Genomic DNA, 56,364 nt, shown 5'->3' on the forward strand with positions numbered 1-56,364 from the left:
GCCGAGCAGTTCGCGGCGGACGTAGGCGATGTGGTCGTCGTCGGCGCCGGTGGGCCGGAACAGGACCGTGCTGATGACGGGCCGGTCGTGCAGCTCGAAGCCGGGGTGGGCGGCGATGAGTGCGGCGAACTCCTCCGCCTGTGCGCAGACCTGGTCGACGAGGGCGCCGATGCCTTCTCGTCCCAGCGCTTTGAGGGTGACGGCGATCTTGAGTACGTCGGGCCTGCGTGTGGTGCGTACGGAGCGGCCGAGGAGGTCGGGCAGGCCCGCTTCGGTGTCGTCGCCCGCGTTGAGGTAGTCGGCGTGGTGGCCCAGTGCCGTGAGGTCGTGCGGGTCGCGGACCAGGAGGAGACCGGCGGCGACGGGCTGCCAGCCGAGTTTGTGCAGGTCGAACGTGATGGTGTCGGCGCGCTCCATGCCGCGCAGGAGCCCTTTTCGTGCGTCGCTGAAGAGGAGCGGGCCGCCGTATGCCGCGTCGACGTGGAGTCGGGCGCCGTGGCGGGCGCAGAGGTCGGCGATCTGGTCGAGGGGGTCGATGAGTCCGGCGTCGGTGGTGCCCGCGGTGGCGGCGACGAGGAGTGTGCCGGGTGGTCCTGTGAGCCGGGTCAGTGTCTCGTCGAGTGCGGTGGGGTCGAGGACGCCGGCGGGCGCGGGGACGGTGACCGGTTCCGGCATGCCGAGCAGCCAGGCGGCGCGGGCGAGCGAGTGGTGGGCGTTGTCGCCGGTGATGAGCCGGACGGGGCCGTGTGCGGCGGTGCGTTCGCGGGCGAGGAGCAGGGCGAGCTGATTGGACTCGGTGCCGCCGGTGGTGACGAGGGCGTCGCCTCTGCCGGTTCCGTAGGCCCGGGCGGCGAGGGCGCGGGTGACCAGGGTCTCGATCTCGGAGGCCGCGGGTGCCTGGTCCCAGGAGTCCATGGAGGGGTTCAGCGCGGACGCGGCCAGGTCGGCGGCGACGGCGAGCGCGAGCGGCGGGCAGTGCAGATGTGCGGCGCACAGCGCGTCGGCGGGGTCGGCGGCGCCTTCCGCGAGGGCGTGCAGCAGCGTGCGCAGGGCCGCTTCGTCGCCTTCGCCGCGGTCGGGCAGGACCTCGCCCGCGGCCTCGCGCACCCGGGCCGCGACGGCGGTGGGCCCGCCCGCCGGGATCGGCCCGCCGCGGGCGCTCGCCCCGGTGCGCAGGGCGTCCAGGGCGGCGGCGAGCAGCGGCCGCAGCGCGTCGGGTCCGTGGGCGCCTCCGGCGAGGGGCGGCGGAGTGCTCATGGGCGATGTCCTTCGGGTGCGCACGACTGGGACACCAGCCTGTCTGCCGAGCAGGCCGCATGCCCCGAGACCTCGGCGAACCGAACCCGAAAGTGGTACTGCCGTGCGGAGAAAGCGCGTTGGCACGGGTGATGGTGCTAGGCGCTCCGCGCGGGTGAGCGGTGATGGACCTGCGGGCCGGTGGGGGCCGGTCGCGCAGTTCCCCGCGCCCCTAGCGGGGCGCCCCCCGTACCCGCAGGGCCCTTGCCAAGTCGTCCAGTTGGTCTGCCAGCTTGCGGCGCAGGGCCGGGATGGGGGCGGCGTCGCGCAGGCATTCCTCGCCCAGGCGGAGGGTTTCGGCGTCGACCGCGGAGACGGGGAAGGCCCAGCGGCCCGCGACGTCGGCGATGGCGGGGCCGCGCCGGGCCGCGAGGGCGACCGCGTCCTCGTAGTAGCGGGGGATGTACTCCCGTACGAGATCGGCCTGTTCGGGCTGCCAGAAGCCCTGGGCGGTGGCGGTGAGGAGGTAGTTCGAGAGGTCGTCCGAGGCGAACATGGCCTCCCATGCGGCGCGCTTGGCCTCCGGGTCGGGCAGTGCGGCGCGGCAGCGGGCGGCGCCTTCCTGGCCGGTGGCGCTGGGGTCGCGCTCCAGTTCGGCGGCGATCGCGGACTCGTCGGCGGCGCCCAGGACGGCGAGGCGGGTCAGGACGCGCCAGCGCAGCTCGGGGTCGAGCTCGGGGCCGCCGGGGACGGTGCCCTCGGTCAGCCACTCCTGGAGCGGGTCGGGGCGGGCGGCGACGTCGATGAAGCCGCGTACGGCGGTGAGCCGCAGGCCGGGGTGGGAGCCGTCCTCGGTGCGCCGGATCAGGTCGCGGCACAGCTCGGTGAGGGTGGTGAGGGCGGCGGGCCGCTGGTCCGGGGTCAGGTAGCGGCCCGCGACGTGGGCGGTGGCGAAGGCGAGGACGCCCTGGACGAGGGCGAGGTCGGTCTCGTCGGGCAGGTGCGCGCGGGCGGTCTCCAGATAGGCGGTGCCTTCGAGTTCGCCGTCGCGGACCATGTCGCGCAGGCTGTTCCACAGGACGGCGCGGGTGAGCGCGTCGGGGACCCGGGAGAGGCTGCGCAGGGCCGTCTCCATGGAGGCCTCGTCGAGGCGGATCTTGGCGTACGTGAAGTCCTGGTCGTTCGGGACGATCAGGGCGGGGCGTCCGCCGTCGCGGGGCGCCGTGGGCTCCCCGGAGTGCGGGACGTCCGTCTCGTACCGCTCGCGCAGGACCAGGCCGCGGGTGTCGGTGAGGTCGCGGTCGTACACCCCGACGGCGACGCGGTGGGGGCGGCTGCCTTCCCGGTCGACGGCGAGGGTCCACTCCCTGGCGTCGTGCGTGACCGTCGAGGTGAGCGTGTCGACGCCGGTGGTGCGCAGCCAGGCGTCGGCCCAGCCGTGCACGTCGCGGTCGGTGTTGTGCGCGAGGGAGTCGATGAAGTCGGCGAGGGTGGCGTTGGAGAACTTGTGCCGGGCGATGTGGGTGTTGATGCCGGCGAGGAAGTCCTTCTCGCCGAGCCAGGCGACGAGCTGGCGCAGCGCGGAGGCGCCCTTGGCGTACGAGATGCCGTCGAAGTTGAGCATCGCGGACGCGGTGTCGGGCACGGCGTCCGGGTCGGGTGCGACGGGGTGGGTGGAGGGGCGCTGGTCGGCGTCGTACCCCCAGGCCTTGCGGGCGACGCCGAAGTCGGTCCAGGTGTCCGTGAAGCGGGTGGCTTCGGCGGTGGTCTGGAAGCCCATGTACTCGGCGAAGGACTCGTTCAGCCAGATGTCGTCCCACCAGCGGAGGGTGACGAGGTCGCCGAACCACATGTGGGCCATCTCGTGCGCGATGACCATGGCGCGGGTCTGCCGCTCGGTGTCGGTGACGGCCGAGCGGTAGATGAATTCGTCGCGGAAGGTGACGAGTCCGGGGTTCTCCATCGCTCCGGCGTTGAACTCCGGGACGAACGCCTGGTCGTACGAGTCGAAGGGGTAGGGCTCCTCGAACTTCTCGTGGTACCGGTCGTAGCACGCGCGCGTGACGTCGAGGATCTCGTCGGCGTCGGCGTCCAGGAAGGGGGCCAGGGAGCGGCGGCAGTGGATGCCGAAGGGCAGTCCGCGGTGTTCGGTGCGGACCGAGTGCCAGGGGCCGGCGGCGACGGCGACGAGGTACGTGGAGATCAGCGGGGTGGGCGCGGCTCGCCATGTCCCGCCGCCGACGTGCTCGCTGACGCCGTTCGCGAGGACCGTCCAGCCTTCCGGGGCGGTGACGGTCAGCTCGAAGACCGACTTCAGGTCGGGCTGGTCGAAGGCGGCGAAGACGCGCTGCACGTCCTCCATGAACAGCTGGGTGTACGCGTACTCCTCGCCGTCCGTGGGGTCGGTGAAGCGGTGCATGCCCTCGCCGGTGCGGGAGTAGCGCATGGCCGCGTCGACGCGCAGTTCGTGCTCGCCCGCGCCGAGTCCGGTCAGCGGGAGCCGGTTCCCGTCGAGGTCCGCGGGGTCCAGCGGCTGCCCGTCGAGGGTGACGGAGCGCAGCTCGGCGGGCTTGAGCTCGACGAAGGTGTCCACCGTGACCGCGGGCTCGCCGAGCGCCGAGAACCGGATGACGGTGAGGGAGTCGAAGGTCTCGGCTCCCCGGGTCAGATCCAGCTCCACCGTGTACCGGTGGACGTCGATGAGACGGGCTCGGGTCTGCGCTTCGTCGCGCGTCAGTACGGACATGGCTCCATGCTGCCTGATGTCACCGACAACGGTGCGGGGAGCCCGGACATCGGGCTCAGGACGACTTGGCGATCGTCTCGTGGTGGCGGATGACCTCCGCGATGATGAAGTTGAGCAGCTTCTCGGCGAACGCCGGATCCAGCTTCGCGTTCTCCGCGAGCTCGCGCAGGCGGGCGATCTGGCGGGACTCGCGGGCCGGGTCGGCGGGCGGGAGCTGGTGGTTGGCCTTCAGGTGGCCGACCTGCTGGGTGCATTTGAAGCGCTCGGCGAGCATGTGGACGACGGCGGCGTCGATGTTGTCGATGCTGTCGCGCAGGCGGGACAGCTCGGCGCGCACGGCTGCGTCCGCGGCGTCCGCGGCGTCCGTGGCGTCCCGGGCGTCCTTGGCGTCCGTGGCCCCGGCGCCGTTCGCGTCACTTGTGTGGCTGGTGGTCATGGTCCACGAGCCTACGTCGTGGGTCCTTCGCCGCCGACGGCGGAAGAGCGCAAAATCGGCGGATCGTCGGGGTCGGGAATCTGCTGGGACCAGCCGCCCGGCACCGCCCGTCCCTGCTGCTCGCGGAACCGGACGGGCGCCGTCCCCACCCGGCGCGTGAAGAGCCGCGAGAAGTAGGCGGGGTCGTCGTAGCCGACACGGCGTGCGACGGCCGCGACCGGCAGCTCCGTGGCCGCGAGGAGCTCCTTGGCGCGCCCCAGGCGGATGCCGAGGAGGTAGTCCTTGGGGCTGCAGCCCGCGCCCCTGCGCACCGCCGTGCGCAGCTCCGCGGGGGTCATGCCGTGGCGCCCCGCGTGCTCGGCGACGGAAAGTGGCTGGAAGGCGTCGCGGGCCAGGGCCTGGAGCACCGGGTCGCCGTCGGGGGCGATGTCGGCGCGGGCCCTGCGCAGCGCGACGAGGAGTTCGTGGACGGCGGCGCCCGTCTCGACCTCGAGGAGCGGGTTGCCGCGCCGTGCCGCGCGCGCGATGCGCCCGACGGCGGCCCGCGCGCCCGTCGCGTCGGAGAGCGGCACCACGGGCCGGTCGGGCTCTATGTAGCCGAGTTCGGTGTACGTCGTCGTGGCGGGCCCGGTGAAGTCGACGAAGCATTCGTCCCAGCCGCTGTCCGGGTCGGCCCCGTAGTGGTGGCGTACGCCGGGGGTGAGCCAGATCAGCGCGGGCGCGGTGACCTTCGTGCGGCTGCCGTCGGGTGCCAGGAACCAGCCGCCGCCCGCGCTCACGACGACGGCCACGTGGTGGTCGAGGGTGCGCGGGCCCACGGTCGGCAGGAGGCCGTGCTGGAGGCCGACGCCGAGGCAGGCGAGGCCGAGGCGGTGGTGGGCCGGGCTCGGCGTGAAATACCGCATCCAGGTGTGGTACATCCGCTTGTGCCCCTTCCGTCCGGGCCGCGGCCCGTTCGCTGCGTCCAACCGACCTCGATCTTTGTCCATGGACCCCGCCGCCCGCCAGAGGTGATCGTGGCGGACGGTACATGAGCGAGAGGGACACAGGGACGCAATGAACGGCTTCAGGGTGGGCGAGGACGATTTCGAGCTGGACGGGCGGCCCGTGCGGCTGCTCTCCGGAGCGCTGCACTACTTCCGGGTGCATGAGGCCCAGTGGGGCCACCGTCTGGCGATGCTGCGGGCGATGGGGCTCAACTGCGTGGAGACGTACGTCCCGTGGAATCTGCACGAGCCGCATCCCGGAGAGTTCAGCGACGTCGGGGCGCTCGGCCGCTTCCTGGACGTCGCCGCGGACGCGGGCCTGTGGGCGATCGTCCGGCCGGGGCCCTACATCTGCGCCGAGTGGGAGAACGGCGGTCTGCCGCACTGGCTGACGGGCGCCGTGGGGGCACGCGCGCGTACCCGTGACGCCGAGTACCTGGGGCACGTGGACCGCTGGTTCGGCCGCCTCATGACGGAGGTCGTCCCGCGCCAGCACGACCGGGGCGGCCCCGTGATCATGGTGCAGGTGGAGAACGAGTACGGCAGCTACGGCTCGGACCAGGTCTATCTGCGGCACCTTACGGAGCTGCTGCGCACCGAGGGTGTGAGCGTCCCGCTCTTCACGTCCGACGGCCCCGAGGACCACATGCTCACCGGTGGCTCCGTTGCCGGCGTCCTGGCGACCGCCAACTTCGGCTCGCAGGCCGGGGCCGCCTTCGAGACGCTGCGCAGGCACCGCCCGAAGGGGCCGCTGATGTGCATGGAGTTCTGGTGCGGCTGGTTCGACCACTGGGGCGCGGAGCACGTCGTACGGGATGCCGCGGACGCAGCGGACGCGTTGCGCGAGATCCTGGAGTGCGGGGCCTCGGTCAACCTCTACATGGCGCACGGCGGCACGAACTTCGCCGGGTGGGCGGGGGCGAACCGGGGCGGCGGCGCTCTGCATGACGGCGTCCTGGAGCCGGACGTCACCTCGTACGACTACGACGCGCCGGTCGACGAGTTCGGGCGCCCCACGGAGAAGTTCCGGCGCTTCCGCGAGGTGCTCGCCGCGTACGCGCAGGGGCCGCTGCCCGAGCTGCCCGCGCCGCCGCCCTCGCTCGGGGCGCACGTTCCGGTCGGCCTCACGGAGTGGGCGCCGCTGTCCGCCGTCATGGATTCGCTGGGCGGCCCCCGGGCGGAATACGCCGTACCGCCCACCTTCGAAGAGCTCGACGTCGACCGGGGTCTGGTCCGGTACTCGGTGACGGTGCCGGGCCCGCGGCAGCCGTACCCGCTGAGCGTGCGGGGGCTGCGGGACAGGGCCGTGGTGTACGTGGACGGGGAGCGGGCGGGTGTCCTCACCGAGGCGGAACCGGCGCTCCCGGAGCCTGTGGCGGGGCACGCGCGCGTGGAGCTGTGGGTGGAGTCCCTGGGGCGGGTCAACTACGGGCCGCGGACCGGTGAGGCGAAGGGCATCACCGGCGGGGTGCTGCACGAGCGGCAGTATCTGCACGGGGTGGAGGCCAGGGGGCTGCGGCTCGACGCGTTCTCGTCGGGGGACGCGGTGCGGGGGGTTCCGGTGTCCGGAGAGGCAGCGGCGGGCCGCCCCGGTCTCTATCGCGGCACGGCGGAGGTGGGCGCCCCCGGTGACGCCGTCATCGAGCTCCCGTCCTGGACGCGGGGGTTCGTGTGGGTGAACGGCTTCAATGTGGGCCGCTACTGGTCGGCGGGCCCGCAGACCTCGCTGTTCGTCCCCGGTCCCGTGCTGCGGGAGGGCGCCAACGAGGTGTGGGTGCTCGAACTGGAGGGTGTCGACGGGCCGGCCGAGGGGGCGGGAGTCTCGCTCGCCCCGCTCCCGCTCGCTCCGGAAACGGACTAGCCGCCCGCCGATCAAGGCCGTGGTCACCCCGTCGGAGAGGCGTTGAAGGGCCTCTCCGACGGGGGGTTCATCAGATCTCGCGCACCTCGAAGGCGTCGAGAACGAACTCCGCGGTGCCGTCGTCGCCGGTCTTGCGCAGCCCGACCCATGCCTCGCCCTTGGCCGGGGCGGTGAACTCGTAGGTCAGGACGGTCGGCTCGGTCGCCACCGGCAGTTCCTTGCGATCGGTCTCGCGGGCGGCGGGCTCGTCCACGGCGGTGATCCAGGCGTACTGTCCCGCCTTCTCGTTCTCGTACCGGAAGGAGACGCGGTAGCGCTTGCCCGCCTCGAAGCGGGCGGTGTGCGGGACGGTGCGGTATACGAGCCCCTTGTTCTCGCCGCGTGACTTGAGGGACTGGGCGCCGTCGATGACGTCGTCGATCGCCTTGCCGTTCCAGCCGCGCTGCGTGAACGGCGCGTGCCGCTGCGCGATGTGCGTACGCGGGTCGGTGACGTCCCCCGCGTCGCCCTTCACGAAGGGCCCCCAGCCCTGCGGCACCCGCTCGAAGTCCTCGGAGACGAGCCGTCCCCCTCCGGGGGAGCCGCCGCCCGGTGCCGGGACGATACGCACGTTGTCGAAGCGCACGCGCGCGTGCCCCTCGTCGGCCTTGAGCGTCAGCTCCGCCGGTCCGCCGCCCTCGGGGACGGTGAAGGGCACGGACATCCGCTGGAACCGGGTGCCGTGCTTGCGGTCGGCCGCCACGTAGTTGCCCGCCGTGGAGGTCCGCGTCCAGTTGGCGGCGGTGACACCGTCGGCGGTGCGCACCTCCAGGGCGGCCTTCCGCTCGTCGCCGGCCTTCTCCCCCACCTCGACCTGTACGGAGGCGACGTACGACCCTGCCTTCAGGCGGCGCAGCCGCTGGCCGACGGCCGCCTTGCCGCCGGGGGCGACGACCAGTTCATAGTCACCGAGTTTGCTGAGCGCCACGGAGGCGGGGCCGGAGACCTTCCAGCCGTCCAGGGAGCCGGAGTTGAAGCCCGGGTCGCGCAGCGGGGTGCCCTGGCCCCAGCCGGGGTCGGGCACGGCGGCGGTACGCGAGCGGTAGAGGACGTAGGGCTGCTTGGCCTTCGCGTCGAGGGTCACCTTGCCGCCGCGCACCGGGACATCGCCGACCAGGACCCGCCCTTGGTCGGTGAGCCGGTACAGCGCGACTTTGCGGAGCCCCGACCAGCCGCGGGGCAGCTCCCAACTCGCTTTCCCGCCCTTGGGGTTGTAGTGGTAGAGCTTGCCGGGGTCGGTGGCCTTGCGCGGCTCCCAGGGAAGCAGATAGCTCCCGCCGTCGTAGACGACACGGCCGTCGGTCTCGATGCGGCGGGTGCCGCCGGTGTCGGAGACCTTCGTCGCGCCCTCCCCGAAGAAACTGATCTCGTGCTCGCCCCACGACTTGATGGGATGGGCCTGGAGATACTTCGCGGGCAGCGAGTCGGTCCAGATCAGATCGTAGAAATAGGACCAGTCGGTCTTTCCGACCCATCCTTCGAAATTACCCATGCGGGCAATGCCCAGAAGTGTCGGCCATTTGTCGGCGAAGACGTCCTTCTGGTGGTTGCGGATGAAGCGGATCAGCCGCGAATTGATGCCTCGCGAGGTGTCAGGTCCGTAATCCGGCTCCGTCGCCCAGTGCGACCAGACCGACGAGCGCTCGAAGCCGTGCCCCCACTCGCTGGTGACGATCCAGCCCTGCTTCCGCAGGACGCGCTGAAGCCGGTCGGACGTCCACCCGGACTCACGGAAAACATCGATGTAAAGGGCATTGAGCGCACCATCGGCTTCTCCCCGCAGATCGGCGAACCGCTTGCCGATATCGCCGGAAACGAGGTCCCGTCGCTGATCGATCCGGTAGCTCTGATCCAGCCAGTCCCACTGCTCGTTTGCCTTGTCGACGAGCTTTTCGGAGAAGGCGTTCGCGACGGGATAGGACTCCGTGGCATTCACATGCACACTAAAGTCGCTGTTCCACTTCTTGCCTTCCCTGACCAGGGTGTTGAGATCGCCGAGGCCGCCCGCGCGCGCGTTGTAGTTGCCCGCGTAATCGGGGTGGGCGGAGTCGTGCCCCTCGGACTGATAGCCCTTGAGCAGCGTGTACTGCCGCAGGCCGTCCGTGGCCAGGTGGATGCGCTTGACGTTGTCGAGGGTCGCGAGGAACGGATTCGTGGCCTGCGAGGCGAAGTTGAACGGGATGTGCGGGACGACGCGCAGATGCTGCTCGTCCGCGCCGAGCGGCTTCACCATGATGTCGCGGAACGCGATGGCGGCGTCCTGCCAGTCGACCTTGCCGTCGCCGTTGCGGTCGCCGGTGACGACGACGGTGGCGTACGGGAGCGGCTCGGTGTCGCCGACGGCGGCGGTGGCCGCGCGGTGCGTCCACTGGCCGGGGGTCAGGCGGGCCTCGACGTAGCCGTCCCTCCTGACGGTCTCGCGCCAGAGCCTGCCGTTGTCCCAGGTGGTTCCGGCCTCGGTGGTGGGCTTGTCGTAGACGGTGTTGGTCTCGACGGCGCCGCCGAGCGTGTCGTGCGCGACGACCGCGTACGCGCATCCGGTGGCCGCTTCTGCCGGGGTGTCGGGGCCCGGCCTGACCTCGGTGTCGCCGCTCTTGGCCTTGTCCAGCTGGATCTTGGCGGCGAGGAGGGCGGCGCCGGGCTGGTCGCTGCGTACGGAGAGGAGGGCGAGGCCGGGGATGCGGAGGGTGCCGACGCGCAGGGCGTCGGTGTCGTCGATCTCCGTCACGCGCCACTGCACCTGGCGCCCCTTCAGGGCGATCTCGACGGTGAGGGTGGTGCCGCCGCCGAGGGCGAGGACGTACTCGATGCGGCTGCCCCCGCTGCCGGTGACGGTCACCTTCGGGGTGTGCGTCACGTCGTCGACCAGGAGCGTGGTGACGGGTTCGGGCTGCGCGTGCAGTACCGCCTTGGTGGCGCGGTCCGTGTACGAGATGACGCGGGGGAAGTCGGTGGCGACCCGTACGTCGAGGTCGGCGGAGCGGAGCACGGCCTCGCCTGCCGTGGCGGGGCTCGCCGCAGCGGCTGCGGTGCCCCCGAGGCCGACGGCTGCGCCGACCCCGGCGAGCGCGCCCGTGGCGACTACGGCTCTGCGGCTCGGCCCTGACGTGTCTGACGGCTGCATGGCACCCCTCCGTGAAACGGCTCTCGGTGCGGTCACCCTCCGCCGGGAGGCGGTTCTCCGCCCATGGACAAAGGGACCCCAGAACTTGGACTAACGGGGTTCCCTTGCCGGGGGCTTGAGCAGCGGGGCCCCTTGCAGGGGGCGTGAGCAGCGGGGTCCCTTGCAGGGGGGCGTGAGCAGCGGAACCCCTTGCAGCGCGCCGAACAACCTCTCCCACCCACCCACCCGATTGCCCCGCGTCGACAGGGCGGGGGGGGCTTGGCCGGGTGGGGGGAGCTCGGCCGGGTGGGGGGGGCTCGGCAGCCGGAACGCCCCGCACCCGCACCCGCACCCGCACCCGCACCCGCACCCGCACCCGCCCCGCGAACGACCGCGAGGCCGGACCAGAGACCCGGTCCGACCCCGCGTTCAAACCTGGCGTCAGAGCTCCGACGCCGCCTTCTCTATGTCACCGGCGAACGTCGACACCTCGGTGTAGACGCCGGGGAACTTGGGGCGGGCGCAGCCGTTGCCCCAGCTGACGATGCCGACCTGGACGTACTCCCCGGCCTCGTCCTTGCGGAACATGGGGCCGCCGGAGTCACCCTGGCAGGTGTCCGTACCGCCCTCCGCCAGCTTGCCGGCGCAGAGCTCCTCACCGGGAGTGAGGTCGTCGCCGTACGCGGCCTCACAGTCCGCGTCGCTGATGAACGGAACCGTCGCCTTGAGCAGGTAGCGCTGCTGCTCGCCACCCTCCTTGTCGGCACCCCAACCGGCGATGGTGAAGTCGCCCTCGTTGAGCTTGTCGTCCTTGGCTATCTTCAGGGTGGGCTGGTCGATCGGCTTCTCGAGCTTGATGAGCGCCCAGTCCTTGCCCTTGCCGTTGTAGCCCGGCGCCTGGAGGACCTTCGTGGACTTCACGGTGATCGCGTCCGAGGACTCCAGGTCCACGACACCACCGGTCGCGGTGATGCTCGTGTTGTCGCCCGAACCGTCCACACAGTGGGCGGCGGTCAGCACGACGTCCTTGGCGTAAAGCGCACCGCCACAGCCCATCGACAGACGGACCATGAACGGGAATTCGCCCTGCTCGGCGGGGGTACCGCCGACGACACGCTCACCCGGGGTGGGGCCGGGGTGCGGGGCCGCGGAAGCGGCGACGGGCTGGAGACTGACACAGGCGAGGGCGATGGCACCGAGGGTGGCGGCTCTCTTGACTCCACGCAGCTTGGTGTTCAACGGGCTTCCCTTCGTGGGGGGTTTCGTGGGGGGTTGCACGCGTTCACGGCCCCACCCCCTCCCCGCGACAGCACGAGAATGGCATGAGCCCGCCAATGCGTTGTTGCGGATTATGGAGATCAGTGTCCGCATAGAGCAAGGGGCGCTTTTCGGCCACGGCCCTGTCGGCGGGCTGGTTCCGACCGGGGTGAAGGGCTCTACAGTGGAACTGAGTTGAGCCGAACCGTCTTCTGGGGGTGCGCACGTGTCGGACGGCGGCCCGGTGGTGCACGGCTACCCTCACCTGGAGACGGTGCGCTCCGCGATCACCGCGCTCTACAAGCGCCTGTCGTACGACACCGTCCACACCTTCGACACCAGCGTCACCCCCGCCGACGTCGCCTTCTCCGACCAGGACGACCTGCATCTGGGCGTGCAGCGGGTGGCGCGCGAGATGGTGCGCCACTTCCGCCTTCCGGACGCCCGCGCGATCGTCAGCTTCCGCGAGATGGAACACGCGGCGAACGTCGAACTCGCCGCAGGGCCCGAGTACTTCATCGAGCTGAACGACCGTTTCCGCACGCACCGCAGGGACATCGGCGCGGCGCTCGCCCACGAGATCATGCACGTCTACCTGCACCGGCTCGACCTGTCGCTCCCCGGTACGCGTGACAACGAAATCCTCACCGACACCGCCACCACCTACCTGGGGGCGGGCTGGCTCCTCCTGGACGCCTATCGCGAGGACGGCGCCTCGTCGCAGAAGCTCGGGTATCTGACGCCGGAGGAGTTCGGTTACGTGCTGGCCAAACGGGCCATCGCGTTCGGTGAGGCGCCGGAGACGTGGTTCACCAGCGCGCAGGCGTACACCGCCTATACGAAGGGGCTCGCGCAGGCCCGCCGCGACGAGCAGCAGCCACCGCTGACGGCGGCGGGGTGGGCGGGGCGGCGGCGGTACGCGAAGGACCGGCGGTACGCGCTGGAGCACGGCTCCGGCGGAGCGGGAGCGGCGTCCCGTGCCGAGGCGTACTCGTTCTCCCGCGAATCGGGCGGGGCGTCACGCGGCCCGTCCGGCGGTTCCGTGCCGCTGCGGGTCTCGTTCCCGTGCCCGACCTGCCGCCAGCGGATCAGGTTGCCCGTACGGGGGCGGACGCGGGCGCGGTGCACGTTGTGCCGGACGGTGCTCGAATGCGACACGTAGAAGCACGGGGGCACGTTCGCCGGTGAACTAGCTCCAGTGCGCGGGGCGCGCAAGGGCCGGCGGAAGTTTGGTCCCGGCGTCGCCCTTCGCGGCGTTCACCTGCGACTGGGTCAGGAAGATGCTGCCGGTGAGGTCGGCGCCCCGCAGGTCCGCGTCCCGGAAGTCCGCGCCGATCAGGTCGGTCTGGCGGAGGTCGGCGCCGCGCAGGTCGGCGGCGATGAGGTAGGCGCCGCGGAGCGTGACGCCCCGGAGGTCGGCCCCTTGGAGACGGGCGCCGAACAGGTCGGCTCCCCGGCGGTCCTTCTTCTTGCGGTGGATGCCGGCGCGTACGAGCTCACTGGTGCGCAGGAGCAGGACGTTGACGTCCTCCCGGTGCGCGGCCACGTCTGTCTCGGCCACGGCAGCGGGGGCGTTCCGGGTGAGGCCGTCGACTTTGTCCAGCGCGCTGCGGAGCTCGGCCCTGATGGGGCGGGCCTGCGGCAGGGCGATCGCCTCGGTCAAGTACCAGAGCAGTTCGTGGAGTTGGCGCATCACCGGGAACACGTCGAACATCTGGCGGGCGCTGTCCGGGTCCCGCCGCCAGTCGGTTCCGCCGTACGTGATCTGCGAGACCTTCTGGCCGGCGCCGAAGCAGTCGTAGACCGTGCAGCCCGAGAAGCCCTTCTGGCGCAGGTTCTGGTGGATGCCGCAGCGGAAGTCCTGCCGGAGGTTGGTGCAGGGGGTGCCCGCGGCCTTGTCGACGGGGAAGTCCGCAGACTTGGAGAAGGTCAGGGCGACGCAGCAGAGCCCGAAGCAACTACCGCAGTCGGCCCGCAGATCCTGCCGTTCATCACCGACGACGGGCAACAACTGACGCTCACGGGAGGGCTGTCGGGGCTGCTTCTCGGTCATCAGGTCGTTCATCCCGTTCGCTCAGGACTGGACGCGGGGAATCAGGTGGGTGGGCGGGAAAGGCCTGTTCGGTGCCCGGCAGCGAGGCACGCAGCCCCGCCGCCGAGCAGCACAAGCACTACGCCGCCTTACGCCCCGCACCGCCCCCGGAGGGACGCCCCCCACGACGCGCACGCCCCGAACCGTTTCCGCCGCCCGCAGCCGGGCGACCGCCGCCCGCGGCAGAGCGACCGCTGCCCGCAGCCGGGCGACCGCCACCCCCGGCGGACGGCTTACCGCCACCCGAGGAAGAGGCCTGCCCCTGCGGGCGGGACCGGCGCTGCCCCTGACCCCCGCCCTGCCCGGCGGGACGCCCCCGCCGCCCGCGCTGCGGCGAAGCCTGCTGCTGCTGCGGGACCTCGATGACCACCGGCACCCCGGACGGCTCCCGCGCGCCGGTGATGCGCGCGAGTTCCTCGTCCGTGGACTTGACCCGCGCCGTGTTCGGGCTGATCTCCGCGTCGGACATCAGACGCGTCATGTCCCGCTTCTCGTCCGGCAGGACGAGCGTGACGACACTGCCCGACTCCCCCGCCCGCGCGGTACGCCCGCCGCGGTGGAGGTAGTCCTTGTGGTCGGTGGGCGGGTCGACGTTCACGACGAGGTCGAGGTCGTCGACGTGGATGCCGCGAGCCGCCACGTTGGTGGCGATAAGGGCGGTGACCTGGCCGTTCTTGAACTGGTCCAGGGTCCGGTTGCGCTGCGGCTGCGAACGGCCGCCGTGCAGCCCCGAGGCCCGTACCCCGTTGGCGAGCAGCCGCTTGGTGAAGCGGTCCACCGCGCGCTTGGTGTCCAGGAACATGATCACCCGGCCCTCGCGGGCGGCGATGCGCAGGGCGACGGCCTTCTTGTCGGTCTCGTCGGCCACGTACAGGACGTGGTGCTCCATCGTCGTCACGGCGCCCGCGGACGGGTCGACCGAGTGCACGACCGGGTCGTCGAGGAACATCCGGACCAGGCGGTCGATGTTCTTGTCGAGCGTCGCGGAGAAGAGCATCGTCTGGCCGCCCTGCTCCACCTGCTTCAGGAGCGCGGTGACCTGCGGCATGAAGCCCATGTCGGCCATCTGGTCGGCCTCGTCGAGGACCGTCGTGCGCACCTGCGAGAGGTTGGCGTCGCCGCGCTCGATGAGGTCCTTGAGACGTCCGGGCGTGGCCACCATGATCTCGGCGCCGCGGCGCAGCGTGCCCGCCTGCTTGGCGATGGAGAGGCCGCCGACGACCGTCGACATGCGCAGGTTCACGGCCGTGGCGTACGGCGTGAGCGCGTCCGTCACCTGCTGCGCGAGTTCACGCGTGGGGACGAGGACCAGGGCGAGCGGAGAGCGCGGCTCGGCGCGGCGGCCGGCGGTGCGGGCGAGCAGCGCGAGGCCGAAGGCGAGGGTCTTGCCGGAGCCGGTGCGGCCACGGCCGAGGATGTCGCGGCCCGCGAGGGAGTTGGGCAGGGTGGCGGCCTGGATCGGGAAGGGCTCGGTCACGCCCTGCGCGGCCAGCGTCTTGAGGAGGGCCTCGGGCATGTCCAGGTCGGCGAACGCCTCGACCGCGGGCAGTGCGGGCGTGATGCTCTCGGGCAGCGCGAACTCACCCTGTACGGGCCTCGCCTTGGGCCGGCCCGGCTTCTTCGCGGCACCCCTCGCCTGGCCGCCGCCGGCCACCGGGGCCTTTCCGCGTGCGTTCGTGGAGCGCCTGCGGGCAGGACGCGCAGGGCGTTCGGAGCGATTCATACGGAAATGCCTTCCTGGGCCTGGTGACAGCACAAGCCGAGGCCCGCACCACTGACGGTGCGGGCCTCGGCTATGAGGTTCGCGTGCTAAGACGTTCAGGCCTGAACGATGTTCTCGGCCTGCAGGCCCTTCTGGCCCTGCGTGACGTCGAAGGAGACCTTCTGGCCCTCGAGGAGCTCACGGAAGCCCGAGGACGCGATGTTCGAGTAGTGGGCGAAGACGTCGGGGCCGCCGCCGTCCTGCTCGATGAAGCCGAAGCCCTTTTCCGAGTTGAACCACTTAACGGTGCCGGTTGCCATGTCAATCTCCTCAACAGGGGCAGAGTAAGGAAAACCACGGAATTGTGGATTCCAAGCGCTGCAATGACCCCCATCACCGGAGAGACCGGAGAAAAACAATAATGCGCCCTCGGAGTTTCCCGTCAGGCGCACCTAAAGTTCATGGGTACCAAAACTGCGACGCATAAGCCTAACACGGACGAGGGACCCCGTGTTCCCGGGTCCCTCGTGCACCGTACGGGGTGGGGGCGCCGCCTTACTCCACTCGCAGCAGCGCCTTGCGCGGCAGCGCCGGGCACAGGACCGCGCAGAGCACGAAGCCGCCCACCACCCAGGGCATGACCGCGGTGAGCGCCTGCGTCAGGCCCGACGAGGCGTGCTCGAAGAAGACCGTGCCGATCACGGCGGCGCCCAGGGCGCCGCCGAACTGCTGGGCCGTCGAGAAGATCCCGGACACCCCGCCAGCGATGTCGGCGGGCACCGCGGACAGGACCACGTTCACCAGCGGCACGACGAGCAGTCCGAGCCCCGCACCGGCCACGAGCAGCCCCGGCACCAGCGGCCACGCCCCGGTGTGGGCCTGCGCGGACGACGTGACCGCCGACCAGACCCAGCCGAAGCCGCCGGCCATCAGGAGCGACCCGGCGGCCAGGACCAGGCGCCCGAATCGCACCGCGAGCCGGTCCGCCACCGGCGCGGTCAGGAAGCCGCCCGCGGAGAACGCCACGGTCACGACGCCCGCCTGCATCGGCGTGTAGCCCTCGCCGCCCTGCAGCCAGATCGCGAAGACGAGGAAGAAGCCCTGCATGCCGAGCGCGAAGAGCAGTTGTACGACGACGCCCACGGAGAACGCGGGGAGCCGGAAGGCGCGGGAGGGCAGCAGCGGCACGGTCCCGCGCGAAGCGTCCCGCCTGCCCTCCACCAGCGCGAGGCCGACGAGCGCGAGCACTCCCCCGGCAATGCAGAGCCAGCCCCACAGCGGCCAGCCGTTGGCGCGGCCCTGCACCAGCGGCAGCACGATCGCGGCCAGCGAGCCCGCGAGGACGAGGCTGCCGGGCATGTCGGGGCGCCCTGCCGAGCGCTCGCGCGAGTGGCCCGCCACCATGTAACACCCCGTCAGCTACCTGCCGCACGCACCTTCCCTGTGTCGGGGCACCCCGCTACCTTCGTCAACCAAACAATCGCTTGGTTGATGGACGAGTGGCCAGGGCGACCGCTACCGAGGAAGGCGGCCCGATGCGCATCACCCGCACACGTACGGCGGCACGTTCGGCGGTACATTCGGCGGCTCGTACGGCAGCCGGAGTCGCGGTCTGCGCGCTCGCCCTGGGCGCACTGCCCGCCGGGGCGGCCCGCGCCGAATCCGCCGCGTCCGCCGCGTCCACCGCGTCCGAGCGCGGTGCGGCCCGGCACACCGCCCCGCTTCACTCCCGCCCGGCAGCCGACGGCGTACGCCTGGTTCCGCTCCAAGGGGCCGTCAATGTCCGGGACTTGGGCGGCTACCGCACCTACGACGGGGAGCGGGTCCGCTACGGCCAGGTCTTCCGCGCCGACGCCCTGGCGAAGCTCACCGACGCCGACGTCACCACCCTCGCGGGGCTCGGCCTGAAGAAGGTCGTCGACTTCCGGGTGCCGGCCGAGGTCCAGAACGACGGCCCCGACCGGCTGCCCGCCGGGCTCACCGCGACGTCCAGGCCCGTCAACGACAACGGTCTCTTCGTCACGCTGATGACCGTGATCGGCTCCAGGGACCCGGTCAAGCAGGAGGAGATGCTGGGCAACGGCAAGGCGGACGCCTTCATGCGCGAGGTCTACCGCACCTTCGTCACCGACGCCTCGAACCGCGCGCAGTTCGCGACGACGCTGCGCGACATCGCCGGGGGCGGCAAAGGATCAACGGGCTCGCCGCTTCTCTACCACTGCACGGCGGGCAAGGACCGCACCGGCTGGACCAGTTACCTGCTGCTGCGCGCCGTCGGCGTCCCCGAGCACACCGCCGTGGGCGACTTCCTGGCATCCAACACCTACCGCGCCGCGTACGACGCGAAGGTACGCGAGGGTCTGAAGCAGGCCGGCCTGATGCAGAACCCCGACCTGCTGATCCCCCTCCAGGAGGTCCGCACCGGCTATCTGGATGCGGCGCTGGCCGAGGCCGAGCAGAAGTACGGCAGCCTGGGCGGCTATCTGCGCAAGGGCCTGGGGCTCGATACGCGGACGATTCTCGCGTTGCGGGAGCGGATGGTCGGCCGGTGATCTCGTACGGGCTCGACGGCAAGGCCGTCCTGATCACCGGCGCGGGTCGCGGGCAGGGAGCCGCCGAGGCGCGGCTCTTCGCGGAGGCCGGGGCGCGGGTCGTGGTCACGGACGTGCGGGAGGAGGAGGGGCGGGCCGTCGCCGAGTCCCTGGGCGATCAGGGTCTGTTCGTACGTCATGACGTCACGGACGCGGCGAGCTGGGCGTCGGCCGTGGCGGCCGGGGTGAGCGCCTTCGGCCGGCTGGACGCGCTCGTCAACAACGCCGCGCTGTGGCGGACGGCGTCCGTGGAGAACGAGACGTACGAGAACTTCGAGGCTCTGGTGCGGGTCAATCTGCTCGGGCCGTTTCTGGGGATCCAGGCGGTGCTGCCCGCGTTGCGGGAGGCGGGCGGGGGGTCGATCGTCAATGTCTCCTCCACGGCGGGGCTCGTGGGGATACGGGGGCATGCGGCGTACGGCTCCACGAAGTTCGGGTTGCGGGGGCTCACCCGGTCATCGGCGCTGGACCTCGCGGAGTACGGGGTCCGGGTGAACTCCGTGCATCCGGGGGCGATCGACACGCCGATGATCTCCTCGGCCTCCGCGGGGCGGGACTGGTCGCATCTGCCCCTCGGCAGGATGGGCCGCCCCGAGGAGGTCGGGGAGCTGATCCTGTTCCTCGCTTCGGAGGCGTCGTCGTACATCACGGGCGCGGAGTTCGCCGTGGACGGCGGGTCGACGGCGGGGTGATTTTCCCCGACCCCGCCCCTTCCCGAAAACCCGCTCGACGCGGGGGTCTTGGTGGACGTCATCACCGGCTCCGCCGAGTTCGTCCTCAAACGCCGGACGGGCTGAAACCCTTCAGCCCGTCCGGCGTTTGAGGCCATCTTGTCGGGGTCTGGGGCGGAGCCCCAGTTTCGGGAAGGGGCGGGATTGGGGAAAGCCCCGCAGGGACCGCTTTACCCCGCCTGCTCCTGGAACGCCGGCAGCTCGAAGATCCGCTCCTTCGCCGCGTCGTCCATCAGCTCCACCAGCGGCATCACCAGATCCCACAGGTCCCGCTTGTCCACCTCCAGGGCAAGCGCGTCCAGGTCGGCCGAAGGCAGCGCCCCCGCCGCATCGGCAACCACCTGCCGGGACTCCCCCGGCAACGCCCCCACCAGCGGCAGGAACTCCGCCCACAAGCCGGTCGCCACCACCGCCCGCACCACCCCGCCGAGCACCTGCGCGTCCCGCAGGGAAGGAAGCCCCGCGACCGCACGCCGCTCCTCGTCCCCGAGGAGCGCCACCACCGGAAGCAGCGCCTCCCAGAGGTCCTGCTCGCTCACCGTCACGACCAGGGAATCCAGCTCCTGTGGCGGACGCGCCGCGGCGAGCGAGGCGATGCGCCCGCGCTGCTCCCCCGGCACCATCCCGGCCACCGCCAGCGCCTCCGGCCACAGCCCCGCCTCCGAGGCCGAGGCGATGACCGACGCGAGGCGCTCCGCGCCCATCAGCTCGATGATCTGCCCGAGCCGTTCGGGCACGTCGATCAGGAAGCCGGTCCGCAGGACCGCCGCGTCGTCCACCTGCGGCAGGATCCGGCGCAGTGAGGAGTCGTGCAGGTAGCCCACGAAGCGGCCCATCGTGAGGTAGTCGCCCCGCTCGGCGAGCGAGACCGCGATCCGCACCACCAGGCCCTCGTCGAGCCGGTCGACGATGCCCTTGATCCTGCGCGGGTCGAGATGCCCGCACGACTCCGCCGTGAACGGCACCGGCAGCTTCTCGATGATGTCCGCGGCCCGCGTCGGTTCGAGGCGTCCGGCGACCCCGGCGGCGAGCCGCGGGCCGAGCGCCTTCTGCGAGATGGCGGCCGCCACCCCGGCGGGAACCAGCTTCGTCGCGGACGCGATCCGGTCCAGCATCTCGGGCGTACGGTCGAACAGCGCGGCGACGCACTGCTCGCGGAAGCGGCGTACGTCCTCGACGGGGAGCGCCCGCAGGAAGGCGAGCCCGTCCGGGTCGACGTCGAGAAGGCGCGCGATCTTCAGGGTCTCCGCCCTGCTCCGCAGCTTGTCCATGACCCGTGCCCTTCCTATCGGAACAGAATGCGGCGTACGGGGCCGCGGGCGAGGGCCGGGACGAGTTTCAGCGCCTCCTCGGCGGCCTCGTTCAGGCCCGACGCGCGGCTCTCGCGCTCGCGCCTGAGCGCGTCGGCCAGCACTGTCAGCTGTTCGGGCGGCAACTGCCCGACGGACTCAGGTGGTTCGTCGCGCAGCTCTTTGCCCAGCTGCTCCCGCGCTTCGGTGCTCATAGGGCCTCCCATGGCCGGGTACGGCACCCGAGACTGATGCGAAATTGACTAATAGTCAATAGAAGCGGCTCCGGGCAGATCCGGAAGGCGCGCTACCGCGAAACCGCACGTAATCTTGTGCGAATGAAACGTGCAGGCCTCCTCCTTCTCGCCGTCGCCCCGGTCGCCACGGTCGCCGTCTATCTCCTGGGCGGGGACTCGGACAGCGATGCCGCCGGAGCCGATCAGCGGGGGCCCGGCACCCAGCGGCCCTACGACAAGGACAAGTCGGCGGCCGAGATCAAGGCCGACGACGAACTGATCGCGGACCTTCCGCCGGGCCTCGCGGCGCCCGCGAAGAAGGAGCTGGCCCAGCAGCTGATAGCCAGCGCGGAGAACTCCACGCTGAACTGGCGCGGGCAGTACGGCTACATCGAGGACATCGACGACGACCACGGCTACACCGCGGGGATCATCGGCTTCTGCACCGGCACGCACGACCTGCTCACCCTCGTCGAGCGGTACACGAAGGACCACCCGGACAACGGCCTCGCCCGTTATCTGCCCGCCCTGCGCAAGGTCGACGGCACGGACTCGCACGAGGGCCTGGACCCCGGTTTCACCAAGGCCTGGAAGGCGGAGGCCGAGGAGCCCGCGTTCCGCAAGGCCCAGAACAGCGCCCGCGACCGCATCTACTTCGACCCCGCGGTCCGCCTCGCCAAGCTCGACGGGCTCGGCACGCTCGGGCAGTTCATCTACTACGACGCGATGGTCCTGCACGGCCCCGGCACCGGGCCGCGCGGCTTCTACGGCCTGCGCGAGGCGGCGCTCAAGGAGGCGGACACGCCCGCGCAGGGCGGCAAGGAGAAGGCGTACCTCGACATCTTCCTGGACATCCGCCGGGCGGCCATGAAGGAGGAGAAGTCGCACCGCGACACGACGCGCGTGGACACGGCCCAGCGGGAGTTCCTCTATGACGGCAATCTGGGCCTGAAGACGCCGCTGACCTGGAAGGTGTACGGGGAGACGTTCAGGGTTCCGTAGCCCCCGAACGCCTCCCCCCGGGGCTCAGCCCTTGACGGCTCCCGCCGCCAGGCCCGAGCCGAGCTTGCGGTGCACGATCACGAAGAAGATCATCACCGGCACGGTGACCAGCGTGGAGCTGGCCATGACCGGGCCCCAGGCCGTGGAGTTCTCACCGAAGAACTGGTAAATGCCGACGGCGGCCGTGTACTTGTCGTTGCCCTTCATGAAGGTGTAGGCGAAGACGAACTCGTTCCACGCCGTGATGAAGGCGAAGATCGAGGTCGCGACGAGTCCGGGGGCGACCAGCGGAAGCAGCACCGACCGGAACATCCGCCACCAGGAAGCCCCGTCGATGTACGCCGCCTCCTCGACCTCCTTGGGGATGGTCTGGACGAAGCCGCGCAGGGTCCAGATCGCGAAGGGCAGCGAGAGCGCGACGTAGACGATCGTCAGGCCGAGCAGCGAGTTGAGCATGTCGTAGTCCCGCATCTGGATGAAGAGCGGGATGACGAGCGCCTCGAGCGGCACCATCTGCACTATCAGGACCATGATCAGTACGGAGGTGCGGAACCGGAACTTGAAGCGGGCCACCGCGATGGCCGCGAAGAGCGAGAGCAGCGCGGCGGCCAGGATCGTGCCGAAGCCGACGAGCGCCGAGTTCAGCAGATACGTACCGAAGTTGCCCTTCTCGAACACATAGGTGAAGTGCTCGAAGCTGATGCCGCTGGGCAGCACGTCCGAACCGCGGGTGACCGCCTTCGGGTCGAGCGCCGTGGAGATCATCCAGTACACGGGGAAGAGCGTGAAGAGCAGCAGCGCGGCGACCGCGACGGGCAGGCCGATGCGTGCGGCGGGTGTGGTGCGGCGGGTCGTCACAGGTCCTCCTCCCCCTGCCGGAACAGCGTGCGGATGTAGACGATCGTGATGGCCAGAAGCAGCAGGGTCAGCAGGACCGCGGCTGCCGCGCCCGTGCCGTAGTCGTTCTTGGCGAACGCCTGGATGTAGGAGAAGACGCCGAGGTTGTAGACCTCTTCGTTGGCTCCGTCGCCGCCCGGCATCAGATAGATCTGGGTGAAGACCTTGAAGTCCCAGATGGTGGAGAGGATGGTCACCACGAGGAAGACCGGCTTGATCGTCGGCACCGTGATGTTCCAGAACCGCTGCCATGCGTTGGCGCCGTCGAGTTCGCTCGCTTCGTAGAGCTCCTTGGGGATCGTCATCAGGCCCGCGAGGACGGTGATGGCGACGAACGGGAATCCGTGGTGCACGACGTTCAGGGTCGCGATCGCGTAGAACGGGCCGCGCTCGGTGAACCAGTTGGTGGTCTCGGGGTCGATGAGTCCGATCGAGCCCGCGATCTGGCTGACCATGCCGTCCTGCGGCTGGAAGAGCCAGATCCAGACGTACGTTCCGGTGACGGCGGGCATCGCCCAGGCCGCGAGGATCGCGATGGAGCAGATGAGCCGCCAGGTCGTGCCGAGGCGGTTGAGCAGCAGGGCGACGAGCGTGCCGAGCGCGACGGTGAGGCCGACACAGGCGATCGCGAAGAACGCCGTGTTGGGCAGGACCGTCTTCCACAGGAGCCCGCTGCCGAGCAGATCGGTGTAGTGGTCGAATCCGGTGTACGTGCCGACGCCGCCGCCGAACTTGACGGCGTAGTCCTGCAGCGAGAGCTTGCCGACCTGGATCAGCGGCCAGAGCAGCAGGCCGGCGAGGACCACGAGGGACGGCGCGAGGAGCAGCCAGGGCCTGGCGAGGGAGACCAGCTTCTTCTTGCGGAGTGCTGCTTCGTGTTCCGGTCGGGTGGCGGGGCGGCGGCGGACCGTGGTGTCTTCCTCGGGCCCGCCGCCGACAAGCGTGCTTTTCACAGTGCCGACTCGCCCTTGCCTACTTGTCCTTGGCGAAGATGGCGTCCATGTCCTTGGCGGCCTTGTCCGCCGCCTCCTGGACGGAGGACTTGCCGGTCAGGATGGACTGCACCATGCCGGGGATAACCTTGGAGGCCTGGATCTCGCCGTACGCCTTGGTCTTGGGGACGGTCGCGCCGGCCTCCAGCATCTGCTTGGCGAAGGGCTCGACCAGCGGGTCCTTCTTCGCCTCGATCTTCTTCAGCTCGGAGTTCTGACCGGGGAAGTAGTTGGTCTCGCCGGCCCACTTGGCCGCGAAGTCACCCGTGGTCAGCATCTTCACGAACTCCCAGGCGAGGTCCTTCTTGTCCGTGTCGAACGTGGACAGGTAGGAGCCGCCGAGGAAGGACTTGCTCATGCCGCCGTTCTGGCCGGGGATCGGCACCGCGGCGAGCTTGCCCTTCAGGTCGGGGTTGGCGTCGACGATGGCCTTGGGGGTCCAGTTGCCGCCGACGGCCATGGAGACCTGGCCCTTGTTCCAGGCGTCGCCGACCTCCTTCTCCGTCCAGGTGTTGACCTTGGCCGGGGAGACCTTGTCCTTGGTGGCGAGGCCCGTGTAGAACTCGATGCCCTTCACGGCCTCCGGCGAGTTGATGCCGGACTTCCACTTGCCGCCCTGCTCGGTGGCGAGTTCGCCGCCGGCGCCCCAGATGAAGGGGGCGGCGAACATCTCGGCGCCGCCCGCGACCGGGAAGGGGATCATCCCGGGCTCCTTGTCCTTGAGCGTCTTGGCCGCGGACTGGAGCTCCTTCCAGGTGGTCGGCGCCTTCAGCTTGTGCTTCTCGAAGATGTCCTTGCGGTAGACGATGCTGCGTACGCCCGCGTACCAGGGCATGCCGTACTGCTTGCCGTCGAGCGTGCCCGCGTCCTTCAGCCCCTCGACCAGGTCGTCGCCCAGGCCCGACTTCTTCACGTTGTCCGTCACGTCGACGAGCGCGCCGGTCTCGGCGAACTGCGGCACCCAGGTCGTACCGACCTCGGCCACGTCCGGGACCTGGTCCTCGCCGCCCTCGATGGCGGTGGTGAACTTCTTCTGCGCGGTGGCCCACTGCTGGTACTCGACGTGGATCTTGGCGCCGGTCTTCTTCTCGAAGGCCTTGCCGGCCTCGGTGAAGAAGGGCCTGGCGTCGGGGTTGGTCCCCTCCATGATCCACACGGTCAGGGTCTTGCCCTTGCCGTCCGCCTTGTCGCCGCCGTCGCTCCCGTCATCGCCGCCGCATGCCGTCGCGGTCAGTCCGAGCGTCATGGCGATACCTGCCGCGATGACCCGTCGCTTCATACCGGCCCCCTCGTGGGTTCGTGCTGATTACTGCGCCGATCCGTTTGTGGGAGCGATTGTGGTCACAGGGGCTCGGTGCGGTCTAGACCCATTCGGCTAAGCGGGGCCGAAACGTGATTTGCGTTGCAAGCAATGAGCGTTGCACGGGGTGCAGCGAAATTCCGGGCACCGGGTGCCGAAACGCCACGACGCCCGCCCTGGTCCGGTCGGGGACTAGGCGGGCGTCGCATCAGTTCCGTACGCCGTTGTACGGGACGTACTGGGGGCGGTACTAGACCATCAGTGAACGGTCAGTCGGCCGGATCGGGGACGGAAGATCACTCGCACCGGTGAGGAAGCGGTCCACGCCCTTCGCGGCCGAGCGCCCCTCGGCGATCGCCCAGACGATGAGCGACTGGCCGCGACCCGCGTCACCGGCGACGAACACGCCGGGAACGTTGGTCTGGAACTCGCCGTCACGGGCGACGTTCCCGCGCTCGTCGAGGTCCAGGGAGAACTGGTCCACCAGACCGTTCTCGCGGTCCGTACCCGTGAAGCCCATCGCGAGGGTGACCAGCTGGGCGGGGATCTTGCGCTCCGTGCCCGGCTTCGGGGTCAGCTTGCCGTCGATGAACTCGACCTCGGTGAGGTGCAGGAACTGGACGTTCCCGTCCTCGTCGCCCTCGAAGTGGGTGGTCGAGACGGAGTAGACCCGCTCGCCGCCCTCCTCGTGCGCGGAGGTGACCTTGTAGAGCATGGGGAAGGTCGGCCAGGGCTGGCCCGCGTTCCGCTCCTCGCCCGGCCGCGGCATGATCTCCAGCTGCGTGACCGAGGCCGCGCCCTGGCGGTGGGCGGTGCCCACGCAGTCCGCGCCGGTGTCGCCGCCGCCGATGACCACGACGTGCTTGCCCTCGGCGGTGATGGGGGGCGCCACGAAGTCGCCCTCCTGGACCTTGTTGGCGAGCGGCAGGTACTCCATGGCGAAGTGGATGCCGTTCAGCTCACGGCCCGGCACCGGCAGATCGCGGGAGATGGTGGCGCCCGCGGCGATGACCACGGCGTCGTGCCGCTTGCGCAGCTTCCCCGCGTCTATGTCGCGGCCGATCTCCACGCCCGTACGGAACTTGGTGCCCTCCGCGCGCATCTGCTCGATGCGGCGGTTGATGTGGCGCTTCTCCATCTTGAACTCGGGGATGCCGTAGCGCAGGAGGCCGCCGATGCGGTCGGCGCGCTCGTACACGACGACCGTGTGACCGGCCCGCGTCAGCTGCTGGGCGGCGGCCAGACCCGCGGGGCCCGAGCCGATGACGGCGACGGTCTTGCCGGAGAGCCGGTCGGGCGCCTGGGGCAGCACGTCGTTGGCGTCCCACGCCTTGTCGATGATCGACACTTCGACGTTCTTGATCGTGACGGCCGGCTGGTTGATGCCGAGCACGCACGCCGACTCACAGGGCGCCGGGCACAGGCGGCCCGTGAACTCCGGGAAGTTGTTCGTGGCGTGCAGCCGCTCGGAGGCGGCCGACCAGTCCTCGCGGTAGGCGAAGTCGTTCCACTCGGGGATCAGGTTGCCCAGCGGACAGCCCTGGTGGCAGAACGGGATGCCGCAGTCCATGCAGCGCGACGCCTGCTTGGAGATGATCGGGAGGAGGGAGCCGGGAACGTAGACCTCGTTCCAGTCCTGGACGCGCTCGCCCACCGGGCGGGTCTGCGCGACCTCGCGGCCATGGTTCAGAAAGCCCTTGGGATCAGCCATTGGTCGCCGCCTCCATCATCTTCTCGGTGATCTCGGTCTCCGAGAGACCGTCTCGCTCGGCGGCGTCCTTGGCGGCGAGCACTGCCTTGTACGTGCTGGGGATGATCCTGCTGAAGCGCTCCACGGCGGAGTCCCACTCGGCGAGCAGCTTCTCGGCGACGGTCGACCCGGTCTCCTCGTGGTGGCGGCGCACGACGTCGTGCAGCCACTTCTTGTCGGAGTCGTCCAGGGCCTCGACGGCGGCCACGTTGCCGGCGTTGACGTTGTCCCGGTCGAGGTCGATGACGTACGCGATGCCGCCGGACATACCGGCCGCGAAGTTGCGGCCCGTCTCTCCGAGGACCACCGCGTGGCCGCCGGTCATGTACTCGCAGCCGTGGTCGCCCACGCCCTCGGACACGACCGTCGCGCCAGAGTTGCGGACGCAGAACCGCTCGCCCGTGCGACCGCGGAGGAACAGCTCGCCGCCCGTCGCGCCGTACGCGATGGTGTTGCCGGCGATCGTCGAGTACTCGGCGAGGTGGTCGGCGCCGCGGTCCGGGCGGACGACGACACGGCCGCCGGAGAGGCCCTTGCCGACGTAGTCGTTGGCGTCGCCCTCCAGGCGCAGGGTCACGCCGCGCGGCACGAACGCGCCGAACGACTGGCCCGCCGAGCCGGTGAAGGTGATGTCGATGGTGTCGTCGGGCAGGCCCGCGCCACCGAACTTCTTGGTCACCTCGTGGCCGAGCATGGTGCCGACCGTGCGGTTGATGTTGCGGATCGCGACCTGGGCGCGGACCGGCTGGGCGTCGGTCGCGCTGGGGGCGTTGAGCGCGTCGGCGGCGAGCTTGATCAGCTCGTTGTCGAGCGCCTTCTCCAGGGCGTGGTCCTGGGCCGCGATCTGGTGGCGCACGGCGCCCTCGGGCAGCGACGGCACGTGGAAGAGCGGCTCCAGGTCCAGGCCCTGCGCCTTCCAGTGGTTCACGGCCCGCTCGGTGTCGAGGAGCTCGGCGTGGCCGACGGCCTCCTCGATGGAGCGGAAGCCGAGCTCGGCGAGGATCTCGCGGACCTCTTCGGCGATGAACTCGAAGAAGTTGACGATGTACTCGGCCTTGCCGGAGAAGCGCTCGCGCAGCGCCGGGTTCTGCGTGGCGATACCGACCGGGCAGGTGTCCAGGTGGCAGACGCGCATCATGACGCAGCCGGAGACGACGAGCGGCGCGGTCGCGAAACCGAACTCCTCGGCGCCGAGCAGCGCGGCGATGACGACGTCACGGCCGGTCTTGAGCTGGCCGTCCGTCTGGACCACGATGCGGTCGCGCAGGCCGTTGAGGAGCAGCGTCTGCTGGGTCTCGGCGAGGCCGAGCTCCCAGGGACCGCCCGCGTGCTTGAGCGAGGTCAGCGGCGATGCGCCCGTACCGCCGTCGTGGCCTGAGATCAGGACGACGTCCGCGTGCGCCTTGGAGACACCCGCGGCGACCGTGCCGACGCCGACCTCGGAGACCAGCTTCACGTGAATCCGCGCCTGCGGGTTCGCGTTCTTCAGGTCGTGGATCAGCTGGGCCAGGTCCTCGATGGAGTAGATGTCGTGGTGCGGCGGCGGGGAGATCAGGCCCACGCCCGGCGTCGAGTGACGCGTCCTGGCGACCCACGGGTAGACCTTGTGGCCGGGCAGCTGGCCGCCCTCGCCGGGCTTGGCGCCCTGCGCCATCTTGATCTGGATGTCGTCGGCGTTGACCAGGTACTCCGAGGTCACACCGAAGCGGCCGGAGGCGACCTGCTTGATGGACGAGCGGCGCGCCGGGTCGTACAGGCGCTCCGGGTCCTCGCCGCCCTCACCGGTGTTGGACTTGCCGCCCAGCTGGTTCATGGCGATGGCGAGCGTCTCGTGCGCCTCGCGGGAGATCGAGCCGTACGACATGGCGCCGGTCGAGAACCGCTTGACGATGTCGGCGGCCGACTCGACCTCGTCGACGGAGATCGAGGGCCGGTCCGACTTCAGGTTGAACAGGCCGCGCAGCGTCATCAGCCGCTCGGACTGCTCGTTCACGCGGTCCGTGTACTTCTTGAAGATGTCGTAGCGGCGGTTGCGCGTGGAGTGCTGCAGGCGGAAGACCGTCTCCGGGTCGAAGAGGTGCGGCTCGCCCTCGCGGCGCCACTGGTACTCACCGCCTATGTCGAGCGCGCGGTGCGCCGACGCGATGCCGGAGGCGGGGTACGCCTTGGCGTGCCGGGCGGCGACCTCCTTGGCGATGACGTCGAGACCGGCGCCGCCGATCTTCGTCGTCGTACCGCTGAAGTACCGCTCGACGAAGGCCTCGTCGAGGCCGACGGCCTCGAAGACCTGCGCGCCGCGGTAGGAGGCGACGGTCGAGATGCCCATCTTGGACATGACCTTCAGGACGCCCTTGCCGAGCGCGTAGATCAGGTTCCGGATGGCCGTCTCGGCCCCGCCGTCCTCGTCGGCGGGCAGGAACGTACCGGCGCGGACGAGGTCCTCGACGGACTCCATCGCGAGGTACGGGTTGACCGCCGCGGCGCCGAAGCCGATGAGGAGGGCCACGTGGTGGACCTCGCGGACGTCGCCCGCCTCGACGAGCAGGCCCACCTGGGTGCGCTGCTTCGTGCGGATGAGGTGGTGGTGGACGGCCGCGGTGAGCAGCAGCGAGGGGATCGGCGCGTGCTCGGCGTCGGAGTGCCGGTCGGAGAGCACGATCAGGCGGGCGCCGGCCTCGATGGCGGCGTCGGCCTCGGTGCAGATCTCGTCGATGCGGGCGGCCAGCGCGTCGCCGCCGCCGCTGACGCGGTAGAGGCCGGAGAGCGTCGCGGCCGTCATGCCGGGCATGTCGCCGTCGGCGTTGATGTGGATGAGCTTGGCGAGCTCGTCGTTGTCGATCACCGGGAAGGGCAGCGTGACGCTGCGACACGTCGCGGCGGTCGGCTCCAGGATGTTGCCCTGCGGGCCGAGCGAGGAGTGCAGGGACGTGACGAGCTCTTCACGGATGGCGTCCAGCGGCGGGTTCGTGACCTGCGCGAACAGCTGCGTGAAGTAGTCGAAGATCAGCCGCGGGCGCTCGGAGAGCGCGGCGATCGGGGTGTCCGTGCCCATGGAGCCGAGCGGCTCGCCGCCGGTCTTGGCCATCGGCGCGAGGATGACGCGCAGCTCTTCCTCGGTGTAGCCGAAGGTCTGCTGGCGGCGCGTGACGGAGGCGTGCGTGTGCACGATGTGCTCGCGCTCGGGCAGGTCGGAGAGCTCGATCTCACCGGCCTCCAGCCACTCCTCGTACGGGTTCTCGGCGGCGAGGGCGGCCTTGATCTCGTCGTCCTCGACGATGCGGTGCTCGGCGGTGTCGACGAGGAACATGCGGCCGGGCTGGAGGCGGCCCTTCTTGACGACCTTCGCGGGGTCGATGTCCAGGACGCCGACCTCGGAGCCGAGGACGACGAGGCCGTCGTCGGTGACCCAGTAGCGCCCTGGACGCAGACCGTTGCGGTCGAGAACGGCGCCGACCTGGGTGCCGTCGGTGAAGGTGACACAGGCCGGGCCGTCCCAGGGCTCCATCATCGTGGAGTGGTACTGGTAGAAGGCGCGGCGGGCCGGGTCCATCGACGCGTGGTTCTCCCACGCCTCGGGGATCATCATCAGGACCGAGTGCGGAAGCGAACGTCCACCGAGGTGGAGGAGTTCTAGCACCTCGTCGAAGGACGCCGAGTCGGAGGCGTCCGGGGTGCAGATCGGGAAGACCCGGTCCAGCTTGTCGGTGCTGGCCTCGGAGGCGGAGGCGAACAGGCCGGAGGCGAGCTGCGACTCACGCGCCCGCATCCAGTTGCGGTTGCCCTTGACCGTGTTGATCTCGCCGTTGTGCGCGACGAAGCGGTACGGGTGTGCGAGCGGCCAGCTCGGGAACGTGTTCGTGGAGAAGCGCGAGTGGACGAGCGCGACGGCCGTGGCGAAACGGCGGTCGGACAGGTCGGGGAAGAACGGCTCCAGCTGGCCGGTGGTCAGCATGCCCTTGTAGACGATCGTCCGGGCGGAGAGCGAGGGGAAGTAGGTCCCGGCCTCACGCTCGGCACGCTTGCGCAGGACGAAGGCCTTGCGGTCGAGCGCGATGCCGGTGCTCTCGCCGTCGGCCACGAAGATCTGCCGGAAGACGGGCATCGTCGAGCGGGCGGTGGCACCGAGCAGCTCGGGGGCGACGGGCACGTCGCGCCAGCCGAGGACGGTCAGGCCTTCCTCCGAAGCGATCGTCTCGATCTGCGAGACGGCGGCGTCGGTGGTGCCCGCGGTGTCGACCGGCAGGAAAGCGATGCCGACGGCGTACGTGCCGGCCTCGGGGAGCGCGAATCCCGCGACCTCGCGCAGGAAGGCGTCCGGAACCTGGAGCAGGATGCCCGCGCCGTCGCCGGAGTCCGGCTCGGAGCCGGTGGCACCACGGTGTTCGAGATTGCGCAGTACGGTCAGCGCCTGTTCGACCAGCTCATGGCTGGCTACACCGGTGAGGGTGGCCACGAACCCGACACCACAGGCGTCGTGCTCGTTACGGGGGTCGTACATGCCCTGAGGGGCGGGGCGACCGTCCATGGGCGACCAGGCGTGCGTACGCATTGGCTCTCCCGTCGTCGTCGTGGCATAGGCAAAAAGCGAGGGACGACGTTGGCCCAGGCAAAATTTCGTGCAGGTTACATGATGGAACGCTTCTCGAAAAGCGGATAGCTCATTCCACCATGTGGACACCGCCCATAGGCGTGGGAGCGGCGAGGGGACCTCTGCGGACAGATCGATGACCGTAGGCCCGAGAGCGGCACGAGCCTCATTGCCCGCAGCGCTTACGGCTCATGCCCCGTGGTCATGGATTCGAAACCGCCGAGTAACGACTACTTATGCAGGGTCCCGCATAGGACTGCAAGCCTTTATCCTACGGCGGTACCGAACAAGCTGCCCAGGGCGTACGTCACACCCGCCGCCGCACCGCCGAGCGCGAGCTGCCGCAGGCCGCTGAACCACCAGGACCGCGCGGTCACCTTCGCCACCACGGCGCCGCAGGCGAAGAGGCCGACCAGGGCGAGCAGCAGCGCGGGCAGGAACGTGTTGGCGCCGAGCAGGTACGGCAGCACCGGGAGCAGCGCGCCGAGCGCGAAGGCGCCGAAGGAGGAGACCGCGGCGACGGTCGGCGAGGGCAGATCGCCGGGATCGATGCCGAGCTCCTCGCGCGCGTGGATCTCCAGGGCCTGCTCGGGGTCCTTGGACAGCTGCTTGGCGACCTCGCGGGCGAGGCCCGGCTCGACGCCGCGGGACTCGTAGAGCGCGGCGAGCTCCTTCTCCTCGTCCGCGGGGTGCTTGCGCAACTCACGCCGCTCCACGTCGAGTTCGGCCTGCACCAGCTCACGCTGCGAGGCGACGGAGGTGTACTCACCGGCCGCCATGGAGAAGGCGCCCGCGGCGAGACCGACGAGGCCCGTGACGACGATGGTCTGCTGCGAGACGGAACCGCCGGCGACACCGGTCATCAGGGCCAGGTTGGACACCAGGCCGTCCATCGCGCCGAAGACGGCGGGGCGCAGCCAGCCGCCGTTCACGTCGCGGTGGGTGTGGTTGTCGCGGTGTGCCTCGTGCAGCGCCGCTTCGGTCTCGATGATCGCCATGATGGGCCCCCTCAGTGCTTGGACGATCTCGAAAGTACGCGCGAAAAATCGCTCTCGCCAGCAAGGAAGGCCGTACTTACCTGCATGAACAGGCGTCTATCGAACCGGTGAACGCATGGGTCGGAGGGGTGATGTCGGCGGTGCGGATGCTCGTGTCGGGGGTGCCGCGTGGCAGGGATATCCGCAACGTCTCGGCACCACGGAGGCACGGCATGACGAGCTTGACCGGTGAGGCAGGAGCGACCGGAGCGGTCGCGGAGATCGGCCGGAGAGAGCGGGCGCGCGGCGCGCTCCTCGGCCTCGCGGTCGGGGACGCGCTCGGCGCGCCCGCCGAGAACATGAAGCCGTCGGAGATCCGCCGCCGTTGGGGCCGCATCACCGGGTACGTGGCCGAGCATCCCTCGGGCACGGACGACACCGAGTACGCGATCTTCTCGGGGCTGCTGCTCGCCCGGCACGGCTCGGACCTCACCGTCGCGCATGTCGAAGCGGCCTGGCACGAGTGGATCGCGGATCTCGACGAGGGCCCCTTCCGGGGCGCGGGCTTCAGCGAACGCGGCACCCTGGAGAACCTGCGCCGCGGGCTCGCGGCGCCCATCTCGGCGCAGCACCGGCACGCGTGGAGCGACGGCCTCGCGATGCGGGCCGCCCCGTTCGGGGTCTTCGCCGCGGGCCGGCCCGCCGAAGCGGCCAGGCTCGTCGCGATCGACGGCTCGGTCAGCCATGACGGCGAGGGCATCTACGGCGGGCAGGCGGTCGCCGCGGGGGTTGCGGCGGCGATGGGCGGGGCCGCGGTGGACGCGGTGGTGGACGCGGCCCTCTCCGTCATCCCGGAGGACTGCTGGACCTCCCGTTCGCTGCGGCGGGCGGTGGCGGTGGCGCACCACGGCGAGCGCGCGGTGCGTACGGCCGTGGTGATCGGCGGCTACCCCTGGACCGACCTCGCACCCGAGGCGGTCGGGCTCGCCTTCGGGGCGTACGCGTCGGCCTCCGGCCGCTTCCCGGACGCGGTGCTGACCGCCGTCAACATGGGGCGGGACGCGGATACGACGGCGGCGGTCGCCGGGGCGCTGGCCGGGGCGAGTTGCGGGGCGGCGGCCATTCCGCCGCCGTGGTCCGCCGCGATCGGCCCGGCGCGGGGCAGCTGCCTGCCTTCGATGCGGGGGCATCACGTCTTGGACGTGGCGGATCTTCTCTTCTCTGGTCCGGGGGCGGCGTGAGCGCCGACAAGCCCGCCGCTTCGCGGCGGATTTCCCCCACCCACCCACCCGTTTACCCCGCATGCGCCTGTGCCGAAGACCCTGGTTTGCCCACTACGCCGGGTGCGGATGCAGGCAGCGGGCGCTACAGCATGGCGAGCCCGCGCAGTCATGCCGAGGGAATACTGCTGGGCCTCGCCGCAGGCGACGCCGCCGGGTGGCCCGCCGCACGCCACAGGGCGAGCCGCATGCCCGAGTGGACCCGGAGGCTGACCCGCGAGCTGGACACCTTCGCCGAGCAGAACGCCACCACCACCCTCCCCGTCCCCATCGCGCTGAACCAACCCCCCGAACCCCTCCGCCTCGGCCCCTCCGACGACGCCGAATGGGCCGCCTTCACCGCGGAGTCCCTGCTCAGCGCGGCGGAAGGCACCCTCAGCGCCGCGCTGAGCCCCGACCGCCGGGTCCGCGCGGCCATCGACCTGTCCTGGGTGACCCTCGCGGGCGAAATCGCCGCCGCGGCGGCCCGCGCCCCCGAGGTCGAATCCGCCGTACTCCCCCTCCGCGCCCGCATCTCCGTACGCGCGGGCCTCGGCAACCTCGCCACGGGCCTGCGTCCGCCCGCCACCGGCCACGACAACCCCCACTTCTTCGACGACGCCGCCTGCGTACGCGCCTGCGTCCTCGCCCTGGTCCACCCCGGCGACCCCGAACAGGCCGCCGCACTCGCGGAGTTCGACGCCCGCTACACCCAGGACGGCGACGGCGTGCACGGCGCCCGCGCCATGGCCGCGGCGATCGCGGCGGCCATCGGCGGCGCGGACGTGGACGCGACCGTGGACGCCGCGCTCTCCCAGCTCCCCGAGCACACCGAGATCGGCCGCAACGCCTGGCACGCCGTCAAGCTCGCCCGCACCCAGACGGAGGACGGCGCCTTCGGCCTCGTCCCCCTCCTGGAGCACCAGATCGTCGACCACGTCTACAGCTACGGCATCGCCGCCGCCGAGACCGTCCCGGTCGCCCTCGCCCTGACCACCGCGGCCCGCGGCCGTATCAGCGAAGCCGTGCCCGCCGCCGCCTGCCTCTCCCGCGTCGCCGATTCCGCGCCCGCCCTGGCCGGTGCGCTGACCGGCGCGCTCGGCACGGCCGCCGCCGTCCCCGAGGCCTGGCGCGACGTCTGCCGCACGCTCTCCGGCTGCGCGCTCCCCCGCCTCGCGGGCACCGACCTGGTGAAACTCGCCGGGCAGCTGGCAGCCACGGAACTGACCACTCCGGGAGGACAATTCCGACATGACGTCACCAACACCCCGAACACTGACCGCCGATCTGCCCCCCACTGACCTGCCTCTCGGCGACCGCATCACCGCCTGTCTGGTCGGAGCGGCCGTCGGCGACGCCATGGGCGGCCCGGTCGAGGGCTACTCCCCCGAGCAGATCGTCGAACGGCACGGCGGTCGCGTACACGGCATCGTCGGCCCCTGGAACGGCGACCAGTGGCGCACCGCCCGCCCCATCGCGCCGTACCACAAGGGCGACGGGCACGTCACCGACGACACCTTGATGACGCACGCGCTCATCCGCGTGTACGCGACCGTCCGCGACCACCTGGACGCCTACGCGGTCGCCGACCACCTGGTCCCCGACCTCATGACAACCCCCCGCTGGATCCCTGAGCTGGAGGCGGACGCCATCCCCCTCCAGCGCCTCTTCCTCGCCGAGAAGTGGATCGTCGCCCGCCTCCACTACGGCCACGTCGATCCGCGCGAGGCGGGCACCGGAAACATCGTCAACTGCGGTGCGGCGATGTACATGGCGCCGGTCGGCCTGGTCAACGCGGCGAACCCGAAGGGAGCGTACGCCGAGGCCCTCGACGTCGCGGGCGCGCACCAGTCGTCGTACGGACGTGAGGCGGCAGCGGTCTTCGCGGCGGCCGTGGCGGCGGCGTGCGCGCCGAGTGCGACGCCGACCTCGGTGATCGACACCGCGCTCTCCCTCGCGAAGGACGGCACCCGGGCCGCCATCGAGTCCGTGGTCGAAGTCGCCTCCCACCACCGGGACTTCGAGTCGGCGCTGACCCCGCTGCGCACCGCGGTCACCCCCTTCGACACGGTCGGCCCCGACTACCGCGCCCCGTCGCTCGGCGCCCGCCGCCCCTCCCGCCTGCACTCCATCGAGGAACTGCCCGTCGCGCTCGGCATGCTCCTGGTGGGCGAGGGCGACTACCGCCACACGGTCCTCGGCTCGGTCAACTACGGCCGTGACTGCGACTCCATCGCGACCATGAGCGGCGCGATCGCGGGCGCGCTGGGTTCGCAGGCCCCGGCCGAGTGGTCGAAGACGGTCGCGGAGGCCAGCCGCCTTGATCTGCACGCCCCCGCGGCGACGCTCACGGAGGTCACCCGGGAGATCTTCACCCGTGACGTACGGCGCCGCCGCGCCCACGAGTCGGCGTACACGGCCCTGACGGCCACCCCATGATCCGCCTCACCTGGGTCCAGCCGGAGGACTTGGTCGGCCACGAACTCCGCCAGGCGGAGGAGGAGGGCCGAGACGTGACCTCGGCCCGCACCCGCTGGCTGACGGCAGGCGGCCACCTGGCCCCGCCAAGAGCGGGCGCATCCCCGACAGCGCCCACCCCAGAGCTACGAACCTTGGCCGTACAACTCCTGGACGAACTGTCGCCGTCGTCGTTGTGGGCAGGCGTTCCGCAGGGCAATTGGGGTCTCCCCTGCTCGAGCGAAGCCGAGAGCTTGGGGAAGGGTGGGCACAACGCCACCCACCGGGCCGCACCCGAGACCAGAGCCCCGCAGCAGGCGGTTTCGGGAAGGGGCGGGATTGGGGAAAAGAAGGCCCTACGCAACCGCCTGCACGCCGCCTGGCTAGGCAGAGCCGCAGGCTGTCTCCTGGGCAAACCAGTAGAAAAGCTCCCACTGGAAGGCATCAGGAGCCTCGCCAGAGCAACAGGCAACTGGCCCCTCACCACCTGGTTCACGGCAAAGGGCCTCCCCCCGGAGCTCGCGGCGGCCCACCCCTGGAACAAGCGCTCCGCCCCCACCTCCCTCGCCGAGAACATCAACGGCATGCCGGAGGACGACGACCTCAACTACCCCCTCCTCAACCTCCGCCTGCTCCAATGCCACGGCAGGAACTTCACCACCACGGACGTGGCCAGGCTCTGGCTGGACGAGCTCCCCGCGGCCCGCACCTTCACCGCCGAACGCATCGCCTACCGCAACCTCCTCAACGGCATCGAGCCCCCGCACACGGCCACCCACCACAACCCCTTCCGGGAGTGGATCGGCGCCCTCATCCGCGCCGACGTCCACGGCTGGACCAACCCCGGCGCCCCCACGGCGGCAGCCGCCGGCGCGTACCGCGACGCGTGCCTCACCCACACCGGCAACGGCGTGTACGGCGCGATGTTCGCGGCGGCCACCATCGCCGAGGCGGCGGCAGGCACCGGAGACATCCACCACTGCCTCCGCACGGGCCTGACCGTCGTACCGCAGGACTCACGCCTGGCCCGCGCGATCCGGCACGGCATCCAACTGGCCACCAGTACAAGGGACTTCGACCAGGTCGTGGACGATCTGCACGCCGCCTACGGCCACCACCACTGGGTCCACGTCATCCCCAACGCGGCCCTCCTCTCCGCCGCCCTCACGCACGCCGAAGGCGACTTCACCGGCTCCATCACCCGCGCCGTCTCCGGGGGCTGGGACACCGACTCGAACGGCGCAACCGCGGGCTCGATCGCGGGTCTGCTCGCGGGCCGTCCGGACGCGCTGCCCGACCGCTGGACGTCCCCGCTCAAGAACCGCGTCGCCAGCTCCGTCCCCGGCTTCGACGGCATCGGCTTCGACACCCTCGCGGACCTCACCACCGAACTCGCCGAACTTCCCGAACCCGCCCAGGAGAGACCTCACCCATGACCCACATCGCCGTGCTCGGCAGCACGAACATGGACCTCGTCGCGTACGTCAGCAAGGCACCGCAGCGCGGAGAGACCGTCACCGGGCGCGAGTTCCGTACGCTCCCCGGCGGCAAGGGCGCCAACCAGGCCGTCGCCGCGGCCCGCGCGGGCGCCGACGCGGTGTCGATGATCGGCGCGGTCGGTGCCGACGCCTTCGGCGCCCAGCTCCGCGGCGCGCTCGACCACTCCGGCGTCGACACGGACCTGCTGCGCACCGTCGACACCGAGCCCACCGGCACCGCGCACATCGTGGTCGACGACGAAGGCGGCAACGCGATCGTCGTCATCCCCGGCGCCAACGCGACGCTCACCGCGCTCGCCCCCGGCGACGAGGGCCTGATCGCCTCCGCCGACACCCTCCTGCTCCAGCTGGAGATCCCCGTGGAGGGAGTGCTCGCCGCCGCACAGGCCGCCCGCAGACACGGCGTACGCACCATCCTCACCCCGGCCCCGGCGCAGCCACTTCCCCCCGAACTCCTCGACGCCATCGACGTGTTGGTGCCCAACGAACACGAGGCGGCCACCCTCACCGGCCTGACCGACCCGCACGAAGCCGCCCGTTCGCTGCTCTCCCGGGTCCCCGAAGTCGTCGTCACGCTCGGCGCGCGCGGCAGCCTGTACGCGACCCGTGACGCCGAACCGATTCTGGTGGAGGCCCCCCGCGTCACCGCCGTGGACTCCACGGGCGCGGGCGACACATTCGTCGGCACCCTCGCCGTGGCCCTCGCCGAAGGGGGTTCGGTGCGGGACGCGCTCACCTGGGCGTCGTCGGCCGCCGCGCTCTCCGTCCAGCGCACGGGGGCGTCGTCGTCCATGCCGTTCCGCGCCGAGATCGACGCCCGGGCGAACGGCGGCACGTCATGACCGCGCCCCTGACCGGACTGCGCGTACTGGACCTGGCGACGCTCTTCGCGGGCCCGCTCGCCGCCACCATGCTCGGCGACTTCGGTGCGGAGGTCATCAAGGTCGAGCATCCGCGCAGGCCCGACCCGTCGCGGGGGCACGGTCCGTCGAAGGACGGCGTCGGCCTCTGGTGGAAGCTCCTCGGCCGCAACAAGCGCACGATGACCCTGGATCTCTCCGCGCCTGGCGGTCGCGAGACCCTCCTGCGCCTCGCCGCGACGGCGGACGTCGTCGTCGAGAACTTCCGGCCGGGCACCCTGGAGAAATGGGACCTCGGCTGGGAGGAGCTGAGCGCGGCCAACCCCCGCCTGGTCCTGACCCGCGTCACGGGCTTCGGCCAGTTCGGCCCGTACTCACGGCGCCCCGGCTTCGGCACGCTCGCGGAGGCGATGAGCGGCTTCGCCGCGATCACCGGCGAGCCGGACGGGCCGCCGACCCTGCCGCCCTTCGGGCTCGCCGACTCGATCGCGGGGCTCGCGACGGCGTACGCGGTGATGACGGCGCTCGCGGCCCGGGACCGGACGGGCAAGGGGCAGGTGGTGGACATGGCGATCATCGAGCCGATCCTCACGGTCCTGGGCCCGCAGCCCACCTGGTACGACCAGCTCGGCCACGTCCAGCCCCGCACCGGCAACCGCTCCACCAACAACGCGCCCCGCAACACCTACCGTACGGCGGACGGCAGTTGGGTCGCCGTCTCCACGTCGGCCCAGTCGATCGCCGAGCGCGTGATGCGCCTGGTGGGCCGCCCCGAACTGATCGCCGAGCCCTGGTTCGCCTCGGGCGCGGACCGCGCGGCCCACGCGGACGTCCTCGACGGAGCGGTCGGCGCCTGGATCGCCCGGCACACCCGCGCCGAGGTGATCGAGGCATTCGAGAAGGCGGAGGCGGCGGTCGCTCCCATCCAGGACGTACGTGACGTGATGACCGATCCCCAGTACGCGGCCCTGGACACTGTCACCACCGTCGACGACCCGGAGCTCGGCCCGCTGCGCATGCAGAACGTCCTCTTCCGCCTCTCCGAGACCCCCGGCTCGATCGGCTGGGCGGGCCGCCCGCACGGAGCGGACACGGAGGAGGTCCTGAGGGAACTGGGCCTGTCCGGCAGCGAGATCGCAGGGCTGCGCAAGGAGGGCGCCCTGTGAAGGACACGCCTCTGACCTGGCTGTACGCTCCGGGCGACCGCCCGGCCGTGGTGGCGAAGGCGCTGCTCGCGGGCGCCGACGTCGTCATCGTGGACCTGGAGGACGCGGTCGGCCCCGACCGCAAGGAGTACGCGCGAGCGGCGACGGCCGAGCTGCTCCGCGACATCCCCGCCGTCCCGGTCCACGTCCGCGTGAACGCCCTGGACGGGCCCCTGGCCGATGCCGACCTCCGGGCGATCGCCCACCTGCCCGGCGTCAGCGGCCTGCGCCTGCCCAAGGTGGCCCGCCCCGCCGATGTCGTCCGCGTCGCGGAACGGTCGGCCCCGGCGGACGGCGGCGCCCCCGCCCTGCACGCCCTGATCGAATCGGCGCTCGGCCTGGAGCACGCCTTCGCCATCGCCACCGCCCACCCGGCCCTGCACGGCCTCTCGCTCGGCGAGGCCGATCTCCGCGCGGACCTGGGCGTACGTGATGACGCGGGCCTCGACTGGCCGCGCGCCCGCGTGGTGGTGGCCGCACGGGCGGCGGGTCTGGCACCGCCCGCGCAGTCGGTGTACCCCGACATCCGTGACATCGCGGGCCTGACCGACTCCTGCGCGCACGGCCGTTCCCTGGGGTTCCTGGGCCGCGCCGCGATCCACCCCCGCCAGCTCCCCGCCATCGAACGCGCTTATCTCCCCACCCCGGAGGAGATCGACCACGCCGAGCAGATCGTCAAGGCGTCCACGACGGACGAGGGCGCCCTGGCCCTGCCGGACGGCACGTTCGTGGACAAGGCCGTGGTGGAGGGGGCGCAGCGGGTACTGGATCTCGCGCGGCGGCGCCCATAGCGACGGGGCCGCCGGATCGGTGATCCGGCGGCCCCGTCGATGTGCGAAGCGGGAGGAGCGTCAGCCCTTCTTGGCGGACTCGGCTCCGTCCTTGTCCTTGTCCTTCTCCACGTCCTTGTCCGCGTCCTTGTCCGCGTCCTTGGACCCTTCGGTATCGCCGTCGTCCGTCTTGTCGGCGGACTTGGCGGGCGTGGCGCCCTCGCCGTCGGGTGAGTCCGGGGTCTCCTCGCCGGCCGGCACGGGCTCGACGATCTCCTCGCGGCCGGGGCGGGTCCTCGCCGAGATCACGAGGTACACGACGGCGAGCACGAACACCACGATGGCGGTCCAGACGTTGAGCCGCAGGCCAAGGACGTGGTGGGCGTCGTCAACCCGCATGTACTCGATCCAGCCGCGGCCCGCGCAGTACGAAGCGACGTACAGCGCGAACGCCCGGCCGTGTCCCAGCTTGAAGCGGCGGTCGGCCCAGATGACCAGGAAGCCGACGCCGATGCACCAGAGGGATTCGTAGAGGAACGTCGGGTGGTACGTGCCGGGGACCCGGCCGTCCTCCGCCGACGTGATCTTCAGCGCCCACGGCACGTCCGTGGCCTTGCCGTACAGCTCCTGGTTGAACCAGTTGCCCCAGCGGCCGATCGCCTGGGCGAAGGCGATGCCGGGGGCCAGGGCGTCGGCCCAGGCGGGCAGCGGGATGCCGCGCCGACGACAGCCGATCCAGGCGCCGACCGCGCCGAACGCGATCGCGCCCCAGATACCGAGGCCGCCCTCCCAGATCTTGAAGGCGTCCACCCAGTCACGGCCCTCGCTGAAGTACAGCTGGTAGTCCGTGATCACGTGGTAGAGACGCCCGCCGACGAGGCCGAACGGCACGGCCCAGACGGAGATGTCGGCCACGGTGCCTGGCCGGCCCCCGCGAGCGATCCACCGCTTGTTGCCGAGCCAGACGGCGACGAAGACGCCGATGATGATGCAGAACGCGTAGCCGCGCAGCGGAATGGGGCCGAGTTCGACCACTCCGCGCGAGGGGCTGGGAATGAAGGCAAGGTCCATGGCAAGTCCGACGCTATCGTGCCGGGCGGTGCCCGAGGCAACCAGCCCGGCTACGTCTCCATAACAGGAACCCCTTCAGGGGCCCGCCCCGAGGGGTCGGCTAGCTCCTGTTCGCCGCCTCCACCCTGGCCTTCAGCTGCGCCGGGGTCAGCGGCTTCTTCGGGTCGGCGAAGATGTTCTTGCCGTCGAGCAGCACACTCGGCGTGCCCTGGAGGCCCGCTTCCTGGAAGGCCTTGTTCGACTTCGTGGCCCAGCTGTCGTGCTGTCCGTCGTTCACGCACTTCTTGAAGGAGTCGGTGGCGAGTCCGTCCACCTGACCGGCGAGCTCGATCAGCTTGTCGTTCTTGCTGAACGCGTCGTCCGGCTCCGGGGGCTGATTTTTGAACAGCACGTCGTGATACGGGGTGAACTTCCCGGCGTCCTGGGCGCAGGCCGCGGCGTTCGCCGCGCGCAGGGAGCCGCTGCCGCCCATGTTCCCGTCGATGATCGTCGCCAGGTGATACTCGACCTTGAGCTGCCCCTTGTCGGCGAGGGCGTGGATCGTCGAGCGATACCTGTCCTCGAACTGCTTGCAGGCGGGGCAGCGGAAGTCCTCCCAGACGGTGAGGGTGGACTTGGCGGTGTCCTTGCCGACGGGGATGGACAGCTGATCCTCGCCGTTCGCCCCCTTGGGGGCCGACAAGGGGCCCGAAGCCTCTTTGTCGTCACCCGAGTTGGCGGCGACCAGACCGGCCACGGCGGCGAGCGCGAGCACGCCCACGACGGCCGCACTCACGATCAACACCCTGCGGCGCTTGTCCCGCCCCTTCTGCCGCTCTCGCTCTTCCGCCAGCCGGTCGCGGGCCGCGCGCTTTCCCTCACGGTTCTTCTCGCTCACACCCGGCCAACGAACCGGGGAGGCACGAGCGTGCCTCCCCGGTCCTAGTCCACCCGTACGAGTTACGCGGTGCCGCGAACTCCCTGCGCGAGATCGGCGGCGAGCGCACGGACGGCGGCGAGACCCGCCGCCTCGTCATCCGCGTCCAGCATCCGCTGCACGAAGGCGGAGCCGACGATCACGCCGTCGGCGAAGCCCGCGACCTCGGCGGCCTGCCGGGCGTTGGAGACGCCGAGGCCGACACAGACCGGCAGATCGGTGGTGGCCTTGGTGCGCCGCACCAGTTCCTGCGCCTGCTCCCCCACGGACTCGCGGGTGCCCGTGACGCCCATCAGGGACGCCGCGTAGACGAAGCCCGAACCGGCCGCCGTGATGGTGGCGAGCCGCTCGTCCTTGCTGCTCGGCGCGACGACGAAGACGGTCGCGAGGCCGTGCTTCTCGGCGTGCTCCCTCCACAGGCCCGACTCCTGGACGGGCAGGTCGGGCAGGATGCACCCGGCGCCGCCCGCGTCGGCGAGCTCGGCGGTGAAGCGCTCGACGCCGTAGCGGTCGATCGGATTCCAATACGTCATGACGAGCACCGGCTTGCCGGTCGCCTCGTACGCCTCGCGCACCGTGCGCATCACGTCGGCGATCTTCAGGCCCGCCTTGAGCGCGATGTCGTCGGCGGTCTGGATGACGGGGCCGTCGAGGACCGGGTCGCTGTGCGGCAGACCGACCTCCACGACGTCGGCGCCGCCGTCGAAGACGGCCTTGACGGCCGCGATGCCGCCGTCCACGGTCGGGAACCCGGCCGGGAGGTAGGCGATGAGGGCGGAGCGCCCTTCGGACTTCGCGGCACCGAGGGTGTCGCTCAACAGCTGGATGTTGCCGCTCACTTGGCGTCCCCCTCGATCTCCGCGGCGTCGCTGCCCGCGTCCGCCTCGACGGCGGCGTCCGTGTCGTACAGGCCGAAGTAGCGGGCGGCCGTGTCCATGTCCTTGTCGCCGCGCCCGGACAGGTTGATGACGATCAGCCCGTCCTTGCCCAGCTCCTTGCCGACGTCGAGCGCCCCGGCGAGCGCGTGGGCGCTCTCGATGGCCGGGATGATGCCCTCGGTGCGCGACAGGAGACGCAGGGCCTGCATGGCCGCGTCGTCGGTGACGGCGCGGTACTCGCCGCGGCCGCTGTCCTTGAGGAAGGCGTGCTCGGGGCCGATGCCCGGGTAGTCGAGTCCGGCCGAGATCGAGTAGGGCTCGGTGATCTGCCCTTCCTCGTCCTGGAGGACGTAGGACCGCGAGCCGTGCAGGATGCCGGGCTCTCCGGCGGTCAGCGTGGCCGCGTGCTCGCCGGTCTCGACGCCGTGGCCCGCGGGCTCGCACCCGATGAGCCGGACGTCCGCGTCCGGGATGAAGGCGTGGAAGAGGCCGATGGCGTTCGAACCGCCGCCCACACACGCGACGGCCGCGTCGGGGAGGCGTCCGGCGCGCTCGATGATCTGGCGCCGGGCCTCCACGCCGATGACGCGGTGGAAGTCGCGCACCATGGCGGGGAAGGGGTGCGGGCCCGCCACCGTGCCGAAGAGGTAGTGCGTGCGGTCCACGTTGGCGACCCAGTCGCGGAACGCCTCGTTGATGGCGTCCTTCAGGGTCCTGCTGCCGGACTTCACGGCGATGACCTCGGCGCCGAGCATGCGCATGCGGGCCACGTTCAGGGCCTGGCGCTCGGTGTCGATCTCGCCCATGTAGATGGTGCATTCGAGGCCGAAGAGCGCGCAGGCGGTGGCCGTGGCGACGCCGTGCTGGCCGGCGCCGGTCTCCGCGATGACGCGGGTCTTGCCCATGCGCTTGGTGAGCAGGGCCTGGCCGAGCACGTTGTTGATCTTGTGCGAGCCGGTGTGGTTCAGGTCCTCGCGCTTGAGGAAGATCCGGGCTCCGCCGGCGTGCTCGGCGAACCGGGGCACCTCGGTGAGGCTGCTGGGGCGGCCGGTGTAGTTGACCAGGAGGTCGTCGAGCTCGCGGGCGAACTCGGGGTCGTTCTTGGCCTTGTCGTACTCGACGGCGACCTCGTCCACGGCGGCGACCAGGGCCTCCGGGATGAATTTGCCGCCGAACGCGCCGAAATAGCCTTCGGCGCTGGGGACTTGACCCTCGGGGTCCGGGTGGAAGTACTCGCTGGGCATGGCAGATCCTTGATAGGGCTGGCGTTGGCATGGCTCCGATGCGCCTTGACGCCGTTGCTGTGCGGGTTCTTTGCGACTGCGGCCCGTCGTGGGCTGGTCGCGCAGTTCCCCGCGCCCCTGAAGGGGCGCTTTCAGCTCGCGGCGGCGCGCAAGGCGCCGCTCTGCCATCGCATCCCGGGGATCTGACCCGGCTCCGCGCCGATGTGGTACCGCACCCTGCGGCCCCGCACGCGCCGCGCGGGCGCCCGGCAGCCGCGGGGGCGGCAGCCGGGTGCGAGGCGGGCGAAGGCGGTCATCGGGAGGGGTCAGCTCCGCCCGTGGCGCAGGGCCGGGTGCGCGCCCGCGGCGACGAGGTCGGAGACCGCGCCCTTCGGGTCGCGGCCGGTCACCAGGGACTCGCCCACGAGCACCGCGTCGGCGCCCGCGTTGGCGAACGCGATGAGGTCGTGCGGCCCGCGCACACCGGACTCGGCGATCTTGACGACGCTGTCCGGCAGCTCGGGGGCGACCCGCTCGAAGGTGGAGCGGTCGACCTTGAGGGTCTTGAGGTCGCGGTTGTTGACGCCGATGACGCGGGCCCCCGCGTCGACGGCCCGCTCGGCCTCGTCCTCGTCGTGCACCTCGACGATCGGCGTGAGGCCGATCGAATGGGCGCGCTCGATGAGCGACTCCAGGGCGGGCTGCTCCAGGGCGGCCACGATCAGCAGGGCGAGGTCGGCGCCGTACGCCCTGGCCTCCCACAGCTGGTACGAGGTGACGATGAAGTCCTTGCGGAGCACCGGGATGTCGACCTTGGCCCGCACGGCCTCCAGGTCGGCGAGCGAACCGCCGAAGCGGCGCTCCTCGGTGAGCACGGAGATGACGGCGGCGCCGCCCGCCTCGTAGTCCGCGGCCAGACCCGCCGGGTCGGCGATCGCGGCGAGCGCGCCCTTGGAGGGGCTGGAGCGCTTGACCTCGCAGATGACCTTGACGCCGTCGCCGCGCAGGGCGGCGACTCCGTCCTTGGCCGCAGGAGCCTTCGCCGCGCGCTCCTTGAGCTCGTCGAGGCTGACGCGCGCCTGCCGTTCCGCGAGGTCGGCACGGACTCCGTCGATGATCTCGTCGAGCACACTCACGCGAGCGGCCCCCTTCCCTGACGGTGAAGCTGCTGTTTGAACCTCAAGCTTGTTCGGCTGCCTCATCAGGCATTTCCGATGGTCACTGCGATGGTATCCGCAGGAGGGCGAAGGCCCCGCATCCGGTTGACGCCAGTCCCACGTCCTGGACACCCTCCGGGGCTGCGGCCTGCGGTTTCGCCGCGGATCACGGATGCAGCCATGCCCCGAACGGCAGATTGCGCACGAGGGTGAACACGGCGATGAGCACCCCGATCCCGTACAGCTGAAGGGGCCCCAACTCGATCCGCGGACGCCGGCCGCGTGCCGCGCGCAGGGCCCAGAGGGTCCACACGACGGCGAAGAGGCCGTACCCGGCGACGGCGAGGGCGTTGGCGCCGAGCGCCGTGGCGAGGTCGCCGTGGACGAAGGCGTGGGCGCTGCGCAGTCCGCCGCAGCCGGGGCAGTAGACGCCCGTGAGCTGGAGCAGCGGACACGTGGGGTAGTGGCCGGGCTCGTTCGGGTCGACGGTGCCGACATAGGCGAAGGCGGCGATCACCGAGCCGAGTACGCCGAGGGGTACGGCGAGCCGCCGCAGGGCGGTACCGACGGCTGGTGCCGCGCTTGGGGGGTCGGCCTCGTCAGCGTCCACCCGATGCATTGTGCCCTTCGTCGCCGGTGGCCGCCCGCGGGGAAACGCGGAAGGAGGCCGTCCCGGCGCCTGCCGGGTCGGCCTCCCGCGTACGACGGCTGAGGGCTCAGCCCTCGGAGTGGGCGAGCTGCCCCTTCGGCTGCGGCTGCACGCGCTTGGCCTGGCCGAGACCCGCGGCGCGCATGACCATGCCCACGACGCCACCGGCGGCGATGATGACCATGCCGGCCCAGAAGCCCAGCGGGTTGGCCAACACCATGAAGGCACCCGATACGCAGAAACCGATGAAGGCGATGATGACACCGGTCCAGGCGGCCGGGGTGTGTCCGTGGCTGCTGCCCGACATGGCTTGCTCCTCGTTGCTGTATGCGTGGTGGTGATGCATGAGGGGGTGATGCGTGGGGTGAGCCGAACGCTCACCGCTCCATTGTCCCGTACGCGCGCGCGTGCCCGAGCCCGGGGTCATGCCTCGCGCGTGGGGTCCTCGCCGCGGTCGAGCGCCTTCCACAGGTCCTCGGGCCGGTCCGGGTCCACTTTCGGCGGGGCCTTGCGCGGACGCGGGGCGCCGTCGCGTTCGTAGCGGCCCGACATGGCGGGCCAGCCCTTCCCGTACGTGAGGGCGAGCAGCCCGGCGATCAGGATCAGCGCGCCCGCGGCGGCGGCCGCGTACGGCCAGGCGGTGTGGCTGAGATCACCGATCGTGGCGGCGGCGTCGCCGGAGGCCTCGGCGGCCTTCTCGTCCAGGGCGCTGCTGTCGTTCGCGGCGAGGAGGGCGGCGGCCACGGTGCCCGCGCCGCTCAGCGCGAGGACCAGCGAGACCAGCATCCGCCCGGCCTTGCGGACGGCGAAGACGGCGACGAGCGCGGCGAGGCCCACTATCGCCAGGGCCGCGGGCACGCCCGTGACGTCGCTGCCCGTGGCGCTCAGCGGCAGTTCGCCGCCCGCGACCGAAGCGGTGCCCTTCGCCCACGTCTGGCGGGACGCGAGCAGCGCGAGGGCCGCGCCGACTGCGCCGGACAGCAGGGCCACGGCGATGCTGCGCCGACCGCTGCGCTGGGCCCGGGTCTCGGGCTCGGCGGCGGTCTCGGCGGCACCATCGGGATCAGCAGCCCGGGTGCGGGGCGGAGGTACGGCAGAAGTCACCCCTCCACTATCCCTCACGTCCGTCGGGGCGCCGCAGCCGGTTCGCCGTGTGGACGGCCCGCAGGACGGCCGCCGCCTTGTTGCGGCACTCGGTGTCCTCGGCCACGGGGTCGGAGTCGGCGACGACCCCCGCGCCGGCCTGCACATATGCCGTGCCCTCGCGCAGCAGGGCGGTGCGGATGGCGATGGCGGTGTCGGAGTCGCCCGCGAAGTCGAGATATCCGACACAGCCGCCGTACAGGCCGCGCCGGGAGGGTTCCAGCTCGTCGATGATCTGCATCGCGCGGGGCTTGGGGGCGCCGGAGAGGGTGCCCGCGGGGAAGCAGGCGGTGAGGACGTCGAAGGCGGTGCGCCCCTCGGCGACCTGTCCGGTGACGGTCGACACGATGTGCATGACGTGCGAGTACCGCTCGATGGACATGAAGTCGACGACCTCGACCGAGCCGGGCTCGCAGACCCGCCCCAGGTCGTTGCGGCCCAGGTCGACCAGCATCAGGTGCTCGGCCCGCTCCTTGGGGTCGGCGAGCAGTTCGTCGGCGAGCGCCTGGTCCTCCTGCGGGGTCGCGCCGCGCGGCCGGGTGCCCGCGATGGGGTGCACCATGGCGCGCCCGTCCTCGACCTTGACGAGGGCCTCGGGCGACGAGCCGACGACGTCGAACCCGTCGAAGCGGAAGAGGTACATGTACGGCGACGGGTTGGTGGCCCGCAGCACGCGGTAGACGTCGAGGGCGCTCGCGTCGCACGGGGTCTCGAAGCGCTGCGAGGGGACGACCTGGAAGGCCTCGCCCGCGCGGATGCGCTCCTTGATGTCCTCGACGACCTCTTGGTACTGGTCGCCGCCCCACAGCTGCGTGTACTGCGGCAGCTCGGACGGCGGCAGCGCGGCCGGGGGCTGGGAGACGGCCCGCGACAGGTCGGCCTCCATGGCGTCGAGGCGCGCGACGGCGTCGGCGTACGCCTCGTCGACGCCCGTCTCCAGGTCGTTGTGGTTGATCGCGTTGGCGATGAGCAGCACCGATCCGTCCCAGTGGTCCAGGACGGCGAGATCGCTGGTGAGGAGCATCGTCAGCTCGGGCAGCCCGAGGTCGTCGCGCTCGCCGGGGCCGATCTTCTCCAGGCGCCGCACGATGTCGTAGCCGAGGTAGCCGACCATGCCTCCGGTGAAGGGCGGCAGCCCGGAGGCCAGGTCGTGCGGCGTGTGCAGGGCCTGGACGGTGGCGCGCAGGGCGTCGAGCGGGTCGCCGGAGACCGGGACGCCGACGGGCGGGGTGCCCAGCCAGTGCGCCTCGCCGTCGCGGGTGGTGAGGGTGGCGGCGCTGCGGACGCCGACGAACGAGTAGCGAGACCAGGAGCGGCCGTTCTCCGCGGACTCCAGGAGGAACGTGCCGGGCCGCTCGGCGGCGAGCTTGCGGTAGAGGCCGACCGGGGTGTCGCCGTCCGCGAGGAGCTTGCGGCTGACGGGGATCACTCGGCGGTCGCTCGCGAGCTTGCGGAAGGTCTCGAGATCCATGGGAGGAGCTTACGGCCGTGCGGGTGGCGGTCGGTGTTGCGGACCGACAGGCGGGACGTCTGCCACTACAACGGGACGATGACCAACCGTCTTACGCTGTCCGCCCTTGCCCTCGTCCTCGCCTCGACCGCGTTCGGGGCCGCCGCCCCCGAGCCCGTCGTGTGGCCCGCTCCCAAGGACGTGCCCGAGAGGGTCCGGGCCGCGGGCCTGGAGATGCTCGACTCCGAGGCGATGGACATGCACATCCACACCACCCTGAAGGTGTACTCGGGCCGCAGCCCCGTCACGGTCCCCGCCGACATCGGCATCGACCGCTCGGGCCCCAAGCCCCGCTACAGCCCGCTGCACACGCACGACACCACCGGCACCCTGCACGTGGAGTCGGAGGAGTGGCGGGACTTCACCCTGGGCCAGTTCATGACCGAGTGGGGCGTGAGCGCCGTACGGGAGAAGTGCCGCGCGGATGTCGGCGGGCAGGCCAGGGCCGGCGATCCGTCCCGCATCGTGCTGCGGGACGGCGAGACGATCACGCTTCGGTGCCGGTGAAGGTGACCGCGAGGGTGTCGGAGTCGAAGCACGTGCGCGTGCCGGTGTGACAGGCGGCACCGATCTGGTCGACCTGGACCAGGACGGTGTCCGCGTCGCAGTCGAGGGCGACGGACTTCACGTACTGGAAGTGGCCGGAGGTGTCTCCCTTGACCCAGTACTCCTGGCGGCTGCGCGACCAGTACGTGCAGCGGCCCGTGGTGAGGGTGCGGTGCAGCGCCTCGTCGTCCATCCAGCCCAGCATCAGCACCTCGCCGGTGTCGTACTGCTGGGCGATGGCGGGGACGAGGCCGTCGGCGGCGCGCTTGAGGCGGGCGGCGATCTCGGGGTCGAGGCTGCTGGGCGGGGGCGTGGCGGTCATGGGGCCATTGTGCCGCGCGCCGGGCGCCCGCCGGGCCGTGTCCACTGGGCGGACCGGGAACCGGGTCGTACGCTGGGGCGTATGTCGACCCATGCCAAGCGTGAACGACTTCTCCTCGCCGATCTGTTGGAGGCCGAGGGCCCTGATGCCCCCACCCTCTGCGAGGGCTGGAACACCCGTGATCTCGCGGCCCATGTGGTGGTCCGCGAGCGCCGCGCGGACGCCGCGGGCGGGCTGCTGATCAAGCAGCTGGCCTCGCGTCTCGAACGGGTACAGGCCGAGTTCGCCGCGAAGCCGTACGAGGAACTGATCCAGCTCATCAGGACGGGGCCGCCGCGGTTCTCGCCCTTCTCCCTCAAGCAGATCGACGAGGCGTCGAACGCCGTCGAGTTCTACATCCACACCGAGGACGTACGCCGCGCCCGTCCCGACTGGACGCCGCGCGAGCTCGACCCGGTCTTCTCGGACGCCCTGTGGTCCCGGCTGGAGCGGATGGCCCGTCTGGTGGGCCGCAAGGCTCCGGTGGGCGTGGTCCTGCGGCGCCCCGACGGCCAGACGGCCGTGGCGCACCGCGGCACTCCCGTGGTGACGGTGACCGGGCAGCCGTCCGAGCTGCTTCTGTACGTGTACGGGCGGCAGGACGCGGCCGACGTCGAGTTGGACGGCGAGAAGGACGCGATCGCCCGCCTGCACGAGACCAGGCAACTGGGACTCTGAAATGTTCTGAGGACTCTGATGATCAAGATCGCGATGACCGGTGTGTACGTCGACGACGTGGCGAGAGCCCACGCCTTCTACACGGACGTGCTCGGCTTCGAGACCCGCCACCACGTGGACATGATGGCGGGCCAGGTCTTCGTCACCGTCGGCGCGGCGGGCGGTCAGAGCGATGTGGAGTTGCTGTTGGAGCCGGGCGAGGGGCCCATCGCGGAGCCCTATCGCAAGGCCCTGCACGAGGCGGGCATCCCGTGCATCGTCTTCGGGGTCGACGACGTACGGGCCGAGCACGAGCGGCTTACGGGGCTCGGGGTGCGGTTCACCCAGGGCCCCGAGGAGCAGGGGCCGGTGATCACCGCGGTGCTCGACGACTCGGTGGGGAACCTGGTGCAGCTGATGCAGGACGCGCCCGCTGGGCCTTAGCGGACATCACGGCCGGGCCGGGGCGGTCGGCAGCTCGGCCGCCCGCAGCGGCCGCGAGCACAGCCCGTAGGTCCCGGCGAGCGCGCACGCCGCCGCGCTGGCGGTGAAGACCGGGGCCGTCCCCCAGATCCCCACGGCCCACCCCGTCAGGGGATACGTCAGCGGCGCCACGCCCAGGCTCACCAGGCTGCCGACGGACGTGACCCGGCCGATGTACGCGGCGTCCGCCTCGGTCTGCGCCAGCGCCGCGGCCAGGGCCCCGGTGAGCCCCACCAGGAGACCGACGAGCAGCGCCGTCCCGGCCGCAAGCGGCAGGCTCGGCACATACGCCACGGCCCCGATCCCCACGGCGCCCGCGGCACACGTCCCGGACAGCACGAGCCCCGCGCGCGGCAACCGGCCCCGCACGGTCAGCAGGAGCGCCGATCCCCCGGCCCCCGCGCCGAATCCGGCGAGGACCAGGCCCACACCTGACGCGCCCCAGCCGCGCTCGTCGGCCAGCATGGTGAGGCCGATGTTCAGCGGACCCACGAAGCCCAGGTCCGCCAGAGCGACGACCACCATCAGCGGGGCGAGGATGCGGTGGCGCCGGATGTACCGGAGCCCGTCGCCGAGTTCACGCCACGCGGTCCGCCTGCCCGCGGCGCTTTCGGCGGCGGCCGGGTTTCCGATGCGGACGGACACCAGCAGCGGCAGCGACGCCGCGAAGAGCAGCCCGGCGATGCCGAATGCCGCTGCCGAGCCGCCGAGCGCGACGCCGAGTCCGCCGAGCGGCGCGCCCACGACGTGGGCGAGACGGATCACAAGGCCCCGCATGCCCTGCACACGGGCCAGCTGGTGCCGCCCGGTGATGCGTGCGGGCAGCGCCCCCACCGCCGGCATGAACAGGGCGTCGACCGTGCCGAAGACGAAACCCAGCACCGCGAGCAGCCACAGCCGGGGGCCCGCCGCGAGCAGCAGTCCCGCCACCGCGAACACCGCGACGCACCGCACGGCGTCGCTGCCGATGACGACCCGGCGCGGCCCGAACCGGTCGGCGACGACTCCCCCGCCCAGCATCAACAGCGCGCGCGGCACGGCGCTGACGGCCATGACCACACCGGCCTGCGCGGGGCTGCCGGACCGGATGGCCGCCCAGGACAGAGCGAGGTAGTAGACGTTGTCGCCCACCGCGGAGGCGGTGTACGCGCTCAGCCAGCGCAGCACGTTCCCGTCCCGGTGCGCGGGCTTCTCTTCGCTCGGGACGAGGGTCGTACGTATGCCGGTGGCGGACATGGCGGAACGCCTCTCAGAGCCGGAAGGGGAAGCTGGCCAAGTGGACGGCGACGTTCTCGCGGCCCTCGGTGTCGCCCGCCGCCTCAGCCGCCTTGCCCTGCTCCTCGTACGTCCTGATCAGGGCGTGGATCTCGCGGTTGAGCCGGGTCAGCTCGGCCGGGTTCAGACGGGCGAGGAAGTCCGACTGGTCGGCGGCGATGCGCCACTCCGCGCCCCACGCCTCCTGCTGGGCCAGGTAGGTCTCGTACTGCTCCTGCCGGTAGGTGATCAGGCTGCGCACGACGGCCGCGTGCGTGGCCGCCCCCTCCGGCGTGTCCTTGAAGTCCTCGTGCCGGAAGCTCAGGGTGTCCTGCGCCGCCTGCCACCACCGCTCCCGCGCGTCCTCGCTCTGCACGTCGGCCTCCTCGATGAGGCCGTGCTCGGCGAGCTTGCGCAGGTGGTAGCTGACGAGCGAGACCGCCTCGTCTACCTGTGAGGCGAGCTGCGAGGCCGTCGAGGGGCCCGAGACCCGCAGCGTGCCGTAGACCCGAAGCCGCAGCGGGTGCCCCAGCGCCTTGAGCGTGCCGAGGTCGGTGATGCGGCGGAGCTCGCCGGGCCCGGGCTCGGGCTGCTTGTCGCGCTTGTCGTCCATACCCTCACCGTAGATAGGAAAGAAAACTTGCGCAATAAAAATTGCGCAAGTTTCCCTTCGCATCTCGGCGGCAGAAAGCCCTGGCCACCAGGTGACCAGGGCTTTCTCGAAAAAACCGCCTCAGCGAACGGGGTGTCCCGCCCCCCGCAGCGTGTCCTTCACCTCGCCGATCCGCAGATCCCCGAAGTGGAAGACCGACGCGGCGAGCACCGCGTCCGCGCCCGCCCCGATCGCGGGCGGGAAGTGGTCGAGCCCGCCGGCGCCGCCGGAGGCGATGACCGGGACGGTGACGTGACGGCGCACCGCCGCGATCATCTCGATGTCGTAGCCGTCCTTCGTGCCGTCCGCGTCCATCGAGTTGAGCAGGATCTCGCCCGCGCCCAACTCGGCGGCTTGGTGCGCCCATTCGACGGCGTCGATCCCGGCGGACTTGCGGCCGCCGTGGGTCGTGACCTCGAAGGAGCCCGAAGCCGTACGCCGGGCGTCGACCGACAGGACGAGCACCTGGCGGCCGAACCGCTCCGCGATCTCGCGGATCAGCTCGGGGCGCGCGATGGCGGCCGTGTTCACGCCCACCTTGTCCGCGCCCGCGCGCAGCAGCTTGTCGACGTCCTCCGCCGTACGGACGCCGCCGCCCACCGTGAGCGGGATGAAGACCTGCTCGGCGGTGCGCCGGACCACGTCGTAGGTCGTCTCGCGGTTGCCGGACGACGCGGTGATGTCCAGGAAGGTGAGTTCGTCGGCGCCCTCGGCGTCGTACACCTTCGCCATCTCGACGGGGTCGCCCGCGTCGCGCAGGTTCTGGAAGTTGACGCCCTTGACGACCCGGCCGTTGTCGACGTCGAGGCAGGGGATGACACGTACGGCGAGGGTCACTTGGCCGCCTCTCGGATCTGACGACAGGCCTCGACCTCGACCTCGACGACCAGCGACGGGTCGACGAAGCCGGAGACGATCAACAGGGTCGCGGCGGGGCGCACGGCGTCGAACAGCTCCTTGTGGGCGCGCCCGACCTCCTCCACGTCCCGCGCGTGGGTGAGGTACATGCGGGTACGGACGACGTCCTCGCGGCCGAGTCCCAGCTTGCCGAGGGCGTCGAAGGCGACCCGGAAGGCGTTCGTGGCCTGCTCGTACGGACCGCCCTCGGCGATCACGCCGTCGACGACGGAGGTGCAGCCGGAGACCAGGACGAGTCCGTTGGGCAGCTCGACGGCGCGCGCGTAGCCGAAGGCCTCCTCCCAGGGGGCCCCGGACTGCACCCGGCGTGCCTCGCCGCTCATACGGAGACCGCCTCCAGCGCCTCCTCAAGCGTGAACGCCTTCGCGTACAGCGCCTTGCCGACGATCGAGCCCTCGACGCCCAGCGGGACGAGCTCGGCGATGGCGCGCAGGTCGTCGAGCGAGGAGACGCCGCCGGAGGCGACGACCGGGCGGTCCGTGGCCGCGCAGACGTTCTTCAGGAGCTCCAGGTTCGGGCCCTGGAGCGTGCCGTCCTTGGCGATGTCGGTGACGACATAGCGGGCGCAGCCCTCGGAGTCGAGGCGCGCCAGGGTCTCGTAGAGGTCGCCGCCGTCGCGGGTCCAGCCGCGGCCGCGCAGGGTCGTGCCGCGGACATCGAGGCCGACGGCGATCTTGTCGCCGTGCGACGCGATGATCTTGGCGACCCACTCCGGGGTCTCCAGGGCGGCCGTACCGAGGTTCACGCGCGTGCAGCCGGTGGCGAGCGCGGCCTCCAGGGACGCGTCGTCGCGGATGCCGCCGGACAGTTCGACCTTGATGTCCATGGCGCCCGCGACCTCGGCGATCAGGGCGCGGTTGTCGCCGGTGCCGAACGCGGCGTCCAGGTCGACCAGGTGCAGCCACTCGGCGCCCGACCGCTGCCAGGCGAGGGCGGCCTCCAGCGGGGAGCCGTAGGAGGTCTCCGAGCCGGACTCGCCATGGACGAGGCGTACGGCCTGGCCGTCGCGGACGTCGACGGCGGGAAGGAGTTCGAGCTTGCTCACAGAGGTCCCTGACATTCCTAGAGGGTTCCGATCCAGTTGGTGAGGAGCTGGGCGCCGGCGTCGCCGGACTTCTCGGGGTGGAACTGCGTGGCCCACAGCGCGCCGTTCTCGACGGCGGCCACGAAGGGCTCGCCGTGCGTGGTCCAGGCGACCTTGGGCGCGCGGAAGGCGGGGTTGCCGACCTCGAAGTCCCAGTGGTGCACGGCGTACGAGTGCACGAAGTAGTAGCGGGCGTCGGCGTCGAGGCCCGCGAACAGCTGGGAGCCCTCGGGCGCCTCGACCGTGTTCCAGCCCATGTGCGGGACGATGTCGGCCTTCAGCGGCTCGACGGTGCCGGGCCACTCGTCGAGGCCGTCGGTCTCCACGTCGTGCTCGATGCCGCGCGCGAAGAGGATCTGCATGCCGACACAGATGCCCATCACGGGACGGCCGCCCGCGAGCCTGCGGCCCACGATCCAGTCGCCGCGCGCCTCCTTGAGCCCCTGCATGCAGGCGGCGAAGGCGCCGACGCCGGGGACCAGGAGGCCGTCGGCGGCCATGGCCTTGTCGTAGTCACGGGTGATCTCGACGTCCGCGCCCGCGTGCGCGAGGGCGCGCTCGGCGGAACGGACGTTCCCGAAGCCGTAGTCGAAGACGACGACCTTCTTGGGAGCGGTCATACGTGGATCAGCTCCCCTCAGTTCCAGTAGTCGAGCCGCAGGATTCCCGCGACGAGGCACATGGCCGCTCCGATGGAGAGCAGCGCGATCAAGCTTTTCGGCATCCCCTGCTTGACGAAGGAGATGATGCCGCCGATCAGGAAGAGACCGACGACGATCAGAATCGTGTTGAGGCCGGTCATGGCTTTACAGCGCGCCCTTCGTGGAGGGGAGGATCCCGGCGGCGCGCGGGTCACGCTCGGAGGCGTAACGCAGCGCGCGGGCCAGGGCCTTGAACTGGCACTCCACGATGTGGTGGGCGTTGCGGCCGTAGGGCACGTGCACGTGCAGGGCGATCTGGGCCTGCGCGACGAAGGACTCCAGGATGTGCCGGGTCATCGTCGTGTCGTACGTACCGATCATCGGCGCCATGGTCTCGGGCTCGGTGTGCACGAGGTAGGGGCGGCCGCTGAGGTCGACGGTCACCTGGGCGAGCGACTCGTCGAGCGGGACCGTGCAGTTGCCGAAGCGGTAGATGCCGACCTTGTCGCCGAGCGCCTGCTTGAAGGCGGCGCCGAGCGCGAGGGCGGTGTCCTCGATCGTGTGGTGCGTGTCGATGTGCAGGTCGCCCTCGGTCTTGACCGTGAGGTCGAAGAGGCCGTGGCGGCCGAGCTGGTCGAGCATGTGGTCGTAGAAACCGACACCCGTCGACACCTCGACCTTGCCGGTGCCGTCGAGATCGATCTCGACGAGGACCGACGTCTCCTTGGTGGTCCGTTCGACCCGTCCAACCCGGCTCATGCCTGCTGCTCCTTCTTCAGTTCGCGTACCGCATCGAGGAACGCGTCGTTCTCTTCGGGGGTTCCCGCGCTGACGCGCAGCCAGCCCGGCACGCCGTTGTCCCGGACCAGGACGCCCCGGTCGAGGATCCGCTGCCAGACCGCGTGGGCGGCCCCTTCGCCCTCGAACCGCCCGAACTGGACGAAGTTGGCGTCGGAGTCGGTCACTTCATAGCCGATCGCACGCAGCTCGCTCACCAGCCGGTCGCGCTCCTGCTTCAGCTGCTCGACGTACTTCAGGAGCGTGTCGGTGTGCTCCAGGGCGGCGAGCGCGGTGGCCTGCGTGACGGCCGACAGGTGGTACGGCAGGCGTACGAGCTGTACGGCGTCGACGACCGCCGGGTCGGCCGCGAGGTAGCCAAGGCGCAGCCCGGCCGCGCCGAAGGCCTTCGACATCGTGCGGGAGATGACGAGGTTCGGCCGCCCCGCGAGCAGCGGGAGCAGCGAGTCGCCGTGGCTGAACTCGACGTACGCCTCGTCGACCACGACCATCGACGGCTTCGCGGCCTGCGCTGCCTCATAGAGCGCGAGGACCGTCTCTGCCGGGACGGCGTTGCCCGTGG

General features: G+C 71.2%; 52 protein-coding genes (2 of these 52 cut by a window edge). 15 read left to right on the forward strand and 37 right to left on the reverse strand.

Features of this window, described 5'->3' with window-relative positions:
* The 4 genes from ABZ906_RS14515 to ABZ906_RS14530 form a co-directional block, all read right to left on the reverse strand.
* Positions 1–1,257: the 5' portion of an aminotransferase class V-fold PLP-dependent enzyme gene (locus tag ABZ906_RS14515; RefSeq protein ID WP_361381892.1), read on the reverse strand. It extends 135 nt beyond the left edge of the window; 1,257 of the gene's 1,392 nt are visible here — the first part of the coding sequence; it begins with the start codon at positions 1,255–1,257; its stop codon lies beyond the left edge, outside the window.
* A 211-nt stretch (positions 1,258–1,468) separates the two neighbouring features.
* Positions 1,469–3,982, reverse strand: coding sequence for an aminopeptidase N (pepN, locus tag ABZ906_RS14520; protein WP_361381895.1), 2,514 nt, complete (start codon positions 3,980–3,982; stop codon positions 1,469–1,471).
* Between the two features lie 55 nt (positions 3,983–4,037).
* A complete protein-coding gene (locus tag ABZ906_RS14525) occupies positions 4,038–4,418 on the reverse strand; it encodes a chorismate mutase (protein WP_361381898.1) in 381 nt (126 codons plus the stop codon).
* An 11-nt stretch (positions 4,419–4,429) separates the two neighbouring features.
* The gene (locus ABZ906_RS14530; RefSeq protein WP_361188625.1) at positions 4,430–5,338 is read right to left on the reverse strand and encodes an AraC family transcriptional regulator; all 909 of its coding nucleotides are present in this window, start codon (positions 5,336–5,338) and stop codon (positions 4,430–4,432) included.
* Positions 5,339–5,474: 136 nt separating this feature from the next.
* Between ABZ906_RS14530 and ABZ906_RS14535 the strand changes: the two genes are divergently transcribed.
* The gene (locus ABZ906_RS14535) at positions 5,475–7,265 is read left to right on the forward strand and encodes a beta-galactosidase family protein (RefSeq protein ID WP_361381901.1); all 1,791 of its coding nucleotides are present in this window, start codon (positions 5,475–5,477) and stop codon (positions 7,263–7,265) included.
* Positions 7,266–7,335: 70 nt separating this feature from the next.
* Here ABZ906_RS14535 and ABZ906_RS14540 read toward each other — a convergent pair whose 3' ends face one another.
* Together ABZ906_RS14540 and ABZ906_RS14545 are read right to left on the reverse strand one after the other, a co-directional pair.
* Positions 7,336–10,428 (reverse strand): endo-alpha-N-acetylgalactosaminidase family protein, encoded by a 3,093-nt coding sequence (locus ABZ906_RS14540; RefSeq protein ID WP_361381904.1) that lies wholly within the window; start codon positions 10,426–10,428, stop codon positions 7,336–7,338.
* A 420-nt stretch (positions 10,429–10,848) separates the two neighbouring features.
* Positions 10,849–11,646, reverse strand: a complete 798-nt coding sequence (locus tag ABZ906_RS14545) for a serine protease (RefSeq protein WP_361188632.1) — start codon at positions 11,644–11,646, stop codon at positions 10,849–10,851.
* A gap of 244 nt (positions 11,647–11,890) precedes the next feature.
* Here ABZ906_RS14545 and ABZ906_RS14550 point away from each other — a divergent pair, with 244 nt between their 5' ends.
* Positions 11,891–12,826 (forward strand): hypothetical protein, encoded by a 936-nt coding sequence (locus ABZ906_RS14550; protein ID WP_361381907.1) that lies wholly within the window; start codon positions 11,891–11,893, stop codon positions 12,824–12,826.
* 27 nt (positions 12,827–12,853) lie between these two features.
* Here ABZ906_RS14550 and ABZ906_RS14555 read toward each other — a convergent pair whose 3' ends face one another.
* From ABZ906_RS14555 to ABZ906_RS14570, 4 genes are all read right to left on the reverse strand, one after another.
* A complete protein-coding gene (locus tag ABZ906_RS14555) occupies positions 12,854–13,717 on the reverse strand; it encodes a pentapeptide repeat-containing protein (RefSeq protein ID WP_361381910.1) in 864 nt (287 codons plus the stop codon).
* Between the two features lie 118 nt (positions 13,718–13,835).
* Positions 13,836–15,479: a DEAD/DEAH box helicase gene (locus ABZ906_RS14560; RefSeq protein WP_361381913.1), complete on the reverse strand. Its 1,644-nt coding sequence runs from the start codon at positions 15,477–15,479 to the stop codon at positions 13,836–13,838.
* Between the two features lie 95 nt (positions 15,480–15,574).
* A complete protein-coding gene (locus ABZ906_RS14565; RefSeq protein WP_361188643.1) occupies positions 15,575–15,778 on the reverse strand; it encodes a cold-shock protein in 204 nt (67 codons plus the stop codon).
* Positions 15,779–16,013: 235 nt separating this feature from the next.
* Positions 16,014–16,862 (reverse strand): MFS transporter, encoded by an 849-nt coding sequence (locus ABZ906_RS14570; RefSeq protein ID WP_361381916.1) that lies wholly within the window; start codon positions 16,860–16,862, stop codon positions 16,014–16,016.
* A gap of 131 nt (positions 16,863–16,993) precedes the next feature.
* Here ABZ906_RS14570 and ABZ906_RS14575 point away from each other — a divergent pair, with 131 nt between their 5' ends.
* Both ABZ906_RS14575 and ABZ906_RS14580 read left to right on the forward strand, forming a co-directional pair.
* On the forward strand, positions 16,994–18,010 hold the full coding sequence (locus ABZ906_RS14575; RefSeq protein WP_361381919.1) for a tyrosine-protein phosphatase: 1,017 nt from the start codon (positions 16,994–16,996) through the stop codon (positions 18,008–18,010).
* Positions 18,010–18,741 carry a glucose 1-dehydrogenase gene (locus ABZ906_RS14580; protein WP_361383167.1) on the forward strand — a complete coding sequence of 244 codons (732 nt, stop codon included), beginning with the start codon at positions 18,010–18,012 and terminating at the stop codon, positions 18,739–18,741. The genes ABZ906_RS14575 and ABZ906_RS14580 overlap by 1 nt, the downstream gene beginning before the upstream one ends.
* Before the next feature lie 209 nt (positions 18,742–18,950).
* On the opposite strand, the gene ABZ906_RS14585 is transcribed toward ABZ906_RS14580, so the two are convergent.
* Together ABZ906_RS14585 and ABZ906_RS14590 are read right to left on the reverse strand one after the other, a co-directional pair.
* On the reverse strand, positions 18,951–20,051 hold the full coding sequence (locus ABZ906_RS14585; RefSeq protein ID WP_361381922.1) for a hypothetical protein: 1,101 nt from the start codon (positions 20,049–20,051) through the stop codon (positions 18,951–18,953).
* 14 nt (positions 20,052–20,065) lie between these two features.
* Entirely contained in the window at positions 20,066–20,284 is a 219-nt protein-coding gene (locus tag ABZ906_RS14590) for a hypothetical protein (RefSeq protein WP_361188653.1), read from the reverse strand.
* Between the two features lie 123 nt (positions 20,285–20,407).
* Here ABZ906_RS14590 and ABZ906_RS14595 point away from each other — a divergent pair, with 123 nt between their 5' ends.
* Positions 20,408–21,307: a chitosanase gene (locus tag ABZ906_RS14595; protein ID WP_361188655.1), complete on the forward strand. Its 900-nt coding sequence runs from the start codon at positions 20,408–20,410 to the stop codon at positions 21,305–21,307.
* 24 nt (positions 21,308–21,331) lie between these two features.
* On the opposite strand, the gene ABZ906_RS14600 is transcribed toward ABZ906_RS14595, so the two are convergent.
* From ABZ906_RS14600 to ABZ906_RS14625, 6 genes are all read right to left on the reverse strand, one after another.
* Positions 21,332–22,165 carry a carbohydrate ABC transporter permease gene (locus ABZ906_RS14600; protein WP_361188658.1) on the reverse strand — a complete coding sequence of 278 codons (834 nt, stop codon included), beginning with the start codon at positions 22,163–22,165 and terminating at the stop codon, positions 21,332–21,334.
* Positions 22,162–23,157 carry a sugar ABC transporter permease gene (locus tag ABZ906_RS14605; protein ID WP_361381925.1) on the reverse strand — a complete coding sequence of 332 codons (996 nt, stop codon included), beginning with the start codon at positions 23,155–23,157 and terminating at the stop codon, positions 22,162–22,164. The genes ABZ906_RS14600 and ABZ906_RS14605 overlap by 4 nt, the downstream gene beginning before the upstream one ends.
* Before the next feature lie 19 nt (positions 23,158–23,176).
* Complete coding sequence (locus tag ABZ906_RS14610) at positions 23,177–24,475, reverse strand: sugar ABC transporter substrate-binding protein (RefSeq protein ID WP_361381928.1); 1,299 nt, start codon at positions 24,473–24,475, stop codon at positions 23,177–23,179.
* Positions 24,476–24,746: 271 nt separating this feature from the next.
* Complete coding sequence (locus tag ABZ906_RS14615) at positions 24,747–26,207, reverse strand: glutamate synthase subunit beta (RefSeq protein WP_361381931.1); 1,461 nt, start codon at positions 26,205–26,207, stop codon at positions 24,747–24,749.
* Positions 26,200–30,795, reverse strand: a complete 4,596-nt coding sequence (gene gltB / locus ABZ906_RS14620; protein WP_361381934.1) for a glutamate synthase large subunit — start codon at positions 30,793–30,795, stop codon at positions 26,200–26,202. Before gltB ends, ABZ906_RS14615 begins: the two co-directional genes overlap by 8 nt.
* 305 nt (positions 30,796–31,100) lie before the next feature.
* Positions 31,101–31,832, reverse strand: coding sequence for a VIT1/CCC1 transporter family protein (locus ABZ906_RS14625; protein WP_361381937.1), 732 nt, complete (start codon positions 31,830–31,832; stop codon positions 31,101–31,103).
* A gap of 212 nt (positions 31,833–32,044) precedes the next feature.
* Here ABZ906_RS14625 and ABZ906_RS14630 point away from each other — a divergent pair, with 212 nt between their 5' ends.
* From ABZ906_RS14630 to ABZ906_RS14660, 7 genes are all read left to right on the forward strand, one after another.
* Positions 32,045–33,052, forward strand: a complete 1,008-nt coding sequence (locus ABZ906_RS14630; protein WP_361381940.1) for an ADP-ribosylglycohydrolase family protein — start codon at positions 32,045–32,047, stop codon at positions 33,050–33,052.
* A 131-nt stretch (positions 33,053–33,183) separates the two neighbouring features.
* Positions 33,184–34,371, forward strand: coding sequence for an ADP-ribosylglycohydrolase family protein (locus tag ABZ906_RS14635; RefSeq protein ID WP_361381943.1), 1,188 nt, complete (start codon positions 33,184–33,186; stop codon positions 34,369–34,371).
* On the forward strand, positions 34,322–35,509 hold the full coding sequence (locus ABZ906_RS14640) for an ADP-ribosylglycohydrolase family protein (RefSeq protein WP_361381946.1): 1,188 nt from the start codon (positions 34,322–34,324) through the stop codon (positions 35,507–35,509). Before ABZ906_RS14635 ends, ABZ906_RS14640 begins: the two co-directional genes overlap by 50 nt.
* Complete coding sequence (locus ABZ906_RS14645) at positions 35,506–36,963, forward strand: ADP-ribosylglycohydrolase family protein (RefSeq protein ID WP_361381949.1); 1,458 nt, start codon at positions 35,506–35,508, stop codon at positions 36,961–36,963. Before ABZ906_RS14640 ends, ABZ906_RS14645 begins: the two co-directional genes overlap by 4 nt.
* Positions 36,960–37,868: a ribokinase gene (gene rbsK / locus ABZ906_RS14650; protein WP_361188686.1), complete on the forward strand. Its 909-nt coding sequence runs from the start codon at positions 36,960–36,962 to the stop codon at positions 37,866–37,868. The genes ABZ906_RS14645 and rbsK overlap by 4 nt, the downstream gene beginning before the upstream one ends.
* A complete protein-coding gene (locus tag ABZ906_RS14655; protein WP_361381952.1) occupies positions 37,865–39,052 on the forward strand; it encodes a CoA transferase in 1,188 nt (395 codons plus the stop codon). Before rbsK ends, ABZ906_RS14655 begins: the two co-directional genes overlap by 4 nt.
* The gene (locus ABZ906_RS14660; RefSeq protein WP_361188690.1) at positions 39,049–39,882 is read left to right on the forward strand and encodes a CoA ester lyase; all 834 of its coding nucleotides are present in this window, start codon (positions 39,049–39,051) and stop codon (positions 39,880–39,882) included. The genes ABZ906_RS14655 and ABZ906_RS14660 overlap by 4 nt, the downstream gene beginning before the upstream one ends.
* 60 nt (positions 39,883–39,942) lie before the next feature.
* Here the strand turns inward: ABZ906_RS14660 and lgt are convergent, their stop codons facing one another.
* The 9 genes from lgt to ABZ906_RS14705 form a co-directional block, all read right to left on the reverse strand.
* Positions 39,943–40,932, reverse strand: coding sequence for a prolipoprotein diacylglyceryl transferase (lgt, locus tag ABZ906_RS14665; protein ID WP_361381955.1), 990 nt, complete (start codon positions 40,930–40,932; stop codon positions 39,943–39,945).
* A gap of 100 nt (positions 40,933–41,032) precedes the next feature.
* On the reverse strand, positions 41,033–41,809 hold the full coding sequence (locus ABZ906_RS14670; RefSeq protein WP_361188696.1) for a thioredoxin domain-containing protein: 777 nt from the start codon (positions 41,807–41,809) through the stop codon (positions 41,033–41,035).
* A 62-nt stretch (positions 41,810–41,871) separates the two neighbouring features.
* Entirely contained in the window at positions 41,872–42,687 is an 816-nt protein-coding gene (trpA, locus tag ABZ906_RS14675; protein WP_361188699.1) for a tryptophan synthase subunit alpha, read from the reverse strand.
* The gene (gene trpB / locus ABZ906_RS14680) at positions 42,684–43,970 is read right to left on the reverse strand and encodes a tryptophan synthase subunit beta (protein ID WP_361381958.1); all 1,287 of its coding nucleotides are present in this window, start codon (positions 43,968–43,970) and stop codon (positions 42,684–42,686) included. The genes trpA and trpB overlap by 4 nt, the downstream gene beginning before the upstream one ends.
* Before the next feature lie 305 nt (positions 43,971–44,275).
* Complete coding sequence (trpC, locus tag ABZ906_RS14685) at positions 44,276–45,085, reverse strand: indole-3-glycerol phosphate synthase TrpC (RefSeq protein ID WP_249590480.1); 810 nt, start codon at positions 45,083–45,085, stop codon at positions 44,276–44,278.
* Between the two features lie 187 nt (positions 45,086–45,272).
* Positions 45,273–45,725, reverse strand: coding sequence for a DUF2752 domain-containing protein (locus tag ABZ906_RS14690; protein ID WP_361381961.1), 453 nt, complete (start codon positions 45,723–45,725; stop codon positions 45,273–45,275).
* A 97-nt stretch (positions 45,726–45,822) separates the two neighbouring features.
* Positions 45,823–46,062 (reverse strand): HGxxPAAW family protein, encoded by a 240-nt coding sequence (locus tag ABZ906_RS14695; RefSeq protein WP_361188708.1) that lies wholly within the window; start codon positions 46,060–46,062, stop codon positions 45,823–45,825.
* A gap of 116 nt (positions 46,063–46,178) precedes the next feature.
* Positions 46,179–46,859, reverse strand: a complete 681-nt coding sequence (locus tag ABZ906_RS14700; protein ID WP_361188711.1) for a TIGR02234 family membrane protein — start codon at positions 46,857–46,859, stop codon at positions 46,179–46,181.
* A gap of 7 nt (positions 46,860–46,866) precedes the next feature.
* A complete protein-coding gene (locus ABZ906_RS14705; RefSeq protein WP_361381964.1) occupies positions 46,867–48,369 on the reverse strand; it encodes an anthranilate synthase component I in 1,503 nt (500 codons plus the stop codon).
* A 78-nt stretch (positions 48,370–48,447) separates the two neighbouring features.
* Here ABZ906_RS14705 and ABZ906_RS14710 point away from each other — a divergent pair, with 78 nt between their 5' ends.
* Positions 48,448–48,915: a hypothetical protein gene (locus ABZ906_RS14710; protein ID WP_361188717.1), complete on the forward strand. Its 468-nt coding sequence runs from the start codon at positions 48,448–48,450 to the stop codon at positions 48,913–48,915.
* Here ABZ906_RS14710 and hisI read toward each other — a convergent pair.
* Entirely contained in the window at positions 48,896–49,276 is a 381-nt protein-coding gene (hisI, locus tag ABZ906_RS14715) for a phosphoribosyl-AMP cyclohydrolase (protein WP_361188720.1), read from the reverse strand. The two genes, ABZ906_RS14710 and hisI, sit on opposite strands and share 20 nt — an antisense overlap.
* 81 nt (positions 49,277–49,357) lie before the next feature.
* Here hisI and ABZ906_RS14720 point away from each other — a divergent pair, with 81 nt between their 5' ends.
* On the forward strand, positions 49,358–49,993 hold the full coding sequence (locus tag ABZ906_RS14720; protein WP_361188722.1) for a TIGR03085 family metal-binding protein: 636 nt from the start codon (positions 49,358–49,360) through the stop codon (positions 49,991–49,993).
* Positions 49,994–50,011: 18 nt separating this feature from the next.
* A complete protein-coding gene (locus tag ABZ906_RS14725) occupies positions 50,012–50,416 on the forward strand; it encodes a VOC family protein (protein WP_361381967.1) in 405 nt (134 codons plus the stop codon).
* A gap of 6 nt (positions 50,417–50,422) precedes the next feature.
* Here ABZ906_RS14725 and ABZ906_RS14730 read toward each other — a convergent pair whose 3' ends face one another.
* The 9 genes from ABZ906_RS14730 to ABZ906_RS14770 all read right to left on the reverse strand — a co-directional run.
* A complete protein-coding gene (locus tag ABZ906_RS14730) occupies positions 50,423–51,691 on the reverse strand; it encodes an MFS transporter (protein WP_361381970.1) in 1,269 nt (422 codons plus the stop codon).
* 13 nt (positions 51,692–51,704) lie between these two features.
* Positions 51,705–52,322 (reverse strand): helix-turn-helix domain-containing protein, encoded by a 618-nt coding sequence (locus ABZ906_RS14735; protein WP_361188730.1) that lies wholly within the window; start codon positions 52,320–52,322, stop codon positions 51,705–51,707.
* Positions 52,323–52,442: 120 nt separating this feature from the next.
* Positions 52,443–53,198, reverse strand: coding sequence for an imidazole glycerol phosphate synthase subunit HisF (gene hisF / locus ABZ906_RS14740; RefSeq protein WP_361381973.1), 756 nt, complete (start codon positions 53,196–53,198; stop codon positions 52,443–52,445).
* Positions 53,195–53,602: a RidA family protein gene (locus ABZ906_RS14745; RefSeq protein WP_361188735.1), complete on the reverse strand. Its 408-nt coding sequence runs from the start codon at positions 53,600–53,602 to the stop codon at positions 53,195–53,197. The genes hisF and ABZ906_RS14745 overlap by 4 nt, the downstream gene beginning before the upstream one ends.
* On the reverse strand, positions 53,599–54,324 hold the full coding sequence (gene priA, locus ABZ906_RS14750; RefSeq protein WP_361188969.1) for a bifunctional 1-(5-phosphoribosyl)-5-((5-phosphoribosylamino)methylideneamino)imidazole-4-carboxamide isomerase/phosphoribosylanthranilate isomerase PriA: 726 nt from the start codon (positions 54,322–54,324) through the stop codon (positions 53,599–53,601). Before priA ends, ABZ906_RS14745 begins: the two co-directional genes overlap by 4 nt.
* Positions 54,325–54,341: 17 nt before the next feature.
* Positions 54,342–54,983 carry an imidazole glycerol phosphate synthase subunit HisH gene (gene hisH / locus ABZ906_RS14755; RefSeq protein WP_361381976.1) on the reverse strand — a complete coding sequence of 214 codons (642 nt, stop codon included), beginning with the start codon at positions 54,981–54,983 and terminating at the stop codon, positions 54,342–54,344.
* A 17-nt stretch (positions 54,984–55,000) separates the two neighbouring features.
* Positions 55,001–55,165: a hypothetical protein gene (locus ABZ906_RS14760; RefSeq protein ID WP_361188742.1), complete on the reverse strand. Its 165-nt coding sequence runs from the start codon at positions 55,163–55,165 to the stop codon at positions 55,001–55,003.
* A 4-nt stretch (positions 55,166–55,169) separates the two neighbouring features.
* The gene (gene hisB / locus ABZ906_RS14765; protein WP_135330188.1) at positions 55,170–55,763 is read right to left on the reverse strand and encodes an imidazoleglycerol-phosphate dehydratase HisB; all 594 of its coding nucleotides are present in this window, start codon (positions 55,761–55,763) and stop codon (positions 55,170–55,172) included.
* On the reverse strand, positions 55,760–56,364 hold the 3' portion of the coding sequence (locus ABZ906_RS14770; RefSeq protein WP_361381979.1) for a histidinol-phosphate transaminase. It continues 514 nt past the right edge of the window; 605 of the gene's 1,119 nt are visible here — the last part of the coding sequence; its start codon lies off the right edge, out of view; the stop codon is at positions 55,760–55,762. Before ABZ906_RS14770 ends, hisB begins: the two co-directional genes overlap by 4 nt.

The organism is Streptomyces sp. NPDC046925 (genome assembly GCF_040644915.1).
In the GTDB taxonomy this organism is placed as follows: domain Bacteria; phylum Actinomycetota; class Actinomycetes; order Streptomycetales; family Streptomycetaceae; genus Streptomyces.

Excerpts from the sequence above, each read along its gene's own strand:
- pepN (WP_361381895.1), bottom strand. The coding sequence starts at position 3,982 with ATGTCCGTACTGACGCGCGACGAAGCGCAGACCCGAGCCCGTCTCATC.
- ABZ906_RS14525 (WP_361381898.1), bottom strand. The coding sequence starts at position 4,418 with ATGACCACCAGCCACACAAGTGACGCGAACGGCGCCGGGGCCACGGAC.
- ABZ906_RS14530 (WP_361188625.1), bottom strand. The coding sequence starts at position 5,338 with ATGTACCACACCTGGATGCGGTATTTCACGCCGAGCCCGGCCCACCAC.
- ABZ906_RS14535 (WP_361381901.1), top strand. The coding sequence starts at position 5,475 with ATGAACGGCTTCAGGGTGGGCGAGGACGATTTCGAGCTGGACGGGCGG.
- ABZ906_RS14540 (WP_361381904.1), bottom strand. The coding sequence starts at position 10,428 with ATGCAGCCGTCAGACACGTCAGGGCCGAGCCGCAGAGCCGTAGTCGCC.
- ABZ906_RS14555 (WP_361381910.1), bottom strand. The coding sequence starts at position 13,717 with ATGACCGAGAAGCAGCCCCGACAGCCCTCCCGTGAGCGTCAGTTGTTG.
- ABZ906_RS14560 (WP_361381913.1), bottom strand. The coding sequence starts at position 15,479 with ATGAATCGCTCCGAACGCCCTGCGCGTCCTGCCCGCAGGCGCTCCACG.
- ABZ906_RS14565 (WP_361188643.1), bottom strand. The coding sequence starts at position 15,778 with ATGGCAACCGGCACCGTTAAGTGGTTCAACTCGGAAAAGGGCTTCGGC.
- ABZ906_RS14570 (WP_361381916.1), bottom strand. The coding sequence starts at position 16,862 with ATGGTGGCGGGCCACTCGCGCGAGCGCTCGGCAGGGCGCCCCGACATG.
- ABZ906_RS14575 (WP_361381919.1), top strand. The coding sequence starts at position 16,994 with ATGCGCATCACCCGCACACGTACGGCGGCACGTTCGGCGGTACATTCG.
- ABZ906_RS14585 (WP_361381922.1), bottom strand. The coding sequence starts at position 20,051 with ATGGACAAGCTGCGGAGCAGGGCGGAGACCCTGAAGATCGCGCGCCTT.
- ABZ906_RS14590 (WP_361188653.1), bottom strand. The coding sequence starts at position 20,284 with ATGAGCACCGAAGCGCGGGAGCAGCTGGGCAAAGAGCTGCGCGACGAA.
- ABZ906_RS14595 (WP_361188655.1), top strand. The coding sequence starts at position 20,408 with ATGAAACGTGCAGGCCTCCTCCTTCTCGCCGTCGCCCCGGTCGCCACG.
- ABZ906_RS14610 (WP_361381928.1), bottom strand. The coding sequence starts at position 24,475 with ATGAAGCGACGGGTCATCGCGGCAGGTATCGCCATGACGCTCGGACTG.
- ABZ906_RS14615 (WP_361381931.1), bottom strand. The coding sequence starts at position 26,207 with ATGGCTGATCCCAAGGGCTTTCTGAACCATGGCCGCGAGGTCGCGCAG.
- gltB (WP_361381934.1), bottom strand. The coding sequence starts at position 30,795 with ATGCGTACGCACGCCTGGTCGCCCATGGACGGTCGCCCCGCCCCTCAG.
- ABZ906_RS14625 (WP_361381937.1), bottom strand. The coding sequence starts at position 31,832 with ATGGCGATCATCGAGACCGAAGCGGCGCTGCACGAGGCACACCGCGAC.
- ABZ906_RS14630 (WP_361381940.1), top strand. The coding sequence starts at position 32,045 with ATGACGAGCTTGACCGGTGAGGCAGGAGCGACCGGAGCGGTCGCGGAG.
- ABZ906_RS14635 (WP_361381943.1), top strand. The coding sequence starts at position 33,184 with ATGGCGAGCCCGCGCAGTCATGCCGAGGGAATACTGCTGGGCCTCGCC.
- ABZ906_RS14640 (WP_361381946.1), top strand. The coding sequence starts at position 34,322 with ATGACGTCACCAACACCCCGAACACTGACCGCCGATCTGCCCCCCACT.
- ABZ906_RS14645 (WP_361381949.1), top strand. The coding sequence starts at position 35,506 with ATGATCCGCCTCACCTGGGTCCAGCCGGAGGACTTGGTCGGCCACGAA.
- rbsK (WP_361188686.1), top strand. The coding sequence starts at position 36,960 with ATGACCCACATCGCCGTGCTCGGCAGCACGAACATGGACCTCGTCGCG.
- ABZ906_RS14655 (WP_361381952.1), top strand. The coding sequence starts at position 37,865 with ATGACCGCGCCCCTGACCGGACTGCGCGTACTGGACCTGGCGACGCTC.
- lgt (WP_361381955.1), bottom strand. The coding sequence starts at position 40,932 with ATGGACCTTGCCTTCATTCCCAGCCCCTCGCGCGGAGTGGTCGAACTC.
- trpB (WP_361381958.1), bottom strand. The coding sequence starts at position 43,970 with ATGCCCAGCGAGTACTTCCACCCGGACCCCGAGGGTCAAGTCCCCAGC.
- ABZ906_RS14690 (WP_361381961.1), bottom strand. The coding sequence starts at position 45,725 with ATGCATCGGGTGGACGCTGACGAGGCCGACCCCCCAAGCGCGGCACCA.
- ABZ906_RS14695 (WP_361188708.1), bottom strand. The coding sequence starts at position 46,062 with ATGTCGGGCAGCAGCCACGGACACACCCCGGCCGCCTGGACCGGTGTC.
- ABZ906_RS14705 (WP_361381964.1), bottom strand. The coding sequence starts at position 48,369 with ATGGATCTCGAGACCTTCCGCAAGCTCGCGAGCGACCGCCGAGTGATC.
- ABZ906_RS14710 (WP_361188717.1), top strand. The coding sequence starts at position 48,448 with ATGACCAACCGTCTTACGCTGTCCGCCCTTGCCCTCGTCCTCGCCTCG.
- hisI (WP_361188720.1), bottom strand. The coding sequence starts at position 49,276 with ATGACCGCCACGCCCCCGCCCAGCAGCCTCGACCCCGAGATCGCCGCC.
- ABZ906_RS14720 (WP_361188722.1), top strand. The coding sequence starts at position 49,358 with ATGTCGACCCATGCCAAGCGTGAACGACTTCTCCTCGCCGATCTGTTG.
- ABZ906_RS14725 (WP_361381967.1), top strand. The coding sequence starts at position 50,012 with ATGATCAAGATCGCGATGACCGGTGTGTACGTCGACGACGTGGCGAGA.
- ABZ906_RS14730 (WP_361381970.1), bottom strand. The coding sequence starts at position 51,691 with ATGTCCGCCACCGGCATACGTACGACCCTCGTCCCGAGCGAAGAGAAG.
- ABZ906_RS14735 (WP_361188730.1), bottom strand. The coding sequence starts at position 52,322 with ATGGACGACAAGCGCGACAAGCAGCCCGAGCCCGGGCCCGGCGAGCTC.
- ABZ906_RS14745 (WP_361188735.1), bottom strand. The coding sequence starts at position 53,602 with ATGAGCGGCGAGGCACGCCGGGTGCAGTCCGGGGCCCCCTGGGAGGAG.
- hisH (WP_361381976.1), bottom strand. The coding sequence starts at position 54,983 with ATGACCGCTCCCAAGAAGGTCGTCGTCTTCGACTACGGCTTCGGGAAC.
- ABZ906_RS14760 (WP_361188742.1), bottom strand. The coding sequence starts at position 55,165 with ATGACCGGCCTCAACACGATTCTGATCGTCGTCGGTCTCTTCCTGATC.
- hisB (WP_135330188.1), bottom strand. The coding sequence starts at position 55,763 with ATGAGCCGGGTTGGACGGGTCGAACGGACCACCAAGGAGACGTCGGTC.